At 71.5% G+C, this 57,557-nt stretch carries 49 protein-coding genes; 29 read left to right on the forward strand and 20 right to left on the reverse strand.

The window, feature by feature from the left end:
- From ABKW26_RS15425 to ABKW26_RS15435, 3 genes are all read left to right on the forward strand, one after another.
- The coding region (locus ABKW26_RS15425; protein ID WP_348594746.1) for an MFS transporter at positions 1–1,292 on the forward strand (1,292 nt) is incomplete at its 5' end.
- A gap of 130 nt (positions 1,293–1,422) precedes the next feature.
- On the forward strand, positions 1,423–4,323 hold the full coding sequence (locus tag ABKW26_RS15430; protein ID WP_348594747.1) for a LuxR C-terminal-related transcriptional regulator: 2,901 nt from the start codon (positions 1,423–1,425) through the stop codon (positions 4,321–4,323).
- Between the two features lie 127 nt (positions 4,324–4,450).
- Complete coding sequence (locus ABKW26_RS15435; RefSeq protein WP_348594749.1) at positions 4,451–5,944, forward strand: glycosyl hydrolase family 18 protein; 1,494 nt, start codon at positions 4,451–4,453, stop codon at positions 5,942–5,944.
- Between the two features lie 223 nt (positions 5,945–6,167).
- On the opposite strand, the gene ABKW26_RS15440 is transcribed toward ABKW26_RS15435, so the two are convergent.
- Positions 6,168–7,154 (reverse strand): aldo/keto reductase, encoded by a 987-nt coding sequence (locus ABKW26_RS15440; protein WP_348594750.1) that lies wholly within the window; start codon positions 7,152–7,154, stop codon positions 6,168–6,170.
- 175 nt (positions 7,155–7,329) lie between these two features.
- On the opposite strand from ABKW26_RS15440, the gene ABKW26_RS15445 reads away from it, so the two are divergent.
- The gene (locus ABKW26_RS15445; protein WP_348594751.1) at positions 7,330–8,115 is read left to right on the forward strand and encodes a lytic polysaccharide monooxygenase; all 786 of its coding nucleotides are present in this window, start codon (positions 7,330–7,332) and stop codon (positions 8,113–8,115) included.
- A gap of 37 nt (positions 8,116–8,152) precedes the next feature.
- Positions 8,153–9,022, forward strand: a complete 870-nt coding sequence (locus ABKW26_RS15450) for a DNA/RNA non-specific endonuclease (RefSeq protein WP_348594753.1) — start codon at positions 8,153–8,155, stop codon at positions 9,020–9,022.
- Between the two features lie 27 nt (positions 9,023–9,049).
- On the opposite strand, the gene ABKW26_RS15455 is transcribed toward ABKW26_RS15450, so the two are convergent.
- The gene (locus tag ABKW26_RS15455; protein WP_348594755.1) at positions 9,050–9,523 is read right to left on the reverse strand and encodes a GyrI-like domain-containing protein; all 474 of its coding nucleotides are present in this window, start codon (positions 9,521–9,523) and stop codon (positions 9,050–9,052) included.
- A gap of 196 nt (positions 9,524–9,719) precedes the next feature.
- Complete coding sequence (locus ABKW26_RS15460) at positions 9,720–15,617, reverse strand: SGNH/GDSL hydrolase family protein (protein WP_348594757.1); 5,898 nt, start codon at positions 15,615–15,617, stop codon at positions 9,720–9,722.
- Between the two features lie 316 nt (positions 15,618–15,933).
- On the opposite strand from ABKW26_RS15460, the gene ABKW26_RS15465 reads away from it, so the two are divergent.
- Genes ABKW26_RS15465 through ABKW26_RS15480 form a run of 4 tightly spaced genes read left to right on the forward strand, consistent with a single transcriptional unit; the run spans position 15,934 to position 19,185 of the window.
- A complete protein-coding gene (locus ABKW26_RS15465; protein WP_348594758.1) occupies positions 15,934–16,416 on the forward strand; it encodes a hypothetical protein in 483 nt (160 codons plus the stop codon).
- Positions 16,413–17,222 (forward strand): hypothetical protein, encoded by an 810-nt coding sequence (locus ABKW26_RS15470; protein ID WP_348594759.1) that lies wholly within the window; start codon positions 16,413–16,415, stop codon positions 17,220–17,222. The genes ABKW26_RS15465 and ABKW26_RS15470 overlap by 4 nt, the downstream gene beginning before the upstream one ends.
- Positions 17,219–18,691: a hypothetical protein gene (locus ABKW26_RS15475; protein ID WP_348594760.1), complete on the forward strand. Its 1,473-nt coding sequence runs from the start codon at positions 17,219–17,221 to the stop codon at positions 18,689–18,691. The genes ABKW26_RS15470 and ABKW26_RS15475 overlap by 4 nt, the downstream gene beginning before the upstream one ends.
- On the forward strand, positions 18,688–19,185 hold the full coding sequence (locus tag ABKW26_RS15480) for a hypothetical protein (protein ID WP_348594761.1): 498 nt from the start codon (positions 18,688–18,690) through the stop codon (positions 19,183–19,185). Before ABKW26_RS15475 ends, ABKW26_RS15480 begins: the two co-directional genes overlap by 4 nt.
- Positions 19,186–19,390: 205 nt before the next feature.
- Here the strand turns inward: ABKW26_RS15480 and ABKW26_RS15485 are convergent, their stop codons facing one another.
- The 3 genes from ABKW26_RS15485 to ABKW26_RS15495 form a co-directional block, all read right to left on the reverse strand.
- Complete coding sequence (locus ABKW26_RS15485) at positions 19,391–21,133, reverse strand: sodium:proton antiporter (protein ID WP_348594762.1); 1,743 nt, start codon at positions 21,131–21,133, stop codon at positions 19,391–19,393.
- A gap of 70 nt (positions 21,134–21,203) precedes the next feature.
- Positions 21,204–22,157: a 5'-3' exonuclease gene (locus ABKW26_RS15490; protein ID WP_348594764.1), complete on the reverse strand. Its 954-nt coding sequence runs from the start codon at positions 22,155–22,157 to the stop codon at positions 21,204–21,206.
- Between the two features lie 4 nt (positions 22,158–22,161).
- Entirely contained in the window at positions 22,162–22,647 is a 486-nt protein-coding gene (locus ABKW26_RS15495; protein ID WP_348594766.1) for a MarR family winged helix-turn-helix transcriptional regulator, read from the reverse strand.
- 83 nt (positions 22,648–22,730) lie between these two features.
- Between ABKW26_RS15495 and ABKW26_RS15500 the strand changes: the two genes are divergently transcribed.
- Positions 22,731–23,351 carry an NAD(P)H-dependent oxidoreductase gene (locus tag ABKW26_RS15500; protein ID WP_348594768.1) on the forward strand — a complete coding sequence of 207 codons (621 nt, stop codon included), beginning with the start codon at positions 22,731–22,733 and terminating at the stop codon, positions 23,349–23,351.
- 70 nt (positions 23,352–23,421) lie between these two features.
- Positions 23,422–23,973, forward strand: a complete 552-nt coding sequence (locus ABKW26_RS15505) for a GNAT family N-acetyltransferase (protein WP_348594769.1) — start codon at positions 23,422–23,424, stop codon at positions 23,971–23,973.
- Between the two features lie 22 nt (positions 23,974–23,995).
- Here the strand turns inward: ABKW26_RS15505 and ABKW26_RS15510 are convergent, their stop codons facing one another.
- Positions 23,996–24,868: an LLM class F420-dependent oxidoreductase gene (locus tag ABKW26_RS15510; protein WP_348594771.1), complete on the reverse strand. Its 873-nt coding sequence runs from the start codon at positions 24,866–24,868 to the stop codon at positions 23,996–23,998.
- A gap of 250 nt (positions 24,869–25,118) precedes the next feature.
- Between ABKW26_RS15510 and ABKW26_RS15515 the strand changes: the two genes are divergently transcribed.
- Both ABKW26_RS15515 and ABKW26_RS15520 read left to right on the forward strand, forming a co-directional pair.
- Positions 25,119–25,628 (forward strand): sigma-70 family RNA polymerase sigma factor, encoded by a 510-nt coding sequence (locus ABKW26_RS15515; protein WP_348594773.1) that lies wholly within the window; start codon positions 25,119–25,121, stop codon positions 25,626–25,628.
- On the forward strand, positions 25,625–26,764 hold the full coding sequence (locus tag ABKW26_RS15520; protein ID WP_348594774.1) for a hypothetical protein: 1,140 nt from the start codon (positions 25,625–25,627) through the stop codon (positions 26,762–26,764). The genes ABKW26_RS15515 and ABKW26_RS15520 overlap by 4 nt, the downstream gene beginning before the upstream one ends.
- Positions 26,765–26,941: 177 nt before the next feature.
- Here the strand turns inward: ABKW26_RS15520 and ABKW26_RS15525 are convergent, their stop codons facing one another.
- Positions 26,942–27,319 (reverse strand): helix-turn-helix domain-containing protein, encoded by a 378-nt coding sequence (locus ABKW26_RS15525; RefSeq protein ID WP_348594775.1) that lies wholly within the window; start codon positions 27,317–27,319, stop codon positions 26,942–26,944.
- A 119-nt stretch (positions 27,320–27,438) separates the two neighbouring features.
- On the opposite strand from ABKW26_RS15525, the gene ABKW26_RS15530 reads away from it, so the two are divergent.
- The 4 genes from ABKW26_RS15530 to ABKW26_RS15545 all read left to right on the forward strand — a co-directional run bounded on the left by ABKW26_RS15530 (position 27,439) and on the right by ABKW26_RS15545 (position 32,049).
- Positions 27,439–28,149 (forward strand): NAD(P)-binding domain-containing protein, encoded by a 711-nt coding sequence (locus tag ABKW26_RS15530; protein ID WP_348594777.1) that lies wholly within the window; start codon positions 27,439–27,441, stop codon positions 28,147–28,149.
- Positions 28,150–28,233: 84 nt separating this feature from the next.
- Entirely contained in the window at positions 28,234–30,393 is a 2,160-nt protein-coding gene (locus tag ABKW26_RS15535; RefSeq protein ID WP_348594778.1) for a TerD family protein, read from the forward strand.
- A 127-nt stretch (positions 30,394–30,520) separates the two neighbouring features.
- Positions 30,521–30,994, forward strand: coding sequence for a transporter substrate-binding domain-containing protein (locus ABKW26_RS15540; RefSeq protein WP_348594780.1), 474 nt, complete (start codon positions 30,521–30,523; stop codon positions 30,992–30,994).
- Positions 30,991–32,049, forward strand: a complete 1,059-nt coding sequence (locus tag ABKW26_RS15545; protein WP_348594782.1) for a cation transporter — start codon at positions 30,991–30,993, stop codon at positions 32,047–32,049. Before ABKW26_RS15540 ends, ABKW26_RS15545 begins: the two co-directional genes overlap by 4 nt.
- Here the strand turns inward: ABKW26_RS15545 and ABKW26_RS15550 are convergent.
- The 8 genes from ABKW26_RS15550 to ABKW26_RS15585 all read right to left on the reverse strand — a co-directional run bounded on the left by ABKW26_RS15550 (position 31,977) and on the right by ABKW26_RS15585 (position 40,953).
- Entirely contained in the window at positions 31,977–32,843 is an 867-nt protein-coding gene (locus tag ABKW26_RS15550) for a hypothetical protein (protein WP_348594784.1), read from the reverse strand. The genes ABKW26_RS15545 and ABKW26_RS15550 overlap by 73 nt on opposite strands.
- Positions 32,844–32,870: 27 nt before the next feature.
- On the reverse strand, positions 32,871–33,794 hold the full coding sequence (locus tag ABKW26_RS15555) for a cold shock domain-containing protein (protein WP_348594785.1): 924 nt from the start codon (positions 33,792–33,794) through the stop codon (positions 32,871–32,873).
- A gap of 135 nt (positions 33,795–33,929) precedes the next feature.
- Positions 33,930–35,534 (reverse strand): mannitol dehydrogenase family protein, encoded by a 1,605-nt coding sequence (locus ABKW26_RS15560; protein WP_348594787.1) that lies wholly within the window; start codon positions 35,532–35,534, stop codon positions 33,930–33,932.
- A gap of 7 nt (positions 35,535–35,541) precedes the next feature.
- The gene (locus ABKW26_RS15565) at positions 35,542–36,477 is read right to left on the reverse strand and encodes an ABC transporter permease subunit (protein WP_348594789.1); all 936 of its coding nucleotides are present in this window, start codon (positions 36,475–36,477) and stop codon (positions 35,542–35,544) included.
- Positions 36,477–37,436 carry an ABC transporter permease gene (locus ABKW26_RS15570; protein WP_348594790.1) on the reverse strand — a complete coding sequence of 320 codons (960 nt, stop codon included), beginning with the start codon at positions 37,434–37,436 and terminating at the stop codon, positions 36,477–36,479. The genes ABKW26_RS15565 and ABKW26_RS15570 overlap by 1 nt, the downstream gene beginning before the upstream one ends.
- Entirely contained in the window at positions 37,433–38,566 is a 1,134-nt protein-coding gene (locus tag ABKW26_RS15575; RefSeq protein WP_348594792.1) for an ABC transporter ATP-binding protein, read from the reverse strand. Before ABKW26_RS15575 ends, ABKW26_RS15570 begins: the two co-directional genes overlap by 4 nt.
- Before the next feature lie 13 nt (positions 38,567–38,579).
- A complete protein-coding gene (locus ABKW26_RS15580; protein ID WP_348594794.1) occupies positions 38,580–39,803 on the reverse strand; it encodes an extracellular solute-binding protein in 1,224 nt (407 codons plus the stop codon).
- A gap of 85 nt (positions 39,804–39,888) precedes the next feature.
- Positions 39,889–40,953 carry a LacI family DNA-binding transcriptional regulator gene (locus ABKW26_RS15585; RefSeq protein WP_348594795.1) on the reverse strand — a complete coding sequence of 355 codons (1,065 nt, stop codon included), beginning with the start codon at positions 40,951–40,953 and terminating at the stop codon, positions 39,889–39,891.
- Positions 40,954–41,290: 337 nt separating this feature from the next.
- Here ABKW26_RS15585 and uxaC point away from each other — a divergent pair, with 337 nt between their 5' ends.
- The 3 genes from uxaC (at position 41,291) to ABKW26_RS15600 (ending at position 44,671) form a co-directional block, all read left to right on the forward strand.
- The gene (uxaC, locus tag ABKW26_RS15590) at positions 41,291–42,760 is read left to right on the forward strand and encodes a glucuronate isomerase (protein WP_348594819.1); all 1,470 of its coding nucleotides are present in this window, start codon (positions 41,291–41,293) and stop codon (positions 42,758–42,760) included.
- A 100-nt stretch (positions 42,761–42,860) separates the two neighbouring features.
- A complete protein-coding gene (manD, locus tag ABKW26_RS15595) occupies positions 42,861–44,102 on the forward strand; it encodes a D-mannonate dehydratase ManD (RefSeq protein WP_348594797.1) in 1,242 nt (413 codons plus the stop codon).
- Between the two features lie 197 nt (positions 44,103–44,299).
- On the forward strand, positions 44,300–44,671 hold the full coding sequence (locus ABKW26_RS15600; RefSeq protein WP_348594799.1) for a TraR/DksA C4-type zinc finger protein: 372 nt from the start codon (positions 44,300–44,302) through the stop codon (positions 44,669–44,671).
- Here the strand turns inward: ABKW26_RS15600 and ABKW26_RS15605 are convergent.
- Complete coding sequence (locus tag ABKW26_RS15605; RefSeq protein ID WP_348594801.1) at positions 44,664–46,175, reverse strand: altronate dehydratase family protein; 1,512 nt, start codon at positions 46,173–46,175, stop codon at positions 44,664–44,666. The genes ABKW26_RS15600 and ABKW26_RS15605 overlap by 8 nt on opposite strands.
- A 157-nt stretch (positions 46,176–46,332) precedes the next feature.
- On the opposite strand from ABKW26_RS15605, the gene ABKW26_RS15610 reads away from it, so the two are divergent.
- Both ABKW26_RS15610 and glsA read left to right on the forward strand, forming a co-directional pair.
- Positions 46,333–47,412, forward strand: coding sequence for a LacI family DNA-binding transcriptional regulator (locus tag ABKW26_RS15610; protein WP_348594803.1), 1,080 nt, complete (start codon positions 46,333–46,335; stop codon positions 47,410–47,412).
- Between the two features lie 50 nt (positions 47,413–47,462).
- A complete protein-coding gene (glsA, locus tag ABKW26_RS15615; RefSeq protein WP_348594805.1) occupies positions 47,463–48,467 on the forward strand; it encodes a glutaminase A in 1,005 nt (334 codons plus the stop codon).
- Positions 48,468–48,500: 33 nt separating this feature from the next.
- Here glsA and ABKW26_RS15620 read toward each other — a convergent pair whose 3' ends face one another.
- The gene (locus ABKW26_RS15620) at positions 48,501–48,989 is read right to left on the reverse strand and encodes a GNAT family N-acetyltransferase (RefSeq protein ID WP_348594807.1); all 489 of its coding nucleotides are present in this window, start codon (positions 48,987–48,989) and stop codon (positions 48,501–48,503) included.
- Between the two features lie 36 nt (positions 48,990–49,025).
- On the opposite strand from ABKW26_RS15620, the gene ABKW26_RS15625 reads away from it, so the two are divergent.
- The gene (locus ABKW26_RS15625) at positions 49,026–49,556 is read left to right on the forward strand and encodes a cupredoxin domain-containing protein (RefSeq protein WP_348594808.1); all 531 of its coding nucleotides are present in this window, start codon (positions 49,026–49,028) and stop codon (positions 49,554–49,556) included.
- Between the two features lie 10 nt (positions 49,557–49,566).
- Here ABKW26_RS15625 and ABKW26_RS15630 read toward each other — a convergent pair whose 3' ends face one another.
- A complete protein-coding gene (locus tag ABKW26_RS15630; protein WP_348594810.1) occupies positions 49,567–50,268 on the reverse strand; it encodes an FCD domain-containing protein in 702 nt (233 codons plus the stop codon).
- Between the two features lie 97 nt (positions 50,269–50,365).
- Here ABKW26_RS15630 and ABKW26_RS15635 point away from each other — a divergent pair, with 97 nt between their 5' ends.
- From ABKW26_RS15635 to ABKW26_RS15650, 4 genes are all read left to right on the forward strand, one after another.
- Positions 50,366–51,142, forward strand: a complete 777-nt coding sequence (locus ABKW26_RS15635) for an ATP-binding cassette domain-containing protein (RefSeq protein WP_348594811.1) — start codon at positions 50,366–50,368, stop codon at positions 51,140–51,142.
- Between the two features lie 90 nt (positions 51,143–51,232).
- Complete coding sequence (locus ABKW26_RS15640; RefSeq protein WP_348594820.1) at positions 51,233–52,045, forward strand: (Fe-S)-binding protein; 813 nt, start codon at positions 51,233–51,235, stop codon at positions 52,043–52,045.
- Entirely contained in the window at positions 52,042–53,610 is a 1,569-nt protein-coding gene (locus ABKW26_RS15645; RefSeq protein ID WP_348594812.1) for a LutB/LldF family L-lactate oxidation iron-sulfur protein, read from the forward strand. The genes ABKW26_RS15640 and ABKW26_RS15645 overlap by 4 nt, the downstream gene beginning before the upstream one ends.
- Entirely contained in the window at positions 53,607–54,260 is a 654-nt protein-coding gene (locus tag ABKW26_RS15650) for an LUD domain-containing protein (RefSeq protein ID WP_348594814.1), read from the forward strand. Before ABKW26_RS15645 ends, ABKW26_RS15650 begins: the two co-directional genes overlap by 4 nt.
- A 7-nt stretch (positions 54,261–54,267) precedes the next feature.
- On the opposite strand, the gene ABKW26_RS15655 is transcribed toward ABKW26_RS15650, so the two are convergent.
- Complete coding sequence (locus ABKW26_RS15655) at positions 54,268–54,900, reverse strand: maleylpyruvate isomerase family mycothiol-dependent enzyme (protein ID WP_348594815.1); 633 nt, start codon at positions 54,898–54,900, stop codon at positions 54,268–54,270.
- 102 nt (positions 54,901–55,002) lie between these two features.
- On the opposite strand from ABKW26_RS15655, the gene ABKW26_RS15660 reads away from it, so the two are divergent.
- Both ABKW26_RS15660 and ABKW26_RS15665 read left to right on the forward strand, forming a co-directional pair.
- Positions 55,003–55,812 (forward strand): helix-turn-helix domain-containing protein, encoded by an 810-nt coding sequence (locus tag ABKW26_RS15660; RefSeq protein ID WP_348594816.1) that lies wholly within the window; start codon positions 55,003–55,005, stop codon positions 55,810–55,812.
- Positions 55,813–55,972: 160 nt separating this feature from the next.
- On the forward strand, positions 55,973–57,557 hold a 1,585-nt coding region (locus ABKW26_RS15665), incomplete at its 3' end, for a S8 family serine peptidase (RefSeq protein ID WP_348594817.1).

The following is a 57,557-nucleotide window of genomic DNA, read 5'->3' on the forward strand; positions in this document are numbered from 1 at the left end:
CCTCCGAACCACCCCCACCCCCCGTGCCAGCCGCCCCTGCGACGCCACCCGGTCCGGGACGCGCCACGGGCAGCCCCGACCGCTCGCGACCGTCGGTGCTGCGCAACCACAACTACCGCCTCTTCCTCGCGGCACAGGTCTTCGGTGGCACCGGGACGTGGATGCTGCGCCTCTCCCAGGACTGGCTGGTCCTCGAGCTCACCGGCAGCCCGGCGGCCGTCGGGATCATCGTCGCGCTCCAGTTCGTCCCCCTCCTCGCCCTCGGGCCCCTCGGCGGCGTCGTCGCCGACCGGCACGACAAGCGGAGGCTCGTCATGGGCGCGCAGAGCTGCGCCGCGCTCCTCGCAGCCACCCTGGCGACCCTCACCATCACGGGGCTCGTGAGCGTGCCCCTCCTCTACCTCTTCGCCGTCCTGTCCGGTCTCGTCGCCGTCGTCGACCAGCCCGCGCGCCAGGTCCTCGTCAGCGAGCTCGTCGGAGACGCCCAGCTCCGTTCCGCCATCAGCACCAACAACGCCCTGACGCAGCTCAGCGGGATGATCGGGCCCGCGCTGGCCGGGATCCTCATCCACCAGGTCGGCGAGGGCTGGGCGTTCGCGGCGAACGCCGCGCTGTGCGGCACCGTCGTCGCCCTCGTCGCCTCGATGCGACCCGGCGAGATGCAGCCGGGACCGACGGCGAGCCGGGCTCGCGGCCAGCTCAAGGAGGGATTCCGGTACATCCTCGACCGCCCCCGCCTCCTGTGGGTCGTCCTGCTCGCCGGGATCATGGGCGCGTTCGGCATGAACGGCCCGGTCGTCCTCGCCGCGTTCGCCGACTTCGAGTGGGAGACGGGCTCGGGCGGTTTCGGCCTGTACAACTCCGTCGGCGCCGTCGGCGGTCTCCTGGGTGCCGTGGCGGCGTCGAGGATCAAGAACCTGCGTGTGCAGACCGTCGTGCTCGGCGCCGCGATCTTCGGCGCCGTCGAGATCCTCGCAGCCCTCGCTCCGACGCACTGGGCTTTCCTCGTCCTGCTGGCGTGCGTCGGCGCCGCGACCCTCTTCTTCCTCACGTGCGCAGCGACGTACACGCAGGTCACCGCGGAGCCGGCCGTCCGCGGCCGCGTCATGGCGGTCTATATGCCGCTCCTGCTCGGCGGCCACGCCGCGGGCGGGCTCCTCCAGGGATGGTTCACCGAGCACCTCGGTGTCCGCCAGGGCCTCGTCATCACCGGGAGCCTCGCGCTCGCCGCCACCGCCTGCGTCGCGCTCGCCCTCGCCCGCTCCGGCCGGAAGGCCCGTCCCGCCTCCTGACGGGCGTCCGCACAGGTCCGGCCGGACCTCACGGCTCACCCCGCTCGCCCTCCCGAGGACCGACTTAGGCTAGTTTGCTAACATACTGGAGGTCACGAGCCGGCGCCGTACCGGGACGAGAGGGGCACCTGTGTCGATCACCCGGCTCCGTGGGTCGCCCGTAGGACGCCCGGTCCCCCTCGCGTCCCTGACGGCCGAGGTCGAGCACGCCCTCGCCGCGATCGAGCACGGCCGCGGCGGCTACATCTGGACGGCCCCGCCCGGTGCGGGCAAGAGCACGCTCCTCGACCTCGTCCTCGAGAGCGCCGCACCCCCCGGACCGTCGCACGTCGTCGTCCACCTCCAGCCCGCTGGCGGCGGCGCCGGCGCCGTCACCGAGCACCTCGTCGCGCAGCTCGCCCGGATCACCGACGTCCCCGTGCCCCCGCACCTCGCCGTCGCGCTCGCCCGGCCATCGACGGGCGAGCGACCGGACGCCGCGTGCGCCGCCCTCGCCGAGTACACCCACACGGTCCTCCCCGGCGTGACGGTCGTGCTCGTCGTCGACGACCTCGACCTCCTCGACCCGGCGAGCCGGAGCCTCCTGCTCTACCTCGTCACCCACCACCAGATCTCCGTCGTGCTCCTGGCCACGGCTACCCGGGCGACGTGGGCGGTGCACCTGCCGTATCCCCTCAGCCTCCGCAAGATCCCACCCCTGATGCCGGAGGAGGTGCTGCACCTCCTCCGTGCGCGGCAGTGCCCCGCCACCGCCCCGCGCGTCGCTGCCGCCCTCGCCCGCCAGCTCTCCGGCACCACCGCGTGCATCCTCCAGACGGCCGCCGAGCTGTCGGCCGCACAGCTCGCCGGCACGTCCCTGCTCCCCAACCCTCTCCCGCCTGTCCCGGCGCTCGAGGCCGTGCACGGAGCGACGCTCGACCAGCTCGACGCCGACGACCACCGGACCCTGCTCGTCGCGGCGGTGTCCGTCGTCGACCGGGCCGACCTGCTCCTCGCTGCGGCCGGACGCACCCTCGACGAGGTCCTCGGTGGCCCCGTCGCCACGCTCCTCCACCTCGCCGGCGGGCGGTTCACCGTCGTCGACCCGAGCCTGCGAGCGCTCGTCCACGGTCGCGCGAGCGTCGCCGAGCGCACGGCCGTCCACCTGGCCCTGGCGGCTGCCCACCGCGCTGCCGGCCTCGGGGACACGGCCACGTGGCACACAGCCCTCGGTTCTCTCGCGGGCGACCCGGAGATCGCGCCGTCCCTCGTCGCTGTCGCCGAGGGCCTGCTCGGCGCGGGCGACGTGGTCCACGCGCACGAGGTCGCGCGCGAGGCGGCGAGCCAGTCGACCGGGGACGAGCGCTCGCAGGCTCAGGCCCAGCTCGTCGCGGGCGTCGCCGCCCTGCGGTCGGGTCACGTCGTCGACGCCGAGGGGTGGCTCCAGCAGGTCATGCGCTCCCCCGAGCGGGCGCTCGCCGGCCGGGCGCTCGCTCCGTACGTCACGGCCGTCACGCTCCACACCGGTCGGGTCCCGGACGACGACGTCGTCCAGCACCTCGACCGCGCCCTCGAGGCGGAGGACGACCCGCACCGTGCCGCGGTCGTCGAGGCCCTCGGTACGACAGCGCGACTCCACGCCGAGCGGGGGCACGTCGACACCGCTGCGGAGTACCTGCGTGCGGCCGAAGAGGCCCTCGCCGCGCTCGAGCGCGAGGGCACCGGCAGCACCGACCGCCTCGGGACGGCCGAGACCGCGCGTCTCGGGGAGATCGTGCGTCTCGACGCCGCCTGGTGCGCGCTCTTCGAGGTCGACCGGCCCCGCTCGTGCGCCGAGCGCACCGGCGGCCAGGGTGCGCCAGTCGCGGACGTCGCCGACCGCGCGCGCGCCACGCGGCTCGGCCCGGCACACGTCTCGGCGGACGCGCACCCGGACCTCCAGAGCTCCGCACGCGCCCTCCGCGCGCTCCAGCACGTGCTCGCCGGTGACGTGGAGGCGGCGCAGAGCTCGCTCGCGAGCGCCGTCGTCACGCACGCACCGGTGCACGACGACGGTGCCTGGCGGTCGGCTCCGGGCACAGCCGTGTCCCCTCTCGCAGAAGCTCTCCTGAGGGCCGCGCGGGTCGTCGTCGAGCTCGCGTCCGCCGACCTGGGCTCGGCGTCGGAGGAGCTCGCACGCGCGTCGTTCCACGTCCCGGTCGACCTGCCGCTCGCGGGCATCGCCGTCGCGGCGGCGCGCCGGCTGGACGTCTTCCGGCTCGGCACCGAGAGCGAGGTCTCGCTGGCGCTCGCCGCGGCGACCCCCGCGCCGCCCTGCACCGCCGTGCGCCGTGAGGAGCTCGTGGACACCGTCCTGCTCGCGGAGCGCGCGGGCGAACGGTGCGAGGCGACCGCCGAGCTCGAGCAGCTCGCCGGTGCCGGGCCCGCACCGTGGGACGCGCTGCTCCCGGGCTTGCCCGACGGCGACGGGCAGGCCGACCCCGGCGGGCCGTCGCCCTGCCTCACGGCGGCCTCCTTCCAGCGGGCACGCCACCAGCTCGCCGCCGCGCGGGTCGCGCTGCGCTCCGGCACCGCTCCCGCCGCTCACGAGCAGCTCGTGGCGGCGGCGGAGCTCTTCGGGGCGTGCGGCGCGGAGGCCTGGCGCGACGCGGCGCAGCGCGAGAGCGAGGTCGCCGCGGCTCCGGTGCCGCTCCCCGTCGGGCTCCGCGCTGCGCTGTCGTCACCGGCACAGTCGTCACCGGCACAGTCGTCACCGGCACCGACGGTGCCCGCGCCGTCGTCACTGGACCGTCGCGCCGGGCGCGCGGAGCGCGCCCCGGGCGCACCGCCGCCCCGCTGGGACCGGGCGCTCACCCGGCGCGAGCTCGACGTGGCGCTGCTCGTGGTCCAGGGCGCGTCCAACCGCGACGTGGCGAGCACGCTCCACGTGTCGGTCCGGACGGTCGAGGTCCACCTCGGCCGGGTGTTCCGCAAGCTCGGCGCCCGGTCACGGGTCGAGCTGACGGTGCTCGCGCACCGCGGCGCCGGTCACGTGATCGCACGCTCCTCCTGAGTACGGGTTTCCCCGTACGTCCTGACCCCAGGTCGGACGAAACTGTGGAAACACCTCATACCGCCGGTCCCGGCATCTCCGTACGGTGAGGGACGTCCCTCGACCCGATGAGAGAGCGAGTGCACCGATGAGAAGCATCCGAGCCGCGGCACTGACCGCCGCGCTCGCACTCCTGGCTGCGATCCCCGCAGTCGGAGTGACGAGCGCCCAGGCCACCAGCATCGAGGCAGCGCTGCCCCGTGCCGAAGCCTCCTGTTCAGCCCCGGCATGGTCAGCGACGACCATCTACACGAACGGAGACGTCCTCTCCCACGCCGGCCACACGTGGAAGGCGAAGTGGTGGACGCTCGGCGAGACGCCCGGCACCACCGGCGAGTGGGGAGTCTGGGTGGACCAGGGCGCGTGCACCGGTCCCGTGACCCCGCCACCCACGGACCCACCGACCGACCCGCCCACAGACCCGACGGACCCCACCGACCCGACGGACCCGACCGACCCCGGCACCTCAGCCGACCGGGTGGTCGGCTACTTCACCAACTGGGGCGTCTACGGACGCAACTACCAGGTGAAGAACATCGAGACCTCGGGCTCGGCCGACGAGCTGACCCACATCCTCTACGCGTTCGGCAACGTCCAGAACGGCCAGTGCACGATCGGCGACTCGTACGCCGACTACGACAAGGCCTTCACCGCCGAGCAGAGCGTCGACGGCGTCGCCGACACCTGGGACCAGCCGCTGCGCGGGAACTTCAACCAGCTCCGCAAGCTCAAGGAGATGCACCCCGACCTCAAGATCATCTGGTCCTTCGGTGGCTGGACGTGGTCGGGCGGCTTCGGACAGGCCACAGCGAACCCGGCGGCCTTCGCCGAGTCCTGCCACAACCTCGTCGAGGACCCGCGCTGGGCTGACGTGTTCGACGGCATCGACATCGACTGGGAGTACCCCAACGCGTGCGGCGCCACCTGTGACACGAGCGGACGCAGCTCCTTCCCGACCCTCATGGGCGCGCTGCGCGCCGAGTTCGGGCAGGACGCCCTCGTCACCGCGGCGATCACGGCCGACGGCACGAGCGGCGGGAAGATCGACGCAGCCGACTACGGCGGCGCCGCGCAGTACGTCGACTGGTACATGCCGATGACGTACGACTTCTTCGGGGCCTTCGCCCCGACCGGGCCCACGGCACCGCACTCGGCCCTCACGTCCTACCCCGGCATCCCCACGCAGGGTTTCGACGCGACGACGACGATGACCAAGCTGAAGTCCCTCGGCATCCCGTCGGACAAGTTGCTCCTCGGCCTCGGCTTCTACGGCCGCGGGTGGACGGGCGTCACCCAGGCGACCCCGGGCGGCACCGCGACGGGTGCAGCGCCCGGCACCTACGAGGCCGGCATCGAGGACTACAAGGTCCTCAAGACGCGCTGCCCGGCCACCGGCACGGTGGGCGGTACGGCGTACGCGTTCTGCAACGGTCAGTGGTGGAGCTACGACACCCCCGCGACCATCGCCGGGAAGATGGCGTTCGTCGACCAGCAGGACCTCGGTGGGGCGTTCTTCTGGGAGCTCTCGGGCGACACGACGAACGGTGAGCTCATCAAGGCGATCGGCAACGGCCTGAGCTGACCCGACGACCCGTCCCGGCCGGTGCCTCGTCGGCACCGGCCGGGCACCCGACTCGTGAGGGCGTGGACCCGGTCCGACGACAGCGTTCCCCCGCGACCGTCGACCGGTGGACACGCCCTCACGGCGCGTCACGGGCGTCCGTCCCAGAGGTCGAACCTCATCGCCCGCGCACCCGCAGCCCGCCGGCTCGGCTGCTCAGCTGCTCGACGAGGCGCGGGCGCACCTACAGCGTGATCTCCGGGAAGGTCGTGTGCGGCACAGGGGCCATCGGGTCGATGAGCCAGTCGCTGCGCAGGTCTTCCCACAGCTCGACGGGGACGGGGGTCCGCCCTCGTTCGAGCGCCGCCACCACCTGGTCCGCGCCGCGGGCCCCGACGACCGTCGACACGACGGCCGGGTGCGCGCGGACGAACGCCAGCGCCACGGCGGGCAGCTCGACACCGTGCCGCTCGCAGAGGTCGGCGATCCGTGTCGCCTTGTCGAGGACCTCCGGCGGGGCCGGCGCGTAGTCGTAGTGGGCGTCGGCGCCCGGTCGCGGGCTGGCGAGCAGGCCGGAGTTGAAGACCGCGGCCGCGACGACGCCCACCCCGTTCTCGAGCGCCGCAGGCATGAGGTCGGCGAGCGCACCCTGCTCGAGGAGTGTGTACCGGCCGGCGCACATGACGAGGTCGACGTCCGTCTCGCGGACGAAGCGCGCGAGCATCTCCGACTGGTTCATGCCGACTCCGACGGCGCGCACCACCCCTTGGTCCCGCAGCTCGACGAGAGCCGGGACGGCCTCGGTCGACGCCTGCTCCCAGTGGTCGTCCGGGTCGTGGACGTAGACGACGTCGAGGCGGTCGACGCCCAGCCGGTCGAGGCTCTCCTCGATGGAGCGCAGCACTCCGTCGCGCGAGAAGTCCCACTCGCGGCGCAGGTCCGCGGGGACCGCGAAGTCCTCGTCCTGACGCCCGGCGAGCTCCGGGGCGGGCACGAGGAGGCGGCCGACCTTCGTCGAGAGGACGTAGTCGTCACGGGGACGGCCGGACAGGGCCGCTCCGAGCCGGCGCTCGGCGAGACCGAGGCCGTAGTGCGGGGCCGTGTCGAAGTACCGGATCCCGCCGTCCCACGCAGCGTCGACCGTTCCTCGGGCTGCCTCGTCCGTCGTCTCCTCGTAGAGGTTGCCCAGCGGTGCCGTCCCCAGACCTACGGGGCTCATCGTGACGCTCATCTGCCGATAATCGCAGGCCGCACGCACCGCCGCACGCCAGAGGCCGGTACGGGTTCTGACGTACGGCGCAGCCGGCGAGCGTCGAGATGATGTGGAAACACCTCATATCCGTCCGCTCCAGGCCCACCTAGCGTGAGGAGCATCTCCTTCCGCACCGACCAGAGACGAGATCTCGATGAAGACGTTCCGTGCAGCGTTCCTCGCCGGAGTGCTCGGCGCCACCCTCGTGGTGCCCGTCGCCGGCGCCCCCGACGCCCAGGCCCACGGGTGGGTGACCTCGCCCCCGAGCCGGCAGGACACGTGCGCGACCGGCGCCGCGCCGTTCGACTGCGGGACGGTGAAGTACGAGCCGCAGAGCGTCGAGGCGCCCAAGGGCTCGATGCAGTGCAGCGGCGGCAACCCGGCGTTCGCGATCCTCGACGACGCGAGCAAGCCCTGGCCCGTGACGTCGGTCGGCCCGACGCTCACCGTGCAGTGGAAGCTCACGGCGGCGCACAGCACGAGCCTGTGGGAGTACTTCGTGGACGGCCGCTCGTACCGGACCTTCGACCAGGGTGGCGCCCAGCCGTCGAGCACCATCTCCCACACCCTGACGAACCTGCCCGCCGGGCGCCACACGATCCTCGCCCGGTGGAACGTCTCGAACACGACCAACGCCTTCTACAGCTGCATCGACGTCCTCGTCGGGGAGCCGACCGAGCCGGGCACACCGGACCCCACGCCGTCGCCGACCGACCCGCCCACCACGCCGCCGACGACCCCGCCGACGTCTCCCCCGACGACGCCCCCGAGCGGACAGTGCGCGGCGACGCCGTGGTCGGCCGGTGCCGTCTACGTCAACGGCGACGTCGTCTCCGCGGAGGGTCGCTCGTGGCGGGCGAAGTGGTGGACCACGGGCGAGCGCCCGGGGACCACGGGCACGTGGGGAGTGTGGGCCGATCTCGGTCCCTGCACGACCTGACGCGCCGGTGTCGGACGCACGTGGTTGGCTCGGTCCCATGGACGACCACGTGGCTCCCCTGGCGTTCGACCCCCACTTCCTCGGCGTTCCCGCACCGCTGCCCGGCCCGCGTGCCGGGCAGCGTGTGCGCCTGCTGACCTACACGCACTTCTCGGTGCTGCTCGACCTCGACCGCCGCCTCGCGGCGGCGACGGGCGTCACCATCCTCGGCTCGGCGCTGCGCGACGTCGCGCGCAGGGACGACTGGCACCTCGACGCGCGTGTCTCCCCTGACGAGCAGTGCGGGCCGGAGCTCTACGCGCGCAACGACCTCGACCGCGGCCACCTCGTCCGGCGTCGGGACCCCGTCTGGGGAGACGATGCGACGGCACGACGCGCGAACGCCGACACGTTCGCGTACCCCAACGCGGCGCCGCAGGCGGCGCAGTTCAACCAGTCCGCCGAGCTGTGGGCGGGTCTCGAGGACTACGTCCTGGAGCATGCGCGCGCCTACGACCAGCGGCTGGTGGTCTTCACCGGACCGGTCCTCGCGCCCGACGACCCGGTGTACCGCGGCGTGCAGATCCCGCAGCTGTTCTGGAAGGTCGCCGCGTGGAACGACCCTGCGGGACACGACGGCTCGGGTGGGCTCGCGACGACGGGCTACGTCCTCGACCAGCGACCGGACCTCGACGCCATCGACCTGCGTGCCGCGACCGAGCAGGCGCTCGCGGCGGACGCACCCCCGCCGCTCGGGCCGTTCCGCACCTTCCAGGTGCCCGTGGGCGACGTCGCCGCGTTGACCGGGCTCGACCTCGGGCCTCTGGTGGACGCGGACCGGCTGATCATGCTCGCACCGCAGCGCCCGGCACCACCCGGCGTCGACTCGTGGGTCCGGCTGGAGACCGTCGCCGACCTCCGGTGGTGAGCGCGTCCCTCCTTCCCCGGTTCCTCCTCAGCGCGCGATCGGGAACGCGACGTCCGCGACCGCGTCGTGCGGACCTGCGGCCATGACGTCGGTGAAGTACACCTCGCGGGGCGGGCCGACGATCGACTCGCCCGTCTCCTGCACCCACGTCTCGACGGCCGCGTACGCGGCGAGGATCTCCGGGTAGGAGAGCTGGGCCCTGGTGATGGTCGTGTACACCTCGCGGTGAGCGGGCTCGACGCGGCTGGAGAGGTCGACCCGCGCAGCCACCTCGGGGTCGAGCGGCGTGCACGCCTCGACGGGTCCGTCGGCCGTGTCGCTCACCTCGCCGTGGAACGCGACGAAGGACGGGAGGTCGGCGGGCGAGCCGGCGGAGGCGAGCGCGCCGTGCTGACGACCGAGCGCGGCACCGATCCAGTCGGGCAGCCTGTCCACGAAGACGTGGCTCCGCTCGGTGAGCACGAGCTGCTCGGCGATCTCCCGGGTCATGATCTCGAACATGGGGTCGGTCCTCTTCTCGGTGCACGCAGGAGACGACCGGTCCGCCGCGCGGACGCACCCGTGCCCGCTCGCGTCGTGCGTGCGAGCGGGCACGGGTGCTGCTCGAGCAGCTCCCGCCGTCGCCGGATGCCGTCGTCCGGCTCCTTCATGCTGGGCCGAGCCCAGAGCCGGGTCAAGCATCCGGCGACGACGAGTGTCAGCGGACGGTCACCGTGACCGGGCGGGTGGTGGTCACCCCCGCGGCGTTGACCAGCTCGGCCCGGTAGACGTAGGTCCCGGCCGGGCGCCCGGTGATCGCGGTGGTCACCGACTGTGCCGCCGGTGTCGCCGCGGTGAGGGACTGCGTGTCGACGAGCTCGTCGCCCTCGTAGAGGCGGTACCCGGTGGCGTTCGTGCCCCACCAGAGATTCGTCGTGAGCGTGTAGTCGCCGTCGCGGTCCCAGTTGTCGTGCGAGAGCACGGCCGTGCCGGGCGCGGCGTCCGTGACGACGACCGTGTGCTCGCCGCACGCCGTCGTACCGTGCGCGTTGGTGAGCTCGCACGTGTACACGTACGTGCCGTTCACGCGCCCGGTGAGGTCGATCGACGCGGACTGTGCGGCGGGCGACGTGTCCGCGAGCGCGACCGTGCGCAGGGCGCGACCGTTCTCGAGGAGCGTCCAGCTCGTCGCGTTCTGGCCCCACCACAGGTTCATGGTGACGGTGTAGTCGCCGTCCCGGAGGCCGGTGTCGTGGCCGTTGTCGTCGCTGAGGACGCCCCGGGCGGGGGGCCCGGTAGCGACGCTGGGTGCGCCGACGTAGCTGATCGACGGGGCCGGGGGTGTGGTCATGCCGTCGCCGAGGAAGAAGCTCGTGTGCGGCGGCTGGTTGTAGGAGATGTTCTGCCACGTGACGCCGAGGCGGTAGACCGGGTCGTGCATGAGGGTGCGGATGCGGTGCTCGGTGACGTCGGTCGTCGTGAAGATCCGCAGCGCGGAGGAGTCGTCCGTGCGGTAGACGAGCTCCTCGCGCCAGTCGCCGAAGAGGTCCGCCTGGATGGCAGGGTTCCCCTTCGTGTCGTTGTTCGTCCGCGTGCCGGTGAAGCGTTCGATCTCGACGGACTTCCCGGCCTCCCAGTCCCACTTGCTCACGGTCGGCACACCCACGCGGGTGGTTGCGTCGAAGTCGTGGTCGGTGACCTCCCGGAGGAGGTCGCCGTCCCACCAGGTGAGGAAGTTCGCGGCGGGGATGGTCGTGCCGATCTCCTCGCCGGCGGCGGTCCGCAGGGACCCGACCGGCGAGTTCCACGCGTAGTCGCCACCGATGGCCCAGGCTTCGGCACCCGGGTGCGTCGGGTCGATGTCGGCAGCAGCACCGCGTCCGGTGTCGCGGTCTCCGGGGATGTCCCAGATGATCTCGCCCGTCGCGGCGTCACGCATCGTCGCCGCGCGGCCACCGGACTCACCGATGCTCTCGTGGACGGCGAAGACCTCGAGGCCCGGACGGTCCGGGAGGTGGTCGGAGAGGTGCATGGCGTCGCCGTGCCCGAGCTCGGTCGAGTAGAGGCCGGTCCCGTCGTCGTCGACCGTCATGGAGCCGAAGACGATCTCGTCCTTCTGGTCCCCGTCCACGTCGGCGACGGACAGGTTGTGGTTGCCCTGGTGGGCCCACTCGTCGCCGGCGACGTCGGAGTCGAAGACCCACCGCTGGGCGAGGTTCGTCCCGTCGAAGTCGTAGGCGGCGAGCACGGTGCGCGTGTAGTAGCCGCGGCTGAAGACGGCGCTCGGCTGCTCGCCGTCGAGGTATGCGACCCCGGCGAGGAAGCGGTCGACCCGGTTGCCGTAGGTGTCGCCCCACGCCCCGACGTCGCCGCGCGGCGGTGTGTAGTCGATCGTGTCGATCGCCGCACCGGTGAGGCCGTCGAAGACGGTGAGGAACTCCGGCCCGGTGAGGACGTAGCCGCCGGAGTTCCGGTAGTCGGCACCGGCGTCGCCGATGACGGTCCCTGCACCGTCGACGGTCCCGTCGGCGGTCTTGACCATGACCTCGGCCTTCCCGTCGCCGTCGAAGTCCTGGGCGAGCACCTGCGTGTAGTGGGCGCCGGCACGGATGTTCGGACCCATGCCGATGCGCCACAGCTGTGTGCCGTCGAGCTCGTACGCGTCGAGGTAGACGAGGCCGGTGTAGCCGCCCTGGGAGTTGTCCTTGGAGATGGACGGGGACCACATGACGACGTACTCGTAGGCGCCGTCGCCGTCGAGGTCGGCTACCGACGTGTCGCCGGCGTAGTACGTGTACGGCTGGCCGTCCTTCGTGTACGCGTCGGCCGGCTTGGTCAGCGGGATGTCGATCGAGCCCTGCGACCAGACGCCGAAGTCGGCGGTAGCGCCGGTCTCGACGCCGCGGAGCACGGGGACGACCCGGTAGACGGACGCCGCGGACCCGGAGGTGTCGACGTAGTTGGTGCTGCCGCCGATCGGGCGCGGCGTGATCTTCTTCCCGTCCCGGTAGACGTTGAAGGCGATGTTCTCGGGGTCGAGGCCGAGCATGCGCCACCCGAGGTAGACGCCGTCGTCGGTGGTCACCGCGACCGGCGAGCGGTCGAGGTACTCCATCTGGCGGGTGAGGACGGTGTCCGCGGTGGTGGTCAGGCGCTCGGACCGCAGCGACTCACCGCCGGCGTTGACGGAGGCGACCTCGTAGAAGTACGGCACGGTCGTGAGCACGGACGTGTCCGTGAAGGCGGCTGTCTCGGTGGTGCCGACGAACACAGACTCCCCGTCAGGCGTCTCGGAGCGGTAGACCGCGTAGAACAGAGCGCGGTCCTGGGCGTCCCAGGTGAACGTGACGTCGTTCTTGTTGACGACGCCGAGGGTGAGCCCGGTGGGCACCCCGGCCTTCGCGATCATCGGGTCGATGGTCGTCACCGGGAGCGGGTTCGAGCTCACGGACTCGAGACCTGTCGGGTCCACCGCCGTGACGGTGTAGGTGTAGCTCTGTCCGACGACGGCACCGGTGTCGGTGATCGTCGTCCCCGCCTGCTCGGCGACGAGGACCGGGTCCGGTGCCGTCGCGGTGCTGCGGTACACGCGGTACGTGCTCGCCGCGCCGACGGCCTCCCAGGAGAGGTCGACGGCGACGTCGGTGCCGGTGATGCGCAGGTCGTCGAGCGCGAGGCCCGTCGGTGCGAGGAGCATCGGGGTGATCTCGATGCCGTTGAGCCGGGTGCTGCTCCCGGTGGTCACGAGGTTGATCTGGCCGTCCGTGACGAGGACGGGCGAGGACATCTTCTCGGAGACCGACGCGCGGCCGGCGTTGGAGGCCCCGTAGTCCTTGCCCTCGATGGTGACGTTGGAGCGGCTGGAGCCGATCCAGTCGCCGTTGTACGTCTTGACGGCGTAGGTGCCGTTGGGGACGTCGACGACGAACTCGTGGGTGGGGCTCGGGAGGAGGAAGTCCCGCTGGAGGTCGTTCGGCGGCGGGGTGTAGGAGGTGCCGCGGTCGCGGCCCCCGATGCCGGTCGGGTCGAGGAAGCCGTAGCCGATCTCGGGTGTGTAGACGGAGGTCTCGTTGATCTCCGTGTACCCGGGCATGACCGGGTTGCCCTGGAGCTGCACGTCGAACTTGTACAGCGCGGCGGACGTCGTCACGCGCGCCGCGGCGGACGGGGCGGAGTCGCCTCGACCGTTGACGGCCACGACGCGGACGTCGTACGACGTTCCTTCGGCGAGGCCGGCGAGCGCGGACTGGGCGAGGGTCGACGTGCCGACGAGGACGTAGGCCTCGTCACCGGCGGTGGCGTCCTTGCGGAACACCTTGTAGATGTCGGCGCCCTCGACGGCGGTCCAGCGCAGGAGCGCGCCGGCGTTCGACACGTCTCCGACGAGAAGTCCGGTCGGGGCGACGGGCACGGCGTCGGGCACCGTGACCTCCTCGACGAGGTCGGCGAGGGGGATGTCGATCTCCTTCACCGCTCCGGCCACGAGGCGGGCGAGCTGGATGGCGCCGTACTCCTGGAAGTGGGTGTCGTCCACGGTGCCGTTGGGTCGGCCCGGGTAGACGCCGGCGGGGACGTGGAGGAAGACGGACTTCGCTGCCTCGACACCGATCGAGTCGAGGTACTCGCGCGACAGGGTGGAGAGGTCGACGAGCGGGACGCCCTCCTCGGCGGCGAGCGCCGTGGCTGCGGCCACGTACTCGGGGAAGGAGACGTTGAACGCCCCCGTCGTCGCGTTCACGCTGAGGCGCGAGACCGGGGTGACGACGATCGGGGTGGCGCCGCGCTGGATCGCGCCGTCGACGAACGTGCGCAGGTAGTTCGCGTAGTCGGCGGGGCCCGCGTAGCGGTCGTCGACGCCGTAGGAGTTGTCGTTGTGGCCGAACTGCACGAAGAGGTAGTCGCCGGGCTTGACCTGGCGCAGCACCTCGTCGAGACGGCCCTGGCTGATGAAGTTCTTCGTCGAGCGACCGCCGATGGCGTGGTTCTTCACGGTGACGCCGTCGGTGAGGAAGCGGTCGAGCATCTGGCCCCACCCGGCCTGCGGCGCATAGTCGGCGGTGTAGGTCTGGACGGTGGAGTCACCGGTGACGAAGGCGGTCGGCACGGTCGAGGCGGTGCGGTCGGCCTGGCGGGTGATGACGAGGGACGCGAGCCGCGGCGCGGAGCCGGCGACCTCGATGTTCAGCTGGCCGTCGACGAGGGCGACGTCGAAGCTCATCTCGAGGAACTGCCCGGCCGTCTTCGCGGTCGTCTGCACCTTCGCCATGGTCTCGACGGTCAGGGCGATCTCGCTCGCCTCGGTCGCGTCGCCGGCGACGAGCGAGACGGTGTAGTCACCGTTGGGCAGGTCGACGACGAGCTCGGTGTCGCCGACGGCGACGTGGTCCTGGTGGACGGCGTCGGCACCCGTGGACGTCCCGCGGTCGGCGGACGTCACGACGCTCGGGTCGACGAAGCCGAAGCGGCTCTCCGTCGTGTAGGCGGCGCTCTCGTCGACCTGCGTGTAGCCGTCGGCGACAGGGCTGGTCGCGGTGCCGAAGTCGTAGCGGACGACACCTCCGGGCAGCTCGGCCGGGGTCTGGACCGGGCTCGCTGTCGGCACGGAGTGCGGGGACCGGCCCGCCGCGGTGGTGGCGGTGACGCGGTAGAAGTGGACGCTGTCCGCGTCCGTCCCGGCGAGCGGGTCGACGGCCGTGAAGATGCGCTCGGTGGTCCGGGCGATCTCCGTGTACTCGCCGTCCGGCGTCTCGGAGCGAGACAGGACGTAGCCTGTGGCCCCCGCGACCTGGTCCCAGCGGACGGTGATCGCGTCGGCCGTGACGTGCGCGGTGCGGACCCAGGCGGGCGCCGCGAGCGCGGGGTCGAGCGGGTCGGCCGGGTCCGTCGGCGGCGCGGTCGGGTCTGTGGTCGGCTCGGCTGTCGGGTCGACCGTGGGCTCCGGGTCGGGCTCGTCGGCGACGGGCGTGAGGACGATGGCGTTGACGTATCCGTTGTTCGTCACGCCGACGGTGAGCTGGCCGTCCGCGACGGTCGTGCGCCACGTCTGGCTGAGGACCTCGCGCTGCGCGCTGACCTGACCGGCGGCGACGCCCTCGAGCGTGATGTCGCTGCGGACCCGGCTCGTGCCGGGCAGCTCGTCGCCCGTGTAGACGGTGACGTCGTAGGTCGCGTCGGGGACGTCGGCGCGGAACTCCCAGCCGGTGCCGGCCACGAAGTCGTTCTTCAGCGCGTCCACCGGGACGGCGCCGTCGGCGGCGGGGACCCGGTGGCGCGAGATGAGCGTGACGCCCTCGTTCGGGACGACCCCGTAGCCGAGCTCGGCCGTGTAGGCGAGGGTGTCGTGCACCGCGCTGGCACCCTCGGCCACCGGGCTCGTCGCCGTCCCGAAGTCGAAGGTGCGTGCGACCGGCTCGCCGGCGGTGGCGATGGGTGCGGTGGTGATCGGCGCGGTGTCGAGCGCGCTCGCGCTGGCTGCGGGCGCGACGACGGCGAAGGAGACGACGGCGGTGGACAGGGCGGCGAACGTCGCGACCGCGCGGCGACCGCGAGCGCGAGAGTGATGGACGCGGGTGGGGTCAAGGTGGTGCCGGTCGGGGTGCAGCGGCTCGTTGCTCATGGTGCGATCCATGGATTCCTCCAGCTCGGGGACCTGCAGATACCACTTCCGTGCCCGGAGCGTCGGTGCGCCGGGGACGGGGCAAGCACTGCGTGGACGCTTGCGTGAATCGATTCAAGCCGCCGGGCTGCTCGTCACTGAGCGAACCGGGAAGAGAACCGTGCGGGCGACACGCGGACGGGGAAGCGCTTCCCCGCGTGAGTCACGACCCTGACAGACCCGGCAGAAGGTGTCAACCGTTCACCGCAGGCGTCGCAGGCGACCGGGGACCTCACCCCATCGACGGCCGATGACGTCCCCGGGTACGGTCCACGGCATGGCTATCGGGGGGGACCCGGACACGATCCGGGACAAGGCGCGCGTCATCCGCACATGGGCGCTCGACGTCCAGACCACGCGGGACTCTGTCGCCGCCGGCTCGGGGGTCCAGTGGGTCAGTACCGCCGCGGACCGCTACCGCGAGCGGCTCGCCGAGCACTCCCTCTCGATCGGTGACGCGCGCGACGAGATGATCGACGCGGCCGAAGCGCTCGAGGCCCTGGCCCAAGCACTCGAAGCCCGCCAGGAGCTCATCCGTCGGGCGATGAACGCCGTCACCGACGCGGTCGACGGCGCGCGGTCGACGCTGGGACGACTGTGGGGCTGGGCGCGTGACGAGCTCACCGACGCGGAAAACGCCGCCCGGGATGCTGCGCAGGAGCTCGTGGACAGCATGCGCTCCCTCCCGCCGATCGGGGACCCGGAGTGGATCGACCTCGGCAAGGACTTCCTCAGCGACGTCAAGGAGAAGGTCACGTGACAGACACGATCGCGTTCGAGGAGCAGGACGGGGTCCTGCGTCGAGCGCTCACCGAGCCGCAGTGGCGCGCCGTGCTCGCTACGTCGGGTGACCTCGACACCGTCGCCTGGGCGGAGCCAGACGAGCTCGCGGACCCGGACGAGGTCAAGAGCCTCGCCGACGTCCCCGTCGACACGGCTCTGAGCGAGGCGGTTCGCATGCGCGGGTCGGCAGTGCTCGAGGTCGAGGTAGCAGCCGTCTCAGGCGATCGCGGCGTCCTGGCCACCGTGTGGACCGACGGCCGGGTCGCGTCGTCGCTCGTCCGTGGCCTCGACGTGACGCCCGTCGACGGCGAGTCTTCGACGAACCTGCGTGCGGGCGTCGAGGTGAGCGCATTCCCGCTGTCCCGCCTCCTCGACGAGGTCCTGCGGCTCGTCCCGCCCGCGCCGGTGACGGTCGACGCACCCGCAGCCGTGGTGCCCGAGGAGCTGACCATCGCTCTCGCCCGCGGGCTGCGGACGGCAGACCGCGCGCTCGTCCAGGCGATCTGCCGCGACCTGTTGATCCCCGGTCCTCCGGCCGTCGTCGAGGCAGCCGTCGCGACGATGGACGGGAGCCTGGTCATCAGCTCGCGCAGCGCCGGGCGCGAGGGGACGAGCGTCCTGTCGCTGGTGCGCTGCGCCGCGGGCTGGGTCGAGCTCGCACGCGGGCGTGACGGCATGGTGGCCCACACCCCGCGCACGCCCGAGGACATCGGCCGGATACTGCTCATCGACCTCTCGGGACGCCTCGACACGGTCCTCCGCGCGACAGGAGACGCAGCATGACGATCGACGTCAGCGGAGGCGCCGGAGGCGTCGGGGCGACGTACGCGGATCTGCTCGCGCAGGCGGGGGTCCTCGACAGGGCAGGTGACGACGTCCGGACGTGGTCGGACGACGTCGCGAAGCTCCTCGTGGACCCCGACATCCTCGACGCGCTCGTCCTGTGCCCAGCAGAGGTCGCGACCGTCGAGCTCGCCCTGGCCTCGGCGGCTACAGGGCCGAACGGGCTCCTTCCGGTGAGCGTCGTCCTCGAGGGCTCGGCACTCGTCCTCCAGGGCACCGTCCTGTCGTACGAGGTCATCGAGACGACCCAGCAGGCCGTGTACCAGGGACTGCACGCCGCCGGTGGCTTCGCGGTCGGCCTCGCACTGCCCGGCCTCCTCCTGAGTGCAGGCGCCGGTGCGGGGTTGCTGGCCCTCATGAACCCCAGGCTGGCACTGGCGCTCGGCACGCTCGGCTATGCCAACCGCGAGGCGATCGGCGACGCGATCGGTGACACGGCGATGCAGAGTCTCTTCGAGAACCCGTGGCTCATGGAGCACGCAACGGCGAGCACGCCGTGGTTCGTCCAGGGGATGGCCACTGGTCTCCTCGGACCCGTCCTGCCGTTCGTGCTCTCCGGTGGGCAGTGGCCGACCGCGGACTACGAGCACGCCGTCGGTGGCCTCGTCGCAGGCGGTCAGCTCTTCGGTGCGTTCCGTGACGAAGGCAGCTTCACGGTGGTGCCTGTCGAAGGGGCTGACGCGGGGATGCACGCACCGAGCTCGGTCATGTCGATCTTCGAGCAGCAGAAGGACGTCGCAGGACACGACGGACAGGTTCAGATCTCGACGGTGACACACCCTGACGGGAGCGTCTCGCACGTCGTGCAGGTCCCCGGGACACAGGACTGGGCCGCGACCCGTACGGACAACCCGGTGGACCTCACGACGAACGTCAACCTCATGAGCGCGCAGGACACGGTCATGCGCGAGCAGATCGCGCAGGCGATGCGCGACGCGGGGATCGCACCTGGCGAGCCGGTGATGCTCACGGGCCACAGCCAGGGCGGCATCGCCTGCGCGGCCATGGCGTCCGACCCCGCGTTCCGCGAGGAGTTCAACGTGACGAGCATCGTCACCGGCGGCTCGCCGATCGCCCGGTTCGACATCCCCGACGACGTCTCGGTGCTCGCGATCGAGCACGACCAGGACCCGGTCCCCATGCTCGAAGGCCGGGAGAACCCCGACTCCGCCAACTGGGTGACCGTGGGACGCGACGTGACGCAGGACGTCCACACGGTGACGGAAGCCGGCGACGCGCTCAATCCTGGCGAGGCGCACAACACCGTGCACTACGCCGCGACCGGTGGCCAGATCGACACCTCGAGCGACCCCAGCGTCGTCGCATGGCGCGAGCAGAACCAGGACTTCTTCGCCGGTGAAGGCGTCACCGCCGACGTGCGTCGTTACGAGATCCAGGCCGTCTCGTGAGGCGCGCGCCGCACCGCACGCTCCACCGGGTGCTCGCCGGGCTGACCGCCGCCGCGGCGGCCTGGACGCTCGCGTCGTGCAACCCGGACGACCTCCAGGACGACGCACCCGAAGGACCGGTGAACGACGCCGACCTGCTCGCCCTCATCCAGGAGATCGACCACGTCTCGCAGGCGTCCGTGGAGTACGTGCCGTACACGTTCGAGAACGGCGACTACTACGACGCCTTCGTCACCGTCGACGACGAGGTGCAGAGCGAAGCCGACGCGTTCTGCGTCATGGACCAGGTCTACGCCATCCTCTGGATGGGGCGCTCCACGCTCATCGAGGTCGAGGTGCTGCGCGGACCTGACCCGCAGGACGAACACTTCTCGCAGCGAGACCTCGGCCCGGACGACGGATGGTGGTCCGAGGCCGCCCTTGCCGAGCGCTACGGCCCGCGCCCTGAGCCCGGCTCGGACCCCACCCCTGCTCCGGCTCCGGCGTGCGGATGACCCATCGGTGGTGCCTGCGCCGGCTCCGGGCGTGCGGTGAGCGATCATCTGGCGTGCGCCGCAACGCCCCGAGGCGCCGTTCCCCCGGGTGTGGTCGCTACGACACCACGTTCGACCAGTTCGAGGACCTCACCGAACGGCGCGTCGAGGTCTGCTACGCCGTCAGCTAGACCCACCTCACCACCGACACGACGCCGCACCTGCGCTACGCCGGGTCGTCGCCCAGCTGCGTGAGCCGGGACTCTTCGAGGTCGAGCATGTACTGCGCGCGCTCGAGGACCCGGGAGCTGTACTCGCCGCTCGCACGGGCATCGAGCAGGGCGGCCCGCTCGGCCTGCAGGACGAGGAGCCGCAGGGCACGGTGCTGGGCGTGCGGGCGGGCGCCCTCCCTGTCCGAGCGCTCGGCGACGGCCTCGCTGAGCATGAGGCTCTCCTCGCGGACCCGCTCGATGACCTCCGGTGAGAACGGAACGCCGTCGGATCGCTGGAGCGTCGGGTTGTCGAGGGTGGCCATGCCGGTCGCGGCGATCGTCTCGTAGAGCCCGGCGAGCTCGGCACGGTCTGCGGCGGCGTCCGTGCCGGTGATCTTCAGCGCACGGATGAGGATCGGCAGCGTGCCGCCCTGGACGAGGAGCGTGACGATCGCGACCGTGAACGCGATGAGGACGAGCTGCGGTCGGTACGGGATGTCGCTCGGGAGCGACTGGGCGGCGGCGAGCGTCACGACTCCGCGCATCCCCGACCACGCGAGGACAGCGCCACCACGCCAGCCGAGGCCCTCCGCGGTGAGGAACCGGACGTCTGCGCGTCGGCGCGTGAGGAATCGCCGGGCCTTGAGACGCCGCGCTGCCTGCTCTCCGTCGAGGTCCACGGCTGGGTCGGCAGCCTCGCCCTCGATGCGGTCGAGGCGTTCGAGCGCGCCGTCGAGACGGCTCACACGCCCGACCGCGCGTCGCTGGTCACGGCGCAGGACCGCGATGAGCGGCACGACGAACGCGACCCGGACGAGGACGAGCACACCGGTGACGAGGAGGCCGAGCAGGACGGCCCGCCCCACCCCGAGGTCGTCGTCCTGCACCTGGTCGACGAGCGCCTTGAGCTCGATGCCCATGAGGAGGAAGACGCCGTTCTCGAGGATGAACTGGATGGTGCGCCAGTTGATCCGCTCGGTGAGCCGGTCCTGCGCGCTGAAGTGGCTCGCGCTGCGGTGCCCGGTGACGAGGCCGGCGACGACGACCGCGAGGACGCCCGACGCCTCGATCTCCTCGGCCGGGAAGTACGCGACGAACGGCACGGCGAAGGAGATCGCGGTGTTGAGCACCGGGTCGTCGAGCCGGGACCGCACCCGCACGGTCACGTGCCCGACGACGAGGCCGACGACGATCGCGGCCACGACCGCGTAGACGAAGTCCCCGGCGATCTCGGCGAACGTCACCGCGCCCGCGGTCGCGGCGACGGCGGAGCGCAGGAGCACGAGCGCGGTGGCGTCGTTGACGAGGCCCTCTCCCTCGAGCACCGTGACGAGTCGCGGTGGCAGGCCGAGGCGTTTGCCGATCGAGGTCGCGGCGACGGCGTCCGGCGGACTGATGACCGCTCCGAGCGCGATGGCCGCCGGGATGCTGAGGTCGGGCAGGAGGAGGTGGAGGACGGCTCCGCTGACGAGCGCGGAGACGATGACGAGGAGCACGGACAGGCCGGTGATGGCCTTGAGGTTGCGTTGGAAGTCGACGAGCGGGACGTTGACGGCGGCCGAGTAGAGGATGGGCGGCAGGACCACCGCGAGGATGAGCTCCGGCGGGAACTCGAAGTCCGGCACCCCGGGGACGTAGCTGGCGACGATCCCCACGACGACGAGCACGAGCGGGGCCGCGATGCCGAGCCGGGTGGCGAACGCGGCCACGGCCACGACGGTGACGATGCCGACGACCCCCAGCAGCGCGTACTCCATGACGCAACACTAGGCCGGGCGGGCGCACCGGACCTGTGAGCGACTCAGGTGCGCGCTGCGAGCGCCGGTGTCAGTCGAGGTCGAGTGCTGCGAGCACCCGCTGCACGCTCGAGGTCAGGCCCCACCGCGTGGCGAGCTCGTCGAGCGCCTCGGGGTCGGCCGGGGCGGTGGGCAGGGCGTCGTGCACGTCGCCGACGGGGGCGTCCGGTGCGACCCGCACGACGGCGGGTGCGACCTCGAGGTAGTCCGCGGCCTCGACGAGCCGCTTGCGCTGGCCCGCGGTCATCCCCGGGTCGCCGGAGTCGCATGCGGCGAGGATGCCGGCGAGGTCGCCGTAGCGGGCAACGAGCGTCGCGGCGGTCTTCTCGCCGATCCCGGGGACGCCGGGGAGCCCGTCGCTCGCGTCGCCGCGCAGCACCGACATGTCTGCGTACGCCTGGCCCGACGCGACCGCGTACTTCTCCGCGAGGCGCGCCTCGTCGACGACCTCGAGGTTCTTGATGCCACGCTGCGTGTAGAGGACCCGCACCTGGGCGTCGTCGTCGACGAGCTGGAACATGTCGCGGTCGCCGGTGATGACGTCGATGGGCGAGCGGTCCCTTGCCGGCCGTTCCCGCTCCTGGGCGACGAGGGTGCCGATGACGTCGTCGGCCTCGTAACCCGGTGCGCCGACGCGGGCGATGCCGAGCGCTGCGAGGACATCGACGATGACGGGGATCTGCGGCGCGAGCAGGTCGGGAACCTCTTCGGCCTCCTCGCCGTCCGGGAGGACCTCGGCGACACGGTGCGCCTTGTACGTGGGGATGGCCTCGACGCGGAACGCGGGACGCCAGTCGTCGTCCCAGCACGCGACGAGGCGCGACGGCCGGTGGTCGGTGACGAGCCGGGCGATCATGTCGAGGAGCCCGCGCACGGCGTTCACCGGGGTGGCGTCGGGTGCCTTGACGGAGTCGGGGACGCCGTAGAACGCACGGAAGTACAGCGAGGCGGTGTCGAGCAGGAGGAGCGGGCGGCGTTCCGTCATGGCGTCACCGTACGGCTGCGGAGCCGAGGCCGTCGAGCACCCTGAGGGCGATGTCGGCCTCCCGGGGGTCGATGTCGCGGGCGAGCGTGGCGAGGACGGCGTCGGCGCGGTCGAGGAGGGCGCGCCCGGCAGGGGTGAGCACCACCTCCTTGTCACGGCGCGAGCCGGGGGAGGCGTGGGCGGCGAGATGACCGTCCTGGACCGCCGCCTCCACCTGGCGGCTGATGCTGCTCTTGTTGAGCCCGAGCGCGGCGGAGATCCCCTGCTGGTTCGTGGCGCCGGGCGCCCCGGTCGCGCAGAGCAGCGCGTAGCGGGGCGAGGAGATGCCGACCTCGGCCTGGAGCCGGGACTCCATGGCGCGCTCGAGCGCGGCGACGGCGCGGCGTGCGCCGAGCCAGAGGTCGACGAGCTGGTCGCCGCCCGAGCACTCCGGCTCGGGGGTGGGGGCGGTGCGGTCGTCGGCGGGATCGTCGGCACGGTCGTCGGTCATAGGTCCAGTGTTGACCCTCGACCGTCCCGTGTGCAACCGTTGCATTCGCAACCGTTGCGCATCGATCATCTCCAGGAGCCACCGTGCACGTCCTCGTCGTCTTCGACCACCCCTACGGCGCGACCGCGTCGGACAACGTCCCCCACCGGCGCAGCCTCTCGGCTGCCATGCTCGCGGCCGCCGTCGCCGGCCTCGACGCGGCAGGCCACACCCACGACGTCGTCGACCTCGCCGCCGAAGGGTTCGACCCCGTGCTCACCGCCGACGACCTCGTCGCCTGGCGCACCGGCGCTCCCCCGCGCGACGACGTCGCCGGGCTCCAGTCACGGCTCGCCGCCGCCGACCACCTCGCCCTCGTGTTCCCCACGTGGTGGATGGCGATGCCCGCCGGGACCAAGGGCTTCCTCGACCGCGTCCTCACGCGCGGCTTCGCGTTCGACGAGCCCCGCCCCGGCGGCGCGCTCGTCCGGCGCCTCGACCGGCTCGACGGCGTCACCGTCCTCACCACCATGACCACCTCAAGACCGCTCTACCGCACCTGGTTCGGCCGGCCCGCCCACCGCATCCTCGTGCAAGGGACGTTCCGCCTCATCGGGATCCGGCGCGTGCGCTGGATCGCCGTGCACCGCTCCGAGGCGCGCGGCCCAGCGAGCCGCGACAAGGCCCTCGCACGGATCACCGAACGATTCCGCACGCTGAGCTGAACCGTCACGCTGGGGCGTCGCGCTGCTCGGGCGTCGTCCCGCTCCGTCATCGTCCCGCTAGGCTTCGGCGGTGCCGACCTCCTCACCCCGCGCCCCTCGCTCCGTCGAGCTCGTCGAGCTGCCCATCGATGCGATCCACGCTCTCGCGGCCGGCGACCTCACCGTCGCGAACCGTCTCTCCCCCGTGCCGCTGACACCGTACTTCGTCGGACCCGACTGGGTCGGGGTGTGGGCGATGCGCAGCTCGCAGGTGCGCGCGGACCCGGCGTCGGCTGGCTGGATCACGCGGGTGGTCGTCGACATGGAGACCGGCACCGCCGTCGGCCGTGCCGGCTTCCACGGGCCGCCCGACCCGCACGGCATGGTCGAGGTGGGATACGCCGTCGACCCGGCGCACCGCCGTCACGGCTACGCGCGCGCCGCCCTCGAGGCGCTGCTCGGCCGGGCAGCCCACGAGCCCGCCGTGCGCACCGTTCGCGCGACGATCAAGCCCGACAACGCGCCGTCCCGGGCGCTCGTCGCGCAGTACGGGTTCGTCGAGGTCGGCGAGCAGTGGGACGACGAGGACGGCCTCGAGACGATCTTCGAGGTGGCAGCGGAGCGGAGCGCCGGGTCCCGCTGAGGCGCTCAGGGTCACGGGGCTGCTAGAGGTCGTGGAGCCGCGGCACGGCCTGCTTCGTGAGCTGGGCCGTCCACCATGCCGGGTCCTCGCTCGGCGGGCTGACCCACACCTGCTCGATCCCGAGCTCGGCGTACGTGGCCATCGTCGTGAGGAAGCCGTCGACGTCAGCGAGGGGGTCCCCTCCGACCATGATGGTCTTCTCGATCGTCGCAGGGTCCCGGTCGACTGCCTCGCAGTGCTCGGCGAGCACGTCGAGCTTGTGCCGGACACCGTCGACCCCGATGTCGAAGAGGTTGCACGCGTCCGCGTACTGCGCGACGAGCCGGAGCGTCTTGCGCTCACCACCACCGCCGACGAGGATGCGCGGCCCGGGGGTCTGGATGGGGCGCGGCGAGCAGATCGTCTCGGCGAGCTGGTAGTGGGCGCCGTCGAACGGGCCGTCGTCGTCGCTCCACATCTGCCGGCAGACCTGCAGGGTCTCCTCCAGCCGCTCGAAGCGCTCCGCGACCGGCGGGAAGGGGACGCCGAGCGCCCGGTGCTCGCGCTCGTACCAGGCCGCGCCGATCCCGAGGAGCGCGCGGCCGCCCGAGAGGACGTCGAGAGTGGTGACGATCTTCGCGAGCAAGCCGGGATGACGGTACGTGACTCCCGTGACCATGAGGCCGAGCGCGATGCGCTCCGTCTGCCCCGCGAGGAAGCCGAGCGACGTGTAGCCCTCGAGCATCGGCTCTGTCGCGCTGGCCGTCGCGCTCTCCATCTGGAACCAGTGGTCCATGAGCGTGAACGTGTCCGCACCGCCGTTCTCCGCCGCACGCGCCGTCGCCGCCAGCGTCGGAGCGACGGCCTCCGGCCCACCGGGCAAGGAGAAGTTCCAGAAGTGCACACCGAGTCTCATCGCTTCAGCGTACGGTCCGAGGGCGGGGTCCTCGCCGATGGGCAGGACAGGCGTGTCGTCGAACGCGTCCCAGCCGATGGCGCTACGACTGCGCTGGTCGCGTGATCAATCGTGGGCGCGTTCCGCTGGGAGGATCGGCACGGGGCCGCTGCTCCCCTTCGAGCGAGGGAGGGCTCCAGGTGCTGATCGCACGGCAGATGCATCTGCGCGCAGGACTGAACACTTTCACGGTCCAAGGACTTGTAGGGGCATGACGACCTCCCCGGACCCTCCCCCACCGCTCCTGTTCGCAGAGTGGTACCAGGCCGAGTTCCCTCGCGTCAGCCGCGCCCTCGCCCTCGCCGCCGGCGACCCGCTCCTCGGCGAAGAGGCCGCCTCGGAGGCCTTTGCTCGTGCCCTCGCGTCCTGGCGCACCGTGAGCCGGATGACCTCACCCGGCGGCTGGGTGTACTCCGTCGCGCTCAACGAGCTGCGGCGAACGTGGCGGCGAACGCGACTCGAGCGACGCTACGTCGCGCGGCTGCGACTGGCTGACGTTCCTGAGCCTGCGGTCCCCGACGATGCCTTGTGGCGTGCGGTCGCAGAGCTCGCGCCCCGGGCGCGGACCGCCGTCGCACTGAGGTACGTCGCTGACCTTCCCGAGGCGGAGATCGCCGCCGCCATGAACATCGCGCGAGGCACGGTCGCCTCGACGCTCTCGAATGCTCGTAGACAGCTTGCCGTTGCCCTCGGGCCGGTCCTGAACGGAGACCCACGATGAACGACCACCTTCTGGACCGGCTCGCCGATGTCGAGGTGGGGACGCGCACGCCCGACCTCGCGAGCGTCGAGCGACGCTCGCGCGCGATCCTGCGCCGTCACCGGACCATGCGCGCGGGGGCGATCGGGCTCGCTCTCGTCGCGACGCTCGCAGCCGGAACCATCCTGCCGCTCGGGTCGCAGAGCGGTGCGCCGCTCGCAGAAACCCAGGCTCCGCTGCCGTTCGGGGCACTGCCGGCGTCCGCGAGCGCAGACGATGCGGCGTGCAACGTGGGCTTCGGGAGTCAGATCGAGCGGGACACCTGGTCGGACGACTCCGTCATCGTGCGGTCCGCCGCCCTCATCTCCGACCCACCGATCGCGCTCACGCACGTCGAGGTGCACCTCGACGAGGGCAACTGTCCTGACGCCGTACCCGCCGCGGTGCTCTACGATGCCGATCCCGTGCGCGGAATCTCCGTGTGGCCGGACGTGCAAGATCCCTTCGCGAGCACCGAAGGCGTGGACGACAGCTACGCCGACGCACCTCTCGACCACGTAGTCGTCGGCGGTCACGACGCACTCATGCGGGACTCCGGCGACCAGAGCATCCAGCTGTCGTGGCTCACGGCCGACGGCACCCGCTGGATGGCGATGAGCAGCGGCTTCCCCGCTGCCGAAGCGCTCGCGGTGCTCGACGGGCTGTCTTTCAGCGGGTTCACGCTGGACGCGTCGTCCGTCCCCGCAGGCCTGACGGTCGCGCCGGTCTCGACCGTTGCCCCCACGACCTCCGTGAAGATGTGGTCGGCGTACTACGGGGAGGAAGACGGCCAGCCCGCCGCGGACCCTCCGGTCACGGTGCTCTCTGCCACGACGGTCTTCAGAGCGCCGCCCGAGGTCGCGGCCTCGATGCACGCGCCCAGCACCGCCTTCGCGGAGGTGAACGGTGTGCCAGCGGTGTTCAGCACGAACGGTGCTGATCTGGCGTTCGCGACCTTCGGGTGGCTGAAGTGGACGCAGAACGGCGTGAGCTACTCCCTCGTCGGCACCGGGTCTTTCGACGAGCTCGTCGCGCTCGCCGAGAAGGTCGAGCCCGTATCCCTCGACGACAGCCGTGTCATCGGCGCTCCGGGCCCCGAGGACGCACCCGGCCGCTAGCAGGCGATCTCCTGGCGGCGCTCAACGGCAGGTACCACGAGCCGGCGCGGGTGCGGGAGCTGCTCGCGGAGCTCATCGGTCACAATGTCGCGCTCGCCACGCACGACCACGACCTCGACCCGGCCCGTCGTGCACGGTGGTCGTCGGGTCGCCCGCACGCGTGGTGCGCTCGCTGGTCTAGGCGGGATCCGCGCTCGGTGGGGTGGCGCGCTCTGCAGCGCCGTCGCATCGGCGGTCGGCCGCGCTCTCGGCGCGCTGGGCCGCGAGGACGGCCGACAGGAGTCCGGGGAAGCGGTCGTCGAGGTCGCCTGCGCGCAGGGAGTTCATGATCGACGTGCCGTGATACTCCTGGCGGATGACGCCCGACTCCCGGAGTACCCGGAAGTGGTGCGTCGCGGTGGACTTGGCGACGGGAAGCTCGAAGGTCTGGCAGGAGTGGCCGTCGGCGCGCTCCGCCAACCGACTCACGATGGACCGGCGCACAGGGTCCGAGAGTGCTGCCAGCACGGCGTCGAGACGCAAGGCACTGCGGTCGGGGTGGCTGATCGTGCGCACTCCTGCTCCTCACTGGTGTCGAGACCTCATCATACGATGATCGTCGTAGTACGGTCGTTCGCGTACTACAGTTATTGAGGGGTCGCGGAGCGGTCCCTCTCACACGACGAAGGAGAGACATGGCAACGATCGGACTCATCGGTGCAGGCTTCATCGGCAGCACCCTGGCCCGGCTGGCGATCGCCGGCGGCCACGACGTGATCCTCAGCAACAGCCGAGGCCCACGCACCCTCGACGTGCTCGTCGCCGCCCTCGGAGAGCACGCGAGCGCCGCCACCCCGGCGGAGGCCGGAGCACGGGCAGACATCGTCGTCGTGACCGTCCCGCTCAAGGACTACCGCGCCGTCCCGGTCGAGCCCCTCGCAGGCAAGGTCGTCATCGACACGAACAACTACTACCCCGACCGTGACGGCCGCATCGCCGAGCTCGATGCCGAGTCGACGACGACCAGCGAGCTCCTCCAGGCCCACCTGCCGACCTCGCACGTCGTCAAAGCGTTCAACAACATCGTCTACCAGCACCTGGGACGCCTCGCGCGCCCCGCAGGCGCGCCCGACCGCTCGACCCTGGCGATCGCCGGCGACGAGCCCGACGCGAAGCGGATCGTCACCGATCTCCTCGACTCCATCGGCTACGACACCCTCGACGCCGGCCCCCTCGCGGAAGGGTGGCGCTTCCAGCGCGACCTGCCCGCCTACTGCGTGCCGTACATGGGCGACGGCGCCGGCGTCGGCCCTGACGGCGAGTTCAGCGCCGGCCCCGGGTTCCCGGTCGACCGCGACCAGCTCTCCGCCGCGCTCGCCGAGGCGAAGCGGTACCGCGACATGTGATCGTCCACGATCGTCGCGGGTGAACTTCCGGCACCTGGCGACGAGTGCCCCCTGGTCAGGATCGGGTCGGGCACTTTGAGGCTCATGACCACGCAGGCACTGACCCGCGGTGAGAACACCTCCCTCACCTCCACCGTCGATCGCGTCCGGGTGGTGGTCGGATGGTCAGACGACAGCATCGACGTCGACGCCTCGGCCCTGCTGCTCAGTGGCGGCAAGGTCCGGGGCGACGACGACTTCGTCTTCTACAACCAGCCAGTCTCTACTGACGGCGCGGTCCAGCACCTCGGGCGGACGGCGAGCGAGACCGGTGCCGAGGAGTGTCTGTCTCTCGATCTCGAAGACCTCGGCGAGGACGTCGACGCCGTCGCCATCACCGCGAGCCTCGCGGAGGGAACCTTCGGTGAGCTCGACGGTCTTCGACTGGTGGTGCTCGACGAGACGGGCACCCCGCTCCTCACCTACGACATCGGTGAGGCCACCACCGAGACAGCGTTCGTCTTCGGGGAGATCTACCGTCGCGCCGGGAGCTGGAAGGTCCGCGCCGTCGGCCAAGGATGGGACAGCGGCCTGGCCGGCCTCGCCACCGACTTCGGCGTGAGCGTTCACGACGATCCCACGGAGACCACAGCCGAGGCTGCTGTCGCGCCGCCAGGAGCGGTGGTCCCAATGCTGCCGACCTCGGACTCTCTTCTCACCGAGCCGGTGCGGGAGGTAGGAGCGGCTCCGGGCCCCGGCACGCCGGACGAGCTCGTCGAGGTCCTCGAGCTCCCCATCCCTGAGTCGGGCACACCGGAAGCACTCGGTGCACCGTCGCCAGACAACGCTCAGGAGCCGAGGGACACCCCGGCCAGCCGCACTGCTGCGACGACCGGCCGACGAGACGGCGTCCGGACCAAGAAGCAGAGAACTGTCGTTGCCGCCCCCGTCCCCAGGCTCGCAGGTGCCGAGACGTGGGTCCCAGCGCGGCTGTTCTCGATCTACGGCGTCGGCGGGTCCGACGAGCAGGAGAAGCGAGCGACGTCCGCTCTCCTGTCGACGATGATGGGTGTCCGTCCCTTCGCGCGCGCCGTCAGCGCACACTTCGGCGCACCCGCCGGCACCGTCGAGACCTACCTCGAGGTCCCCTTCACGCACGGCGAGCACCGCGTGATCCCCGACGGCGTCATCCGGATCGCCCGGGGCACCAAGACCTGGACCGGAATCCTCGAGGTCAAGACGGGCACCGGTCAGCTGCGCAAGGAACAGGTCGAGCAATACCTCGACGTCGCGCGCGCCGAGGGCTACGACGCCGTGGTCACCCTCTCGAACGAGATCGCTCCAGGCATGGGCGAGCACCCCGTCGCCGTCTCTGCGAACAAGCTGAAGTCGGTCGCGCTCTTCCACCTCTCCTGGGCGGAGGTGCTGCACGAGGCCCGCATGGTCCTCACGCACCGCGGAGTCGGAGACGCGATGCAGGCATGGGTTCTCCACGAGCTCATCCGCTACCTGGAGCACCCGAGGTCCGGAGCGACGGGCTTCGACGACATGGGATCCAGCTGGGTCGCCGTCCGCGAGGCGGTCGCCGCCGGGACGTTGCGAGCGGGCGACCGTAAGGTCCCGACGGTCGCCAACTCGTGGATCCGACTCGTCCGACAGCTGTGCCTGCGCCTCACCGCCGAGCTCGGCGTTCCCGTCACGCACGTCATGCCGCGCAAGCTCGCCACCGATGCCACGGAACGCGCGCAAGCGGCCGTCGAGCAGCTCGCAGCGCTCGGGACGATGGCAGCAACCCTCAAGGTGCCCGGCGCGGCAGGGGCGCTGACTGTCGTCGCCGATCTTCGGACGAGCAAGGTCCGCGTCAGCGCGAGCATCCCCGCTCCCCAGGAGGGCGGCGCCCAGCGTCGAATCTCCTGGCTCCTCCGTCAGCTCAAGGATGCGCCCGACGAGATCCTCGTCGACGTCCACTACGCAGGCCAGGCGGAGGACACGTGCGAGCGGCTCGGGGACGTCCGGGAGTCCCCCTCCACGCTCGTGTCGGAACGCACTGCCGATGTCGTATCTTTCGAGCTGACGGCCTTCACCCCTCTCGGCACAAAGAGATCTGGGCTCAAGGGTGCCTTCATCCCCTCCGTCATCGGGGCAACCGAGGCGTTCTACGCGGCCGTCCTCCAGCCGCTGCGAGCCTGGGTCCCGCCCGCTCCCAAGCTCGCGGAACCGACATCCTCACCCGACGACCTCGGCGAGAGCGACCTCGACGCCTGATCGGGACGTGGGTTCCAGGAGCAGACCGTTGGGGCCCGGGCACCGAGCCGAGCGAGCCCGCCGTTGCACGGCAGCCCCGGCAGGTCCTTGACGTGCCGAAACCCTCGAGATGGGCTTCACTGGCGACATGATGGGGAAGCTGCTCGTGGCCTTCGCGGTCCTGTGCACGTCCGGGTGCGCGTCGTCGTTCCCGGCCGATCCTGATGGCACGCTCGACCGTGTCACCGACGGAGTCCTGCGGGTGGGCGTCTCGCCGAACCCGCCGTGGACGGTCCTCGCCGGCGAGATGGCGGACCCCGAAGGGCTCGAGGTCGACCTGGTCGAGGACTTCGCGGCATCGATCGACGCCGACATCGAGTGGACCCCCGGTGGCGAGGGAGACCTCATGGACCAGCTGGAGCGGAGCGAGCTCGACCTCGTCGTCGGAGGTCTCACGGCGAAGTCTCCGTGGGCGTCGCACGCCGCGCTCACCTACCCGTACACGACCACCACCGCGGAGGACGGCACCGAGGAGAAGCGCGTCATGGCCGCACCGCTGGGCGAGAACGCGTTCCTCGTCGAGCTCGAGGCCTTCCTTCTCGATCAGGAAGCCGAGCGATGACCACGACCTTCGGCCACACGGAGCTTCCCGACGAGCAGGCGGACGCCCTGCGCAAGGCTGTCCGCCTCGCGTGGGTGACGATCGGCTTCCTCGTCCTCGCCGTGACGCTCGTCTACGTCGTCATGGGCAGCTCGCAGGCGATGAAGGCGGCATGGGTGGAGGACCTGCTCTCCTTCATCCCGCCGATCGCCTTCCTCGTCGCTGTGCACTTCGCGCACCGGCGTCCGAGCGAGAAGCACCCGTACGGCCTCCACCGGTCGATCGGCGTGGGACATCTCGTCGCCAGGACTGCGCTGGTCGCGATGGGGGCCTTCATGGTCTTCGACTCCGGTACCGGGCTGATCGCCGCCGAGCACCCGCCCGTCGGCCTCATGGAGATCGCCGGCCGTCCGGTGTGGTCGGGCTGGCCGATGATCGTCGCCATGGTCCTCACCGGTGTCCCGCCGGTCTTCCTCGGGCGCGCAAAGATGCCTCTCGCGAGCACGCTCCACGACCGGGTCCTCTACGCCGACGCGGACATGAACAAGGCCGACTGGATGACGGCCGCCGGGAGCATCGTCGGCATCCTCGGCATCGGCGCCGGTCTCTGGTGGGCCGACTCCGCGGCAGCCCTGTTCATCTCCGGGAGCATCCTCTCCGACGGCGTCCGCAACCTCCGCGTCGCGACGTCAGCCCTCATGGACGCCCAGGCCACCTCGGTCGACGGCAAGGACACCCACCCGCTCGTGGACGAGGTCGACGAGCTCCTCCGCAGCCTCCCGTGGGTTGCCGAGGCAGGCTCCCGGGTCCGGGACCTCGGGCACGTGTTCCACATCGAGTCGTTCGTCGTCCCCAGTGCCGGCGCCCCGTCGCTCGGGACGCTGCGGGACGCGCGCGAGGCGGTCGTCGCGCTCGACTGGAAGGTCCAGGACATGACACTCGTGCCGGTCGAGGAGCTGCCGGAAGAGTTCCTCCCCGGCCTGAGCGCCCGCGACCGCCGCGCTCAGTGCGGCGGTCGCAGGTCTCGTGTCAGGGCGGTGCCGGGCCGACAGCCCAGCTCGCCGACCTCGAGGTAGATCCCCGGCGGGTAGACGTCGGTGACGACGTCACCGAACCGCGCGACGAGGACGCAGTCGTCCGCTCCTCCCATCGCCACGCCGACGTCCGATCCCTCCACGAGCACGAAGGCCTGTGCCGCGGGTCGCCCCTCGACCTCGACCGGCAGGAGGGCGTCGATCTGGGCCGCGATGTCGTCTTCCACGAGCGTGCCGGCCGCCGGGAGGGCAGCGAGGATCTGGTGCGCTGCTTCGCGCGAGCCCTCAGCGACGGCCGGCTCGGTCGACGGCGGCGGGGTCAGCCTCGTGGTGTCGTCGGGGCAGTCCAGCCGGTCGATCCCGTCCATGGTGCCGAACTCGCCCGTCGGGCCGTACGCGCCGAACGCGACCCGGAAGCAGTACGGTCCGGGGTCCCACTCACCCTCCGGCGTCCGGATGAACCAGCCGTCATCCTGGGTGGTGCCGGTGGGTGCGTGCGGCACGACGGCGAACGTCAGGTGGCCCAGGACGTCGGAGGTGCCGGTCCGATCGATGCCGATGAGGACGATTCCTGGGTCCGCGGCTGCGTCGGCCGCACGAGCGAACGCGTCGATGTCCTGGGTGTAGGAGGTCATCGCCCTCTGTCCGAGCAGCCCGACGACGAGGTTCTGCGCGGCGCCCTCCTCGTCGAAGCCCGGTGCGCACGCGCCGAGCACGGCGAGGATGCCTGCAAGCCCGATGACGCCACGGGTCCGACGCGACCGCTCGGGCGGGCCCGCGGCGCGGCGGGGCCGGTGCATGCCGGGCAGGTCCCAGAGCGGTGCAGATCCAGGCATGGCGTCGTCTCCTCGTCGCGGCTCGACTCAGATCCGCTCGACGCGGTCGGCCTGCGGGCCGCGGTCGCTCTGGCGGACGTCGAACCGGACGCGGTCGTCCGCCATGAGGGACTCGGCTCCGCGCACCACGGACACGTGGACGAAGAGGTCGTCGCCTCCGGCGTCGGGGCGGATGAAGCCGAAGCCGCGATCGGGGTCGTAGCGCACGACGACGCCCTCGCCGCCACGCACGGGTGCGCTCGACGTCGACGGCCGCACCGACCTGCTGCGGACCGGCTCGACGGGCGCCGGAGTCACACCGCCCATAAGTCGCACGTCGCGGGCCTGCGTGCCCTTGTCGCCGACGACGACGCCGTAGGCCACGCGGTCACCGATGAACAGATCCACCGGCCCCTCGACGAGCTCCTTGACGTGGATGAACACGTCCTCGCCGCCCGCGTCGGGGGTGATGAAGCCGAACCCCTTGTCGCCGTCGTACCAGGACACGGTCCCGTCCGCGCCGTCCGACGCGACGGCGGCCTCGGCGCCGAGCGGGAGCAGGTGGTCCGCCTGCGGTCCCTTGTCGCCGTCGACGACGAGGAACGCGACGCGCTGCCCGTCGGTGAGTACTCCCCCGCCGACGATCGCGGAGCTGTGCACGAAGATCTCCGTGCCGCCGCCGTCGGGGGTGATGAAGCCGTAGCCCTTGGCGGGCTCGTACCAGGTGACGGTGCCGAGCACACCGAGGGCCGCGGCGACGGCGTCGGCCGTGACGTGGACGCGGCGTGCCTGCGGTCCTCTGTCCCCCTCGCCCAGCTCGTACTGGACCTCTTGGCCCTCCCGGAGCAGGCGCGTGCCGTCGTCGTTGACGATCTCCGACGCGTGGACGTAAAGGTCGTCGACCCCCTCGCCGACGGCGATGAAGCCGAAACCACGGTCGGTGTCGAACCAGCGGACGATTCCCTGCGGCACGTGAACTCCTCGTCGATACGGTCGGTCGCTCCCCCTAGTGTCCCTGACACCGGGCCCGCTCCGCGCGTACCGGCCGCCAGCTGGCCGTGCCGCTCCCTGAGGAGCTCCTAGAACCCACGCGTCACCACACAGGGCCTACGCCTCGAAGCGTCCCAGGAGCTCGGTGACGTGACGCTCGACCGCCGCGCGGAACCCGTCGTGCTGGGCGACGCCCGCCGGGAACACCTGGTCGAGCGCGAACATCCGCGCGACGAGTCCGTCCTCGGTGCCGGCTGCGGTCTCCTGCAGCACGTCGGCGAGCGGGTCGTCGAGGACGAGCGGGTCGCCCGCGAAGGTCGTGCCCCGCGCGACGAACACGATCCACGCCGCGACGGCGCGCGCCGCACCCTCGGGGACGGCGCCGGCCGTGAGGCGGTCGGCCACCGTGCCGAGCAGCCGGAACGGCAGCTTCTTCGACCCGTCCATCGCGACCTGGATGGTCGTGTGCCCGGTGGCCGGGTTCGCGAAGCGCTCGACGAGCGACTCCGCGTACTGAGCGAGGTCGGTGCCCGGCGGGGCGACGAGCGTCGGGATGACGTCGTCGTGCAAGAGCTCACGTGCGGTCGCGGCGAGCTCGGGGTCGACGATCGCGTCCGCGATGAGCCGGTGCCCCGACAGCGCCCCGAGGTACGCGAGCATCGAGTGCGTGCCGTTGAGCATGCGCAGCTTGGCCTGCTCGAACGGTGCCACGTCGTCGGTGAGCGTCGCTCCGACGCGCTCCCACGCCGGGCGGGGACCAGCGAAGCGGTCCTCGATGACCCACTGGAGGAACGGCTCGCCCACCACCAGCCCTTCGTCGCGCACACCCGTGAGCGCCAACGCCTCGGCACGGTCCGCCTCGGTCGTCGCGGGGACGATCCGGTCGACCATCGTGCACGGGAACGTCACCGACGCCTCCAGCCAGGTCCGCAGGCCGGTCCCCTCGTCGTCGTGGGCGACCTCCTCGACGAACTGCCGCACCAACCGTTCGACGACACGACCGTTGTCCACCATGTTGTCGCAGGTGAGAACCGTGACGGGGGCGCCGGTCTCGGCGTAGCGCTGCGCGAGGCCCCGCACGAGCAGACCGATGGGCGAGCGCCCGGCGACGACCTCGGCCGGGTGACCGTCCGCGTCGTGCACAGTGAGCCCGGACGTCCCGTCGACCTCGGCACGCAACGTCTCGAGGTCCGCGACGACGTCCGGGTCACCGAGGTCGAGAGCGCCGTCAGGCCCGGCACGGTAGCCCTTCTCCGTGACGGTCAGCGTGATCACGTGGGTGGTCGGCGCAGCGATCGTCGCGAGGATCCGCGCCGTGTCCGTGCCCGGGAACGCGACGCCGCGCATCGAGCCGATGATCCGCAGGGACGTGCTGTCCGTCCCCTTGGTCAGCACGCCGTACAGGCCGTCCTGCGGCGCGAGCTGCTCGGCGACCTTCGCCGAGCGCTGCGTCACACCGAAGATCCCCCAGCACGTCTCCCCCGCCGCCGCGGCGGCGTCCTCGGTGAGGACCGCCTGGTGCGCGCGGTGGAACGCACCCACCCCGAGGTGGACGATGCCGATGCTCACCTCGCGGGGGTCGACGGCCGGTCCGGCGACGGTCGCGCTGCGCGGCCCACCGTCGACGGCGTCCGCGAGCGTCGCGAGCGACAACCGCCCGAGCTGGTCACCGCCTGCCGACTGGTCGCCCTCCACGTGGTCGTGCTCCTGCTGTTCGAGCATCCTCTGTTCAGTCCTCTCTGGAGTCCTTGACGCGAGCGACGAGCTGCGTCGGGTTCACGAATCTCAGGGCCACCACGAGGATGACCATCATCGTGGCTGTGTACATGACCGCCATCGCGGAGACGAGCTGGCGTGCCTCTCCGCCACCCGCCGACGTCATCGCCCGGTAGATCGCGACGACGAGCGTGTCCGACGTCGGCCCCGAGACGAGGAACGTCAGCTCGAACATCCCCACCGTACGCACCAGCACGAGGATCGACGCCGCGAGGATGCCGGGGACGAGCAGCGGCGCCAGCACCTTGGTGAAGACCTGGCGCATGCTCGCCCCGCACATGCGCGCGGCGTTCTCGATCGACGGGTTGATCTGCTCGATGAACGGCGTCATCGTCATGATGACGAACGGGATGGACGGCACGAGGTTGACGAGGATGACCGCCCACAGCGTGCGCCCGAGACCGAGGTTGTACATGACGGTGGCGAGCGGGATGCCGAACGTGATGGGCGGCATGAGGATCGGCAGGAGGAAGAGCAGGTTGAGCAGCTTCTTCCCCGGGAAGTCGCGCCGAGCGAGCATGTAGGCCGCAGGCACACCGACGAGCACGGAGATCACGACGACCGACACCGCGACGATCAGCGTGACGCCGATGACGTGCGTGAGGTCGAACCTCTCCCACGAGCCCGAGTACCACTCGGTCGTGAAGTTCTCCGGGAACCACGTGGCGAACCATGGTTTGCCGAACGAGTCGACCACCACGGAGCTGAGGATCCCGAGGAGGAACACGAGGAACGCGACCATCCCCGCCCACACGAACCACGTGCTCGGCGCGGCGATGAGCGCCTTCTCCCCCGGTGCACGGGTGGGCTTCTTGGACTGCGCCCCGAGCCCACGGCCCGGCGTGGCCGGCTGCGGTGCGGGGACGTGCGGAGCGGTCTCGGTGGCCATCAGCCCTTACCTCCGGTGGAACCCTTGTAGAGGAAGGACCTCCACAGCAGGACGAGTGCGATGACGCAGAGCTCGACGACGCCCATCATGATCGCGATGGTCGACGCCATCGGATAGTCGTTCTGCTCCCCGAAGGCACGGAACGCCATGAGGGACATGACGCGGGTCTCGCCCATCGCGTCACCGACGAGCCTCGCCGACGGGAACACCGAGAAGGCGAGGACGAAGGTGAGGATGAACGTCGTGGCGAGGCCAGGCGCGAGGAGCGGCAGGATGATCCGGCGGAAGCGCTGCTTCCAGTCCGCGCCGAGCGTCTTCGCCGCGGCCTCGAGCGACGGGTCGATGCCCGAGAGGTAGGACGAGATGAGCAGGAACGCGAACGGGAAGCCGGTGATGATGAGCGAGAGCAGCACGCCGACGTAGTTGTTGACGAACTGGACGGGCTCGGAGACGATCCCGAGCTCGATGAGCGTCCGGTTCAGCCAGCCCTGGCGGCCGGCGAAGATGAGCAGGCCCTGAGCGGTGAGGACGGTGCCGAGCGTGATCGGCAGGACGAGGAGCGTCGTCATGAGGCGCTTCCCGCGGAACTTGCCGCGCAGCTTGAACGCCACGGGCACCGACGCCAGCACGTTGAACAGCGCGGCCGGCAGCGCGAGGCGCATCGTCAGCCAGATCGAGTCGAAGACGAACGGGTCCTGGAAGAACGCGACGTAGTTGGCGAAGATCCCCCCGCCCCACGTCTCGCGCTGGACGAGCGACGGCTGGAACGTCAGCCCGATCCCGTACGAGAACGGGTAGACGAACAGCGCGATCGCGAAGACGAACGCCGGGACGAGCATGAGCAGGCTCGTGTCGATGCCACGCTCGGCGAGCCTGTGCCGCAGGCTCGCCGAGCTCTTGCGCTGCACCGGAGGCTGCGCCCCGGGATCCGTCTGGGGCTCCGCCGTCCCCGTCGTCATCGGCGCACCTCTTCGAGCTCTCGTTCGGTGGCCGTCAGCTCGTCGAGCGACGCCCGGTAGACGAGGGCGCGTGCGGCTGACGCGGTGAGCGTGACCGCCGACCCGACGGCCGGCGCATGGGCAGACCGGACGTGCAGCGTCTGCCCCTCTTTCGTCTGGACGCCCACGGCGAACTCGCGCCCCTGATACTCGACGACCGCGACCGTCGCGTCGATCGAGTTCCCGTCGCGGATCGGGTCGCCCGGCTCGACGACCACGAGGTCCTCGGGTCGGATCGCCAGGCGCACCTTGTCCCCAACCGCGACCGGCTGCGCCGCGTGCCCGTTGATGGAGAACCCGGCGCCCGTGACGCGGATGTCCTCGCCCGACACCGCGTCGACCGTGAGGTCGATGAGGTTGCGGTATCCCATGAAGTCGGCCACGTGCCAGTTCGCCGGGAAGTTGTGCAGCTCCTCCGGCGTCCCGATCTGCTGGACGCGCCCCTCCCGCAGGACGACGAGCCGGTCCGCGAGGGACAGCGCCTCCTCCTGGTCGTGGGTGACGTAGAACGTCGTCAGCCCGAGCGACTGGTGCAGGCGCCGGATCTCCGTACGCATGTCGAGGCGCAGCTTCGCGTCGAGGTTCGAGAGCGGCTCGTCCATGAGGACGAGCCGCGGCTCGAGGACGATCGCGCGAGCGATCGCCACCCGCTGCTGCTGCCCGCCCGAGAGCTGACCGGGCAGCTTCTTCGCGTGCTGCTCGAGCTTGACGAGCGCGATCGCCTCGGCCACGCGCGTCTTCGTCTCCGGCTTCGGCGTCCCGCGCATCTGCAGGCCGAACGCGATGTTCTTCTCGACCGTGAGGTGCGGGAAGAGGGCGTAGTTCTGGAAGACCATCCCGAAGCCGCGCTTCTCGGACGGCAGGGTGTCGACGCGCTTGCCGTCGATGAGGATGGAGCCGTGCGTCAGCGGGAGCAGCCCGGCGAGGCAGTTGAGTGCCGTCGACTTGCCGCAGCCCGACGGCCCGAGCAGGGCGATGAACTCCCCGGCCCGGATCGTCAGGTCGAGACCGGCGAGCGCGTCGTGCCCACCGAAGCTGCGTCCTACGTCCTTGAGTTCCAGCGATTCGAACGCGCGTGCCGTGATTGCCATCGGTGCGTGCCCCTCAGAACTTTCCTGCGCCGATTTCGCGGTCCCAGATGTCGAACGCGGTGACCATGTTCTCGGCGGTCAGCGGGGTGGCCTTGGGCTTGTCCTCGATGAGGTCGTCGTACCAGTCGCGACCGAACTCGGTGATGACGTCCTGGCTCGTCTGGGGTGCGAGGTCGAGCGTCGCGCCCTCGACGGCGGGGCCGGGGTAGAAGTAGCCGGTGTCGTACGCCTTGGCGTTCTGCTCCGGCGTGAGGATGTCCTGCACGAGCAGGAGGATCGCCGACGTCTTGTCCGCCGACTGCCCCTTGGGGATGACGGCGTAGTGCGCGTCGGTGACCCACGTGAACTCGTCGAACGCGGCGGCCTCGAGCGTCGCCGGCGCACGACCGTCGGCCCGCGGCTCGATCTCCCAGCCCGTGGTCGTGGGGATCATGCTCCACGTGCCGTCAGCGATGTTCGTGATCACCTGGCCGGTTCCGGTCGGGTAGGTGTCGACGTGCTGGTTGAGCTCCTTGAGGTACTCCCACGTCTTGTCCCAGCCGTTCTCCGGGTCGCTCGGGTCCGAGTCGCCGAGGATGTACGGCAGGCCCATGAGGAACGTGCGGCCCGGTCCGGAGTTGGCCGGTCGGGCGTAGCCGAACTTGCCGGGGTTCGCCTCGGCCCAGATGAGGAGCTCCTCCGGGGTGGTCGGCACGTCGGTCACGACAGCCGGGTCGTACTGCAGCAGCGGGCCGGACGGGTAGTACGTCACGACCGCGCCGTAGCCCTCGGCGAGCTCCTGCATCTTCGCGGCGGGCTCGAGGTAGTTCTCCTGGTTGGAGAGGCGGTCACCGAAGTCGTCGATGATCGGGACCCACAGGTCCTGGCCGATGCCGGCCGACAGACCGTCCGTGCCCGTGAGGACGAGGTCGATCTGGAGGCTCCCGGAGTCGACCTGGGGCTTGATGGTCCCGACCAGGTCCGGCGCGCCGCCGCTCTCCCACGTCACCGAGGAGATGACGTCAGGGTTCTCGGCGACGAACTCGTCGATCATCGCGCCCGTGAGCTTCTGGTTGCCCGCGACGTCGAGGATGTTCAAGGTCACGGGTTCCGAGGGGGTGTCCGGCACCTCGTCGGCGGCGACCGACGGGCCCGCCGTCGTGTTGCCCGAGCTGTTCTCGGGCGCCGAGCAGGCGGTCGCGATGAGACCGAGGGTGAGGATCCCCGCGGCGAGCTGCACTCGCTTCGACTGGTTCATCTGCATTCCTTTCTCTGCCCGCGGACGACGGTGTCCGAGGGGGCGACGGTCGTGGCATGGACCACCGACCGGAGTGATGACGGGTTCAGCCCGTCGTCGAGGTGGGGGTGACCGGCACGGAGGTGGAGCTCCTGACGACGAGCTCGACAGGAAGCTGGGTGTGCGCGGGGACGGCGGCGCGCGAGGGCACGTCGGCACGCGCGCCGTCGCGCGGAGTCCCGTCGCGCGGGGTCCCGTCGCGCGGGGTCCCGAGGAGAGACAGGAGGAGGTCGACGGCGCCGCGGCCCAGGCCGGCGCGCGGGATGCGCACCGTCGTGAGGGCGGGCGAGACGAGGGTCGCGACGGCCACGTCGTCGAAGCCGACGACCGACATCTCGTCAGGGACCGTGATGCCGCGGTTCCTCAGCCGGTCGATGATCCCGAGCGCCATGAGGTCGTTATAGGCGATGACGGCGGTCGCGCCGCTGGCGACGGCGAGGTCGGCGGCCGGGTAGCCACCGGAGAAGTAGGGCTGGAAGTTGCCGAGCTGGACCACCTCGACACCGTCGATCCGGGCGGCCGCGGCGACCATGCCCGCCCGGCGCTGCTCGCCGGACCACGAGTGCGCCGGGCCCGATGCGTACGCGACCGTGTGGTGGCCCAGAGCGCGGAGGTGGTTGACGGCCTGGAAGGCACCGTCGGCGTTGTCGATCGTGATGGTCGGCAGGTCCCCCACCTGCCGGTTGAGCAGGACGACGGTCTTGCCCTCCACCGCGTCGAGGATGTCGGAGTCGCTGGCGCGCGGCGACGCGAGCACAAGCCCGTCCACCTGCGCGGACAGGTTGCGGATGAGGTCGAGCTCCTGCGCCGGGTCCTCGTCGGAGTCCGCTGCGAAGACGGAGATGCCGCTGGCGCGTGCCCGGCTGTGGACCGCCTTGGTCACGCTCGCGAAGAACGGGTTCTCGAGGTCGGGGATGAGGAGGCCGATGTTGTTCGTGCGGCCCACCCGCAGGCCGCGAGCGGCCGCGTTCGGCTGGTAGTCGAGCTCTCTCGCGACCTCGAGGACCTTGAGCCGCGTCGCCTCGGAGACCATCGACGGGGCGGAGAGCGCACGGGAGACCGTGGAGATGGAGACGCCTGCTCGGAGTGCGACGTCACGGACGTTCGCCATCGCTCCACACCTCCTCGTGCCTCGTCGCGCTGCGGTCTCCTCGGATGCGCCGGCGCATCGGGGGCATCGACGAGAGCCACCGGGCTCTCGTGACCTGCGCCACGCCGCGCCGATCCGCCTAGTCTGCAAACGATTGCGGTCATCCGTCAAGTCATCGATACGCAATCGTGATCGGGTGCCGTCGTCCGCCGTTCGACACTGCGAGCGTCGAACGTTCCGTGGGGAAAGTGAGGGCTTGTGCTTCAGCGGCTCCTCAGGGCACGATGGGCTGCAAACGATCGCAGTCTGTTTCAACGAGGAGGCGGACTTGACTGCACAGCATGCTCAGACCGGCACGATCCCCACGAGCACCGTCCCGACGAGCGTCCCGGACGGGCTCGAGGAGCCCTGGACCCTGCACGAGGACCGCGCGCTCCCGGCGGACCCCACGACGCGACGTCTGGCGCGCGAGATCTACGGGGAGACGAAGCACCTGCCCATAGTCTCGATGCACGGCCACGTCGAGGCGCAGGTGCTCGACGAGGACACACCCTTCGGGGACCCGGCCGAGCTCTTCGTCATCCCTGACCACTACCTCGTCCGGATGATCGTGTCCCAGGGCGGGTCGGTCGACCAGATGGGCGTCGCACCGGCCGACCCTGCGAGCAGCATCGTCCCGAACCCCGACCACAGGGACATCTGGCGGCGCTTCTGCGCGAGCTGGAAGCTCTACCGCGGCACCCCCACGCGATACTGGATGGAGCACGAGCTCGTCGAGGTCTTCGGCATCACGCAGCGGCCGTCCGCCGAGACGGCCGACGCGATCTACGACCAGCTCGACGCCGCGCTGCGGTCGCCCGAGTTCCGGCCGCGAGCGCTCTTCGAGCGGTTCAACATCGAGACGCTCGCGACCACGGACCCTGCCTGGAGCGGCCTCGAGCACCACGCGTCGCTCGCCGCCCAGGGCTGGGGCGAGAAGGTCATCCCGACCTTCCGGCCGGACCCGCTGCTGCACCTCGACGGTCATTCGTGGACGGAGAGCGTCGCGAAGCTCTCGCAGGCGTCCGGGATCGACGTGACCGGCTACGCGTCGTATCTCGACGCACTGCGCCAGCGCCGCCAGGCCTTCATCGCGGCGGGTGCGCGGGCCACGGACCACGGGCACTTCCTCGCCGACACCACCCCGCTCTCCGACGCCGAGGCGAACCGGATCTTCGACCTCGCCCTCTCCGGGGCCCAGGTCAGCGCGGCGGAGTCGCAGGCGTTCAGCGGCCACATGCTCTTCCAGATGGCCGCGATGTCCGCCGAGGACGGTCTCGTCATGCAGCTGCACCCGGGCGTCCTGCGCAACCACGACCGGGCGATCCTCGAGACGTTCGGGGCCGACAAGGGCTACGACATCCCGGTCCGGGTCGAGTACGCCCGCGCCCTGCGCCCGCTCCTCGAGGCCTACGGCCACCACCCTGGACTGCGCCTCATCGTCTTCACGATCGACGAGACGGTCTACTCCCGGGAGCTCGCGCCGCTCGCCGGCGTCTACCCGGCGATGAAGCTCGGCGCCCCGTGGTGGTTCCTCGACTCCCCCGACGGCATGCGACGCTTCCGCGACACGGCCACGGAGACGGCGGGCTTCTACAACACGACCGGTTTCGTCGACGACACCCGGGCGTTCGCGTCCATCCCGGCGCGCCACGACCTCTCGCGGCGGATCGACGCGGGCTACCTCGCCCGCCTCGTGGCCGAGCACAGGCTCGACCTCGACGAGGCTGTCGAGACGGCTGTCGACCTCGCGTACACCCTCCCGCGGGAGGCGTACGCCCGACGCTGACGCGTCGCCCCGTCGCGTCGCGAGCCCATCGGTGCCCCGCGTCCCACCGACAGCCCACCCCGCCCCTCTCGGCCTCGCGCCACCACCTCCTGGAGCACCCGTGCAGATCACCGATGCCGCCGTCGTCATCACCAGCCCCGGCCGGAACTTCGTCACGCTGAAGATCACGACGTCGGACGGGGTCGTGGGCCTCGGTGACGCGACGGTCAACGGCCGCGAGCTCGCCGTCGCGAGCTACCTCACCGACCACCTCGTGCCCATGCTCATCGGGCGCGAGGCGGACAACATCGAGGACACGTGGCAGCTCCTCTACCGCGGCGCCTACTGGCGGCGCGGGCCGATCACCATGGCCGCGATCGCTGCGGTGGACATGGCGCTGTGGGACATCAAGGCGAAGGTCGCCGGGATGCCGCTGTACCAGCTGCTCGGCGGCGCGTCGCGCACGGGGGCACTCGCCTACGGGCACGCGTCCGGCACGGACCTGCCAGCGCTGTTCGACTCGATCCGCAACCACCTCGACCTCGGCTTCACGGCCATCCGCATCCAGACCGGCGTGCCAGGGCTGGGCCAGATCTACGGCATCGGCTCCGACCAGGCTGCGGGTCAGCGCTACGACTACGAGCCGGCCAGGCGCAACATGCTCGACGGCCGTCCGATGCCGGTCGAGGAGGTCTGGGACACCCGGGCGTACCTGCGCCACGTGCCGACCGTCTTCGAGGCGGTCCGCAACGAGTTCGGCCCCGAGCTCCCGCTCCTGCACGACGGCCACCACCGCATGTCCCCCATCCAGGCGGCGAAGCTCGGCAAGTCCCTCGAGCCGTACGACCTCTTCTGGCTCGAGGACTGCACGCCCGGCGAGGACCAGACCGCCCTGCGTACCGTCCGCGAGCACACGACCACACCGCTCGCGATCGGCGAGGTGTTCAACTCCGTCTACGACTACCAGACGCTCTTCACCGAACGCCTCGTCGACTACGTGCGGTCCGCCGTCACCCACACGGGCGGGGTCACGGCGATGAAGAAGCTCCTCGACTTCGCCGCGATCTACGGCGTGAAGTCCGGCATGCACGGACCCACCGACATCTCGCCGGTCGGCATGGCGGCCGCCCTGCACCTGGACATCGCGATCCACAACTTCGGCATCCAGGAGTACATGCAGCACAGCGCCACGACGCTCGAGGTCTTCCGGACGAGCTACACCTTCGAGGGCGGGCTCCTCCACCCCGGCACCGCCCCGGGCCTGGGCGTCGACCTCGACGAGGACGCCGCCGCCGCGTTCGAGTACACCCCGGCCTACCTCCCGGTGAACCGCCTGCGCGACGGGACCGTCCACGACTGGTGAGCCCCCCAGACGGGCTGACGGCGGCTGGTCCCGGCCTTCGCCCCGGTCTTGGCCACCCGGTCGGCCCGGCGGGGCGTGCTCTTGAGGACCATGCGTGCTCACCAGTGCACGTCCCACCCTCGAGAGCACGCCCCATCGGGTGCGCGGGGTCGCAACCGCTCCGCTGCGTGTGCCGAGGGTGCGTGTGAGGATGGACGATGACCTCGTCTCCCGATCCTCAGAGCCTCGAACCGTCCGCCGTGCTCCTCGAGCGCCAGCGCACGCTGACGATCGACCTGCAGCGGGTGCTCGACGACCTCCAAGAAGTCCGTGACGCGCGCGGCGGCCAGTCCGACGACGACGAGCACGACCCCGAGGGCGCGACCATGTCCTCGCAGTGGTCGCACGCCATGGGCATCCGCGCCGACCTCGAGGCCCGGCTCGGCGAGGTGGACCGGGCGCTCCTGAGGATCGAGGAGGGCACCTACGGGTTCTGCGTCCAGTGCGGCACGCCGATCCCAGGCGAGCGCCTCGCGGCTCGCCCGGCGGCGGACCGCTGCGTGCACTGCGCGTCGTCCGAGGTCAGGTGACCGTCCCCAGCTGCCACGGGATGAACTCGTCCTGGCCGAGGTCGAGCGACTCGCTCACGGACTCCTTGCCGGAGGCCACGGCGAGGATCTCGGCGAAGATCTCCCGGCCGACCTCCTCGACGGTCGCGGTGCCGTCGACGATGCGCCCGCAGTTGATGTCGATGTCCTCGGCCTGGCGGGCGTAGAGCTCGGAGTTCGTCGCGAGCTTGATCGACGGTGCGGGCTTGGCGCCGAGGACCGAGCCACGGCCCGTCGTGAAGCAGATGATCGTCGAGCCGCCGGCGATGAGGCCGGTGACGGAGACCGGGTCGTAGCCCGGGGTGTCCATGAAGCAGAAGCCCTTGGCGGTGATGCGCTCGGCGTACTCGTAGACGGCGACGAGGTCGGCCTGACCGCCCTTGGCCACCGCCCCGAGGGACTTCTCGAGGATGGTCGTCAGACCGCCGGCCTTGTTCCCGGGCGACGGGTTGTTGTCGAGCGAGCCGCCGCCCTCGGCGGCGTAGCGCTGCCACCAGTCGATGCGGCGCAAGAGCTTTCGCCCCACCTCTTCCGTGACGGCCCGACGCGTGAGCAGGTGCTCGGCACCGAACACCTCCGGGGTCTCGGCGAGCACGGACGCGCCGCCGTAGGAGACGAGGAGGTCGGACGCGAAGCCGAGCGCGGGGTTCGCGGTGATGCCCGAGTACCCGTCGGAACCGCCGCAGTTGAGGCCGAGGACGAGCTCTCCCACGTCGCACGTCTCGCGTCGCCGGGAGTCGATCTCAGGGAGCATCTCGTGGATCGCGGCCACGCCCTGACGCACGGTGGAGCGGATGCCACCGGACTCCTGGATGGTCAGGTGCTTGAGCACGGTGTCCGGGGAGAGCTCGAGGCCGTCGATGAGCGAGCCGACCGCGATCATCTCGCAGCCGAGCCCGACCACGAGGATGCCGGCGAAGTTGGGGTGCTCCGCGTAGCCCTTGAGGGTGCGGACGAGCATCTGCGCGCCCTCGCTCACGGGGACGAGACCGCAGCCGGAGGAGTGCGTGAGGGCCATGACGCCGTCGACGTTCTCGTAGTCGTCGAGCAGCGGGCCGCGGAACTGGTCGGCGATCATCTTCGCGGTGCTCGCCGAGCAGTTCACCGAGGTGAGGATGCCGATGTAGTTGCGCGTGCCGACGCGACCGTTCGCCCGGCGGTAGCCCTCGAAGGTCGGGCGCGGACCGGGGGGCGCGACGAGCTCGTGGTGCACGGTGGCGAACTCGTGCTCGCGCTCGGCGAGGTCCATCCCCAGGTTGTGCGCGTGGACATGCTGGCCGGGTGCGATGTCGCGCGTCGCGACCCCGATGGACTGACCGTACTTGCGCACCTGCGACCCGCTCGCGAGGGCGCGGACGGCGACCTTGTGGCCCCGCGGGATGCCGGGCAGGTCACGGATCGTCACGGCGACGTCGTCGTCGGCGCGGAGCAGGAGGGCGGCGCCGGCGGGCACGCCGGGGGCGAGGTCGAGGAGGCTGGTCGGCATGGGGCTCTCGATCGGTCGGGCTGCACGGTCTCGGACGATGCTGTCGATGGGCATCAACCACCGTGCGGAAACGTTTACATGCTAGCGTCCACCGTACCTGCTGAACCCCTCGCAGGACAGTGCCCGCCGCGCGCTGCACTCACCGGGAGACCACCACATGGACCTCGAGCCACCGGCACCGGCACCCGCGGGCCGCTCCGGGCGCACCACCCGCACCAGCACGTCCGGCGTCACCATCCGCGACGTCGCCGCCGCCTCGGGCGTCTCGATCGCGACCGTCTCCCGCTGCTTCAACGGCGGCGACCGCGTGCTGCCGCAGACCCTCGAGCGGGTGCACGCAGCCGCACGCGAGCTCGGCTACACCCCGTCCCGCACGGCCCGCGGCCTCGTCACGGGGCGGACGGCGAACATCGGCGTCGTGCTCCCGGACGTCACCAACCCGTTCTTCGCGCCCGTCCTCGCGGCGGTCGAGTCCGCCGCCGAGTCACAGGACCGCGGCGTGTTCATCGGCGACAGCCGCGAGGACCCGACGGCCGAGCTCCGCATCGCCCAGCGGATGGCCAGCCAGGCGGACGGCATCCTCCTCGTCTCGAGCCGCCTGCCCGACGACGCCGTGCGCGCCCTCGCCGCACGCGTCCCGGTCGTCCTGGCCAACCGGGTCGTCGACGGGATCGACAGCGCCGTCATCGACGTCGAGCCCGGTCTCACCGCCGCCGTCGCCCACCTCGCCGGGCTCGGGCACGAGCGCGTCGTCTACCTCGGTGGGCCTGCGGGCTCGTGGTCCGACGCCCGCAAGTCCGACGCGCTGAGCGCTGCCGCCCGCGCGACCGGGCTGCACCTCGACGTCTGGGGTCCGCACCGGCCCACCTTCGCAGCCGGACGTGCGGTCGCCGACCGCCTCGTCGCCGAGGAGGTCGGTGCGGTCGTCTGCTACGACGACCTCGTCGCCTTCGGCGTCCTCTCCCGCTGCACCGAGCTCGGCGTCCCGGTTCCCGAGGCGCTGAGCATCGTCGGGTGCGACGACGCGCTGGACACCGGCATGGCGCGACCGGCCCTCACGACCGTCGCGGGCCCGTCCGCCCAGATGGGCCGCGACGCCGCAGAGCTCCTCCTCGCCCGGATGACGACGCCGACCCGCGACGCCGAGCGTCGCGTCGTCCGCTCACGGCTCGTCGTGCGGAGCTCGACCGGTCCTGCGACCGAGCCCGGCGACCTTGACCGGCTCGCTCTGCCCTGATGGAACGGCCCAGGTCGCACTAGGGTGAAGGTCGACCGAGAGGGACGTCGATGACACCGCAAGACGCCGCGGACCAGACCGAGCGCACCGTCCGCACCGGCACGCTGCCCGGGTGGGACGAGGTCGAGACGCTCACGCGCGAGGCGCACGAGAGGTACCGCTCGACCACCACCGGCACCGTCGCGTCGTACATCCCCGCCCTCGCCGACGCCGACCCGGACCTGTTCGGCATCTGCGTCGCGGAGGTGGACGGTGAGGTCCACGGGGTCGGGGACGTCGACCACGCGTTCTCCATCCAGTCGATCTCCAAGGCCTTCGTGTGGGCGCTCGTGTGCGAGCAGCAGGGCCACGAGCAGGTCCTCGAGGTGGTCGGCGTGGACAGCACCGGGCACGCCTTCGACTCGGTCATGGCTCTCGAGCTCCACGACGGCCACCCACGGAACCCCATGGTGAACGCGGGAGCGATCTCGACGACGTCGCTCGCTACCGGCTCGACCCCTGACGCCCAGTGGGCCGCCATCCAGGAGGGCCTCTCGCGCTTCGCGGGCCGCGAGCTCGAGCTCGACGCCGACGTCTACGCGTCGGAGTCCGCGTCGAACCAGCGCAACATGGCCCTCGCCCTGCTCCTGCAGACCTACGGTCGGCTCGACGAGGACCCCGAGTCCGTCGTCGACGTCTACACGAGACAGTGCTCGCTCCTCGTGACCGCGCGGGACCTCGCCGTCATGGGTGCGACCCTCGCCGACGGGGGCGTGAACCCCGTGACGCGGGAACGCGTCGTCTCCGCCGAGGTGTGCCGGGACACGCTCGCCGTGCTCGCGTCGAACGGGCTCTACGAGCGGTCCGGTGAGTGGCTCTTCGAGATCGGCCTCCCGGGCAAGTCCGGCGTGAGCGGCGGCATCGTGTCCGTCGCGCCGGGCAAGGCCGGCATCGGGACGTTCTCACCGCCCCTCGACGAGGCGGGCAACAGCGTCCGCGGACGGCGCGCGAGCGCGCACCTCAGCCGCACGCTCGGCCTCGACGTCTTCGCGTCGGCGCCGTACCGGCACCGCTGACGCGTCACCGCCACGCCGGCCGTCGACCGCGGGTCACAGCGCCTTCGAGAACCAGTGGTCCGCGTACGGTCCGTCGTTGAACGCCTCGACCTCCTCGTACCCGAGCTTCGCGTAGAGGCCCCGCGCCTCGACGAGGTCGGCACGCGTGTCGAGGCGAAGACGTGCCAGCCCGGCCGCGCGCGCCCGGTCCTCCAGGTGCCTCACGAGCGCGACGGCGACGCCGGTGCCGCGCTCGGGAGGGGCGACGAACACGCGGGTCAGCTCTCCGACGCGAGCGTCCACGAACCGGATCCCGCCACAGCCCACTGCCCGCGACCCGCGACGGACGACGACGAAGAGACCCGTCGGTGCGACGAGGTCGTCGCTCGGCTCGTCGGCCATGGCCTCGTCGATCTCGTCGTCTGAGGTCTCGCGGTCGTGATAGCGCGCGACGACCTCCCGGTAGTACTGCCAGAGGATCGCGTTCGCTTGGGCCGAGCCAGGGTTCACCTGCTCGACATCGATCGGTGTCAGGGGTTTCACAGACACGACGGTAGATGTTCGCCGTACAGTAGGAGCGTGTTTCACCGCGATATCCGTCAGGCCAGCCCGCTCTGCCCCGCCAACCGACTGTGCGAGATCGGCCGCGAGAGCCGAGCCCACCGGCGCCGCTGTCCCGAGGCGCACCGTCGGACGGCCGCACAGGGCTCGGTCCCCGTCCGTCACGCCACCGCTCTGCGACGCACGTCCGTCTGCCTCACCGTCTTCGCGATCGGCGCGCTCAGCGCGTGCGGTGCGAGCCCCGAGCCGGTGTCCGGGACGAGCACGGCCGAGGACGGCACGCTCACCGTGGCGGTCGACATCAAGGACATGAAGTTCCACCCTGCCGTCGTCGATGTCGAGCCCGGAACCCGCGTGGTCGTCACGGTGCGCAACAGCGACGGCATGCCGCACGACCTGTTCTTCGACGACGACCAGAGCACCGATCTCCTCAGCCGCGACGAGACGGCGACGATCGACCTCGGTGTCGTCGACGAGACCCTCGAAGGCTGGTGCACCGTCACCGGCCACCGTGCTGCGGGCATGACCCTCACGCTCAAGGTCGGATGACCCGCACGACTCAGAGCCCCGCCTCGCGGTAGAAGTCCTCGATGTGCCGTCCGACGGCTGCGCTCGCCGTCGTCGGGTCCCCGGCTTCGATCGCGGCGAGGATCGTCCGGTGCTCGGCGCGCAGCCGGTCGGCCGTGCTCGGCCAGTCCGTCAGCCGCGCGGTCCCGGCCATGACGTAGTCCTGGATCGCTCCGCGCAGCCCGAGCATGACGGCCTCGACGAGAACGTTCCCCGAGAGTGCCGCGAGCAGGACGTGGAACGCGGCGTCGAGCTCGTGGAACCGCACCTCGGTGAGCCCGGGGGTGTCCATCTCGTCGAGCAGGGCACGCGCTCCCGCGACGGTCTCGCCCGCCTGCGCGTCCAGCGCCACCCGCGATGCTGCCTGCCCGACGGCCCACGTCTCGAGGAGCGCGCGCAGCGCGACGACGTCCCGGACGGGGAGCGTCCCGGCGGCGAGGTGCAGCCGCATCGCGGAGCCGAGCCCGGCAGCGGGATGGTCGATGACGCTCGCCCCCGAGTCGGGCCCGGAGCCGACCGCCGTGCGGACGACGCCCATGGCCTCGAGCACGCGGATCGCCTCGCGCACCGACGGCCGGGACACCCCGAGCTCCTCGGCGAAGGCGCGCTCCGCGGGCAGCCGCTCGCCGATCGCCCAGCGCCCCGCGGCGAGGTCGGCCTCGATCCGGGCGAGCACTACTTCATGGGTACGCACGCGGCCAGCGTATCGCCGCGCACGATGTGCGAGGCTCGTACGTTGAGAGCACGGGGCCGCGTACTGGCACCCGACACCACCTGAGATCCGGAGAACGATGAGTACCACCACGAACGCCCTGTCAGCCACCGGCCTCGTCGCCGGCTACGGGACCACCCCGTCGGTCCGCGGGGTCGACCTCACGGTCGCACCGGGTGGCGGCTCGGTCGGCATCGTCGGCAGCTCGGGAGTCGGGAAGTCCACGCTGCTCCAGGCGCTCACGGGCGGGCTCAAGCTCCGCAGCGGGCGGGTCACCTTCGACGGGCGGACCGTCGGTCGGCTCGGCATGCGGGACAAGAAGCGCTTCGGCGTCGCGGTACGGTCCGTGGCACAGAACGGCTTCGGCGGCCTCAACCCGCAGCAGACGGTCGAGCGCGCGATCGAGGGCGAGCTGACCAAGGCCCGCAAGGCGGGACGCCCGACGGGCGGCACCGCGACCGACGTCCTCGCGCTCATGCTCCTCGAGCCGCGGTTCCTCGGGCGGTCCATCAGCTCGCTGTCCGGCGGCGAGCGCCAACGGCTCGCTCTCGCGGCAGCGTTCTCGACGCGCCCGGACGTCGTCGTCCTCGACGAGCCGACGACCGCTCTCGACCAGTCGCTCAAGGACTCGGTGGTCCGGCGCCTCGTGGAGATCGTCGCCGAGCGCGGCACGGGACTGCTCGTCGCGTCGCACGACCTCGAGCTCGTGAGCCGCGTGTGCGGGATGGTCCACGTGCTCGCGGACGGGACCCTCGTCGAGTCCGGTCGGCCGCAGGACCTCCTGACGAACCCGGTGCACCCGGCGACGCGGGAGATCGCGGACGCGCTCCCGGCTGCGGTGGGCGCCTTCCGCTGAGCGCCACCCTCCGGGCAGCGCCGCATGTGGTCTGACCACATGGGTTATGGTGAAAACCTGTCAGCATCCCCGCTCCAGGAGGACCAGCCCGTGCGCATCGCCCTCGCCGCGACCTGCATCGCCGACGCGATGTTCCCCCAGGCCCCCCGCGCCACGGTCCGCCTCCTCGAGCGCCTCGGCCACGAGGTCGTCTTCCCCACCGCGCAGACGTGCTGCGGGCAGATGCACGTCAACACCGGCTACTTCGCCGACGCGATGCCGATCATCCGCAACCACGTCCAGACGTTCGAGCCGGTGCTCGACGGCGCGTGGGACGCCGTCGTCGTCCCGTCCGGATCCTGCACCGGGTCGATCCGCCACCAGCAGGCGATGGTCTGCCGCCGCCAGGGCGACGAGAAGCTCGCCCGCACCGCGGAGCAGGTCTCCGCGAAGACGTACGAGCTCTCCGAGCTGCTCGTCGACGTCCTCGGTGTCACCGACGTCGGGGCGCACTTCCCGCACCGTGTCACCTACCACCCGACGTGCCACTCCCTGCGGATGCTCCACGTCGGTGACCGACCGGTGCGCCTGCTGCGCGCCGTCGGCGGGATCGACCTCGTCGAGCTCCCCGGTGCCGAGTCCTGCTGCGGCTTCGGCGGCACCTTCGCACTGAAGAACTCCGAGACGTCCGTCGCGATGCTCAGCGACAAGATGTCGGCCGTGAAGTCGACCGGCGCCGAGGTCCTCACCGCCGGCGACTACTCGTGCCTCATGCACATCGGCGGCGGCCTCACCCGCAACCGCAGCGGCGTTCGGACCATGCACCTCGCCGAGATCCTCGCCAGCACACGGGACGAGCCGGTCGTGCCGCCGGTCGCGGGCTCCGACGTCGAGAACCACACGGTCGAGGTGAGCACCCGATGAGCACGTTCCTCGGCCTGCCGAGCCTGCGCTCGCGCGGCGCGCACTCCTCCGGCGGCACAGGCGTGCTCCCCGAGCACGCGCCCGTCGGATCCGACGTCCCGCACCCCGATGCACCGCTGCGCTGGGGCACGACGTTCCCCGACGCCGCCCGGGCGGCCCTCGGCAACACCCAGCTGCGCCGCAACCTCGCGCACGCCACCTCGACGATCCGGGACAAGCGGGCGGCCGTCGTCGGCGAGGTCCCCGACTGGGAGGAGCTCCGCGACGCGGGCGCCGCCATCAAGGCCCACGTCATGACGAACCTGCCGGACCTGCTCGCCCAGTTCGAGGAGGCGTTCACGGCGCGCGGCGGGACCGTCCACTGGGCGCGCGACGCCGCCGAGGCCAACCGCATCGTCGCGGACCTCGTCAAGGCCACGGGCGAGACCGAGGTGGTCAAGGTCAAGTCCATGGTCACGCAGGAGATCGGCCTCAACGAGGCGCTCGCCGAGGAGGGCATCGCCGCGTTCGAGACGGACCTCGCCGAGCTCATCGTCCAGCTCGCGGACGACATGCCGTCGCACATCCTCGTCCCCGCGATCCACCGGAACCGCTCCGAGATCCGCGAGATCTTCCTCGAACGGATGGAGCACACGCCCGAAGGCATGACCGACGCCCCGCGCGAGCTCGCGATGGCGGCGCGGGCGCACCTGCGTCGCAAGTTCCTCTCCGCCAAGGTGGCCATCAGCGGCGCGAACTTCGCGGTCGCGGAGACCGGGACGCTCACGGTCGTCGAGTCCGAGGGGAACGGGCGGATGTGCCTGACGCTCCCCGAGACCCTCATCACCGTCATGGGCATCGAGAAGATCGTCCCGACCTTCGCGGACCTCGAGGTCTTCATGCAGCTCCTCCCCCGGTCCTCGACCGGGGAGCGCATGAACCCGTACACCTCCCTGTGGACGGGAGTGACGCCCGGTGACGGTCCGCAGGACGTCCACCTCGTCCTGCTCGACAACGGCCGCACCCGTGCGCTCTCCGACGACGTCGGCCGCGCCGCTCTCACGTGCATCCGGTGCTCGGCGTGCCTCAACGTCTGCCCGGTCTACGAGCGTGTCGGCGGGCACGCGTACGGCTCCGTCTACCCGGGCCCGATCGGGGCGATCCTCACCCCGCAGCTCACCGGCAGCACCGGGCACTCCGACCCGAACAGCACCCTCCCCTACGCGTCCACGCTCTGCGGCGCGTGCTACGAGGTCTGCCCCGTGAAGATCGACATCCCCGCGCTGCTCGTACACCTGCGCGCCAAGTCCGTCGAGGAGGACAGAGCACGAAACCGGCCCACCGCGTGGGGCGCGGCGATGAAGGCCGCGTCGTTCGTCATGGCCGACGCGGGCCGCTTCGCGACAGCCGAGAAGGGGCTCGCGCTCGGCCGGATCGTCGCCGGACGATCGGGCCGCATCTCGTCGCTCCCGTTCCCCGGCTCCCTGTGGACGGAGGCGCGCGACCTGCCCGCCCCACCGAAGGAGACCTTCCGCAGGTGGTGGGAGCGCACGCACCCGGACACGTCGGACGGAGAGCGCTCGTGAACGCGCGCACCGAGATCCTCGGTCGCGTCCGCCGCGCCCTCGAAGGTGTCCGCGGCCACCAGGCCGCAGAGGTACCGGTCGTGCGCGACTACCGACTCGTCGGCGACCTCGCCCCGGGCTCGTCCGAGGCGATCGACGTCCTCGTCGACCGCCTCGACGACTACAAGGCGCACGTCCACCGCGTCGAGACGTCAGAGACGGTCACCGCGCTCCTCGGCGAGATCCTCGCGGAGACGACGAGCGTGGTCGTGCCGCCCGGGCTCGAGCCGCACTGGCTCGACGGGCTCACGTCGGGGACCACCGTGCGCACCGACACGGTCGACGCGCCCCTGTCAGCGCTCGAGCTCGACGAGATCGACGCCGTCGTCACCGCAGCCCGCGTGGCGGTCGCCGACACCGGCACCATCGTGCTCGACGGCTCCCCCGACCAGGGGCGACGCGCCATCACGCTCGTCCCCGACGTCCACGTGTGCATCGTGCGCGCCGACCAGGTGGTGCACTCCGTCCCCGAGGGCGTGACCATCCTCGCCGCGCACCCCGAGCGCCCGCAGACGTGGATCTCCGGGCCGAGCGCCACGAGCGACATCGAGCTCTCCCGCGTCGAGGGCGTCCACGGGCCCCGGACGCTGCACGTCGTCATCGTCGGCTGAGCGGGCCTCAGGCCCTCCGACCGAGACGGGCGAGGGCACGCGTCGCACGGTCGGCGGTCGGGTCGACGTCGACCGCGGGCTTGCAGATGCCGTCCATGTGGAGGGCCTCGCCGAAGCTCTCCGCGCCGGAATCGATCGCGTCGAGCTCGGCGTCGGTCAAGCCTGCGTCCAGCCCGGCGGCCGTCGCGACGTCCCAGCGGTGGACGATCATGTCCCACACGTAGAACTGGCTGAACGTGTCGCCGATCGTCGTCGGACCGAAGTGGCCGTCGAAGGCGGTGGCCGGCACTGCGGGGTCCGCGAGGACGTCGAGCACGCGGCGCGAGTGCTCGGTCCAGGCCGCCGCAGGGTCACGGTCGATGTCCGGGGCATCCCCGGCGTCGAGGTCGTGCCGCGCGAGAAAGTCCCGCTGGGTCTCGACGAGGTGCCGCACGACGTCGCGCGCCGCCCACCCCTCGCAGGGAGACGGTCGGGACCAGGCGTCGCCCGCGTCGGGTGCACCGGCTGCGACGGCGTCGAGCACGGCCGTCAGCGGACGGTTCGCGGCCTCGTACCGGGAGAGGGTGTCGAGCCCCGCGCGGGGAGCTGGCGGAGCGGTCGGTGTGCTCGGGTCGGTCGGGGTGCCCGTCGTGGTGTCCATGGCTCGAACGTACGTCGTGCGGCACGCTGGGTCTTGATGAAACCCGACAGCGCACCTCCGCCACGGCGCAGGGGAGGTCCATCGTCCGACAGGCCGGTCCCGGTGGACCCGATCGAGCGTGCCCACCTCAAGGACCCGCGCGACTCGTCCCACCAGATGTTCCGGTACGCGGCGCCGGCCGAGCTCGCGGGCCTCCTCGAGCGGTTCTGGATCCCCGTGTGGTCCGTCCCCCCGGGGAGCGAGGCCCCGCAGAAGGTCTTGCAGTACCCGGTGTGCCTCATGGTGGTCACACCGGAGTACGCGCGGTTCTACGGCGTGGTCTCCGGCCTCTCGACGACCACGCTGACCGGCGAGGGGTGGGCTGTCGGACTCATGCTCGCGCCCGCGGCTGGGTACCTCGTCGCGCGAGCGCCCGTCGCGACGTACACCGACCGGTTCGTCGACCTCGCGGAGGTGCTGGGCGACGGTGCCACCCCGCTCGTCGCGCAGGTCCGCGCCGCGATGCACGATGCCCCTGCCTCGCCCGCCGCACACCAGGAGGCGATGGACGCGTTCGGCACCACGCTGCGACCGTTCCTCCCCGTCGACGACGAGGGCCTGCTCGTCAACCGTCTCGTGAGCTTCGTCGAGTCCCGCACCGACGTGACCCGCGTCTCGCAGGTGTGCGAGGAGCTCGACCTCTCCGAGCGGGCGCTGCAACGCCTCGTGCACCGTCGGATCGGTCTCACGCCCAAGTGGCTCATCCAGCGCCGACGGCTCCAGGAGGCAGCTCAGCATCTCCGCGACCGCACCGCCTCGCTCAGCGAGGTCGCCGCGCTGCTCGGCTACGCCGACCAGGCCCACTTCGCCCGCGACTTCTCCCGGGTCACCGCGATGACACCGGGTGAGTTCTCGGCGCGCCACGCCCCCTGACCTGCCGAACCGGACAGACGGTGCCAAACTCGTCATCAAGAGAGATCCACGAAGTCCTCATGTCCTGCCACCTTCGTCCGATATAGGTGGCAACGGGCGGTGCCGCCCGGTGCCGGTCGACACTCCTGACCGGCGGCTCGTCAACCCGAGAGGCTCGTCCGTGCGTCCCGTGCACCGCACCCGTCCCGCCCGCACCGCGACCGTCCTGGCGCTCTCGTTGCTGGCATTCACGCTGTCTCCGGTCGCGCACGCAGCGCTCCCCGCCGACACCCCGGACCCGACGAGCACCACCGAGCCTGCCGCACCGACGGAGTCCACCCCGCTCCCGGGCGAGCCCGCGCCTTCCGCAACCCTGCCGTCCGACCCGGCGCCGACCGAACCAGTACCGTCCGACCCCGCAGCGGATCCCGCCGCGCCGGCGAACCCGGCTACTCCGACGGACCCCGCCCCGGTCCCCGATCCCACCGCACCGGCGGTCGTGCCGGACGCAGCCTCACCGGACGCCACAGCCACTCCCGCCCCGGACCCGTCGTCCGCCGAGCCCGAGGCGCAGTACATCGTGCTCTACACCGACGGGACGGACGTCGACGCCGAGGCGGACGAGCTCCGTGCCGACGGCACCGTCGTCGAGCAGACGTTCACGGAGGCTCCCGCCGCAGTCGTCACGCTGACAGCGACCGAGGCCGACACCCTGGCCACGACAGCAGGCGTGGAGGCCGTCGAGCCCGACTCGGTCATCAGCGCGCTCGCCACCCAGCCCAACGCACCGTGGGGCCTCGACCGCATCGACCAGCGGACGCTGCCCCTGTCACGCACGTTCAGCCCCCCGAGCGCGGCCACCGGTGTCACCGTGTACGTGCTCGACACCGGCGTGACCTCGGCCAACGTCGAGTTCGGGGGTCGTGTCACCGCCGGCTGGACGGCCATCGCCGACGGCCGCGGCACGCAGGACTGCAACGGGCACGGGTCGCACATCGCCGGGACGATCGCGGGCAGCACGTACGGCGTCGCGAAGGGCGCCACGATCGTCCCCGTGCGCGTGCTCGGGTGCGACGGCAAGGGCACCCTCTCCGACCTTCTCGCCGGGATCGACTGGATCACGGCGCAGCACGGACCGGGAGCACCAGCGGTCGCCAACCTCAGCCTGGGCGGTGTCACGAGCCCGACCCTCGACACCTCGCTCCAGCGGATGATCGAGGACGGTGTCACGGCCGTGGTCGCCGCGGGCAACGACTCGGTCGACGCGTGCAGCGTGTCGCCGGCACGCGTGCCGCAAGCCATCACGGTCGCGGCCTCTGACTCGGCGGACCGCCAGGCGTACTTCACCAACATCGGGGCCTGCGTCGACCTCTACGCACCGGGCGTCCTCATCCCGTCAGCCGGCCACCTCTCCGCGACGGCGACCGCGACGAAGTCCGGCACGTCGACCGCCGCGCCCCACGCCTCCGGTGCTGCGGCGCTGCTCCTCGCAGAGAACCCCGCGATGACGCCCGCTCAGGTGGCGGCGACGCTCGTCGGGCGCGCGACCCCCGGCGTGGTCGTCGGAGCCACGGGAGGCACACCGAACCGGATGCTCTACGTCCCGCCGGTCGTCAACGCCACCCCCATCGGCGCGATCGACGTCGCCCGAGCCTCCGGCCCCGACACGATCCAGCTCCGCGGCTGGGCCCTGGACCCCGACACCACCGACCCCATCGACATCCACGTCTACGTCGGCTCCACCGTCACACCCGTACGAGCCGAGC

It is taken from the genome of Sanguibacter sp. 25GB23B1 (assembly GCF_040012415.1).
Lineage (GTDB): Bacteria > Actinomycetota > Actinomycetes > Actinomycetales > Cellulomonadaceae > Sanguibacter.

Coding starts and splice junctions, on each gene's coding strand:
- ABKW26_RS15435 (WP_348594749.1), top strand. CDS start 4,451: ATGAGAAGCATCCGAGCCGCGGCACTGACCGCCGCGCTCGCACTCCTG.
- ABKW26_RS15440 (WP_348594750.1), bottom strand. CDS start 7,154: ATGAGCGTCACGATGAGCCCCGTAGGTCTGGGGACGGCACCGCTGGGC.
- ABKW26_RS15445 (WP_348594751.1), top strand. CDS start 7,330: ATGAAGACGTTCCGTGCAGCGTTCCTCGCCGGAGTGCTCGGCGCCACC.
- ABKW26_RS15450 (WP_348594753.1), top strand. CDS start 8,153: ATGGACGACCACGTGGCTCCCCTGGCGTTCGACCCCCACTTCCTCGGC.
- ABKW26_RS15455 (WP_348594755.1), bottom strand. CDS start 9,523: ATGTTCGAGATCATGACCCGGGAGATCGCCGAGCAGCTCGTGCTCACC.
- ABKW26_RS15460 (WP_348594757.1), bottom strand. CDS start 15,617: ATGAGCAACGAGCCGCTGCACCCCGACCGGCACCACCTTGACCCCACC.
- ABKW26_RS15465 (WP_348594758.1), top strand. CDS start 15,934: ATGGCTATCGGGGGGGACCCGGACACGATCCGGGACAAGGCGCGCGTC.
- ABKW26_RS15475 (WP_348594760.1), top strand. CDS start 17,219: ATGACGATCGACGTCAGCGGAGGCGCCGGAGGCGTCGGGGCGACGTAC.
- ABKW26_RS15485 (WP_348594762.1), bottom strand. CDS start 21,133: ATGGAGTACGCGCTGCTGGGGGTCGTCGGCATCGTCACCGTCGTGGCC.
- ABKW26_RS15490 (WP_348594764.1), bottom strand. CDS start 22,157: ATGACGGAACGCCGCCCGCTCCTCCTGCTCGACACCGCCTCGCTGTAC.
- ABKW26_RS15495 (WP_348594766.1), bottom strand. CDS start 22,647: ATGACCGACGACCGTGCCGACGATCCCGCCGACGACCGCACCGCCCCC.
- ABKW26_RS15510 (WP_348594771.1), bottom strand. CDS start 24,868: ATGAGACTCGGTGTGCACTTCTGGAACTTCTCCTTGCCCGGTGGGCCG.
- ABKW26_RS15515 (WP_348594773.1), top strand. CDS start 25,119: ATGACGACCTCCCCGGACCCTCCCCCACCGCTCCTGTTCGCAGAGTGG.
- ABKW26_RS15520 (WP_348594774.1), top strand. CDS start 25,625: ATGAACGACCACCTTCTGGACCGGCTCGCCGATGTCGAGGTGGGGACG.
- ABKW26_RS15530 (WP_348594777.1), top strand. CDS start 27,439: ATGGCAACGATCGGACTCATCGGTGCAGGCTTCATCGGCAGCACCCTG.
- ABKW26_RS15535 (WP_348594778.1), top strand. CDS start 28,234: ATGACCACGCAGGCACTGACCCGCGGTGAGAACACCTCCCTCACCTCC.
- ABKW26_RS15540 (WP_348594780.1), top strand. CDS start 30,521: ATGATGGGGAAGCTGCTCGTGGCCTTCGCGGTCCTGTGCACGTCCGGG.
- ABKW26_RS15545 (WP_348594782.1), top strand. CDS start 30,991: ATGACCACGACCTTCGGCCACACGGAGCTTCCCGACGAGCAGGCGGAC.
- ABKW26_RS15550 (WP_348594784.1), bottom strand. CDS start 32,843: ATGCCTGGATCTGCACCGCTCTGGGACCTGCCCGGCATGCACCGGCCC.
- ABKW26_RS15560 (WP_348594787.1), bottom strand. CDS start 35,534: ATGCTCGAACAGCAGGAGCACGACCACGTGGAGGGCGACCAGTCGGCA.
- ABKW26_RS15565 (WP_348594789.1), bottom strand. CDS start 36,477: ATGGCCACCGAGACCGCTCCGCACGTCCCCGCACCGCAGCCGGCCACG.
- ABKW26_RS15570 (WP_348594790.1), bottom strand. CDS start 37,436: ATGACGACGGGGACGGCGGAGCCCCAGACGGATCCCGGGGCGCAGCCT.
- ABKW26_RS15575 (WP_348594792.1), bottom strand. CDS start 38,566: ATGGCAATCACGGCACGCGCGTTCGAATCGCTGGAACTCAAGGACGTA.
- ABKW26_RS15580 (WP_348594794.1), bottom strand. CDS start 39,803: ATGAACCAGTCGAAGCGAGTGCAGCTCGCCGCGGGGATCCTCACCCTC.
- ABKW26_RS15585 (WP_348594795.1), bottom strand. CDS start 40,953: ATGGCGAACGTCCGTGACGTCGCACTCCGAGCAGGCGTCTCCATCTCC.
- ABKW26_RS15600 (WP_348594799.1), top strand. CDS start 44,300: ATGACCTCGTCTCCCGATCCTCAGAGCCTCGAACCGTCCGCCGTGCTC.
- ABKW26_RS15605 (WP_348594801.1), bottom strand. CDS start 46,175: ATGCCGACCAGCCTCCTCGACCTCGCCCCCGGCGTGCCCGCCGGCGCC.
- ABKW26_RS15610 (WP_348594803.1), top strand. CDS start 46,333: ATGGACCTCGAGCCACCGGCACCGGCACCCGCGGGCCGCTCCGGGCGC.
- glsA (WP_348594805.1), top strand. CDS start 47,463: ATGACACCGCAAGACGCCGCGGACCAGACCGAGCGCACCGTCCGCACC.
- ABKW26_RS15635 (WP_348594811.1), top strand. CDS start 50,366: ATGAGTACCACCACGAACGCCCTGTCAGCCACCGGCCTCGTCGCCGGC.
- ABKW26_RS15645 (WP_348594812.1), top strand. CDS start 52,042: ATGAGCACGTTCCTCGGCCTGCCGAGCCTGCGCTCGCGCGGCGCGCAC.
- ABKW26_RS15655 (WP_348594815.1), bottom strand. CDS start 54,900: ATGGACACCACGACGGGCACCCCGACCGACCCGAGCACACCGACCGCT.